This window comes from Flavobacterium glucosi, assembly GCF_048286535.1.
GTDB lineage: Bacteria > Bacteroidota > Bacteroidia > Flavobacteriales > Flavobacteriaceae > Flavobacterium.
On record NZ_JBLVPK010000002.1, the window covers coordinates 173,014 to 230,684 of the forward strand.

Genomic DNA, 57,671 nt, shown 5'->3' on the forward strand with positions numbered 1-57,671 from the left:
ATTAAAGCCGGATGATTCGCTAATGATTCCACGCCGCCTAAAGATTCAGCCAAAGTGAAAACTTTTAATTTTTCCAGAAAATCAATTGCATCCTCTTTTTTACCGGAAATAAAAGTAAAAGACACCATTCCTCCAAAACCACTCATTTGTTTTTTGGCGATTTCATGATACGGATGGCTTGGTAATCCCGGATAATATACTGTTTTAACTTTTGGATGATTATTCAAAAACTCCACCACTTTCCCTCCATTTTCGCAATGTCTTTCCACACGAAGATGCAAGGTTTTAATTCCTCTTAATACCAAGAAACTATCCATTGGTCCCAATGTAGCTCCTGTCGCAAATTGTTGAAAATGCAATTGTTCTCCAAGCGCTTCCTCTTTTACAATCAAAGCACCCGCAATAACATCAGAATGACCTCCTAAATATTTAGTTGCGGAATGCATCACGATATCTGCTCCCAAGTCTAATGGTTTTTGTAAATAAGGCGTTGCAAAAGTATTATCAACCGCAAAAAGGATTTTATTTTCCTTAGTGATTTTGGCTATTTCTTGAATATCTGCCAATTTCATCAAAGGATTCGTTGGTGTTTCTACCCAAACCAGTTTCGTATTTTCGTTGATTAATGACTTGAATTTCTCGATGTCATTCATATCCACAAAATGGAATTTTATGCCGGAATTTTTATAAATACGGGTAAACATTCGATAGGTCCCACCATACAAATCATCCATGGAAATGATTTCGTCACCCGCTTTAAAAGAACGCAAAACACAATCTGTAGCTGCTAATCCTGATGAAAAAGCCAATCCTCGTGTTCCATTTTCAATACTTGCTAATGCATTTTCAAGTGCGCTTCTGGTAGGATTTGCAGCTCTACTGTACTCATAATCTGGATTTATAGGCTGTCCCGGACTGGTTTGTACAAATGTTGACGTTTGATATACTGGTGGCATAACTGCTCCCGTACTTGGATCATGATGCTGACCACCGTGGATAACCTTCGTATTGAATTTCATATCTTTTTAATTTTAAATGCTAAATAACATCACAAATTTACCTTTTAATTTATTTTAACCAAGCCACAAGTAGATACCTTTGTATATAATTAACAATTTTGAGATGAAACACTTTATAATTTTTGCTGTATTCCTTTTTTTACTTACGGGTTGTTCTAACGAATTGACTTTTAAAGACCAATCGTTTCAGAAAAAAACCACTTTACCCTGCAAAGAAAATTGTCCTGAGATAACTGTAAAAATTCCTGTTGCAAAAAACGATCCTATTGTGGCGGACAGCATTAATAAAAAAGTGTTTTCGGTATTGAAAGAGATTATTTATTTTGGCGAAAAGCCATACACATCAACCGATTACAATGGATTGCTAGCCTCCTTTATTGATTCCTATGAGAAACTCCAAAAAGAATTTCCAAATGATACCTTTGGCTGGGAAGCTGAAATTAAAGGAAGCGTAAAATACCAATCCGAAAGTGTTTTAAATATAGAAATCAACCATTACACCTACACTGGTGGCGCTCACGGATATCAGGGGTTGCGTTCATTACTTTTTGACCCAAGTACCGGAAAATCCATTTCGAATGCCGAACTGTTTAATAACAAGGATACTTTTACGGCTTTCGCCGAAAAAAAATTCAGAGCCAAATATAAAATCCCGGAAAACAAATCTATAAACGCAACCGGATTAATGTTTGAAGACGAGAAATTCAATCTTCCCCAAAATATTTTTTATACCGATAAAGGACTGCTGCTTTATTACAATTCCTATGAAGCTGCATCGTATGCTGACGGACCTAAAGAATTGTTATTGCCTTACAACGAGGTAAACGCTTATTTAATAACTATTTAAGAGTCTTTAATTTGGCTTACTGCAACAATCCTTTTTAAGTTTTTCAAATAAAAAGGATTGTTATTTACGTGTATTATCATGGCAGTTAAAACAAATGATTTATTAAATAAACTTTTTAAGGTTCATCATAATACCGATGTGAAGTCCTTCGTGAAAATTATTAAAGACCAATGCATCTTCAACAGTTCTTAAGGTAAAACCGGTTGACGTAGGATATTCATTAAAATTCTTAAAAGTTTTATTATCAAAATCGGCTTTGGTTTTATAAATTGTTTCAAACAATAATGCCTTTATTTCTTCTACCTCCGCCTGCGTGGTGATAGATTCCGGTTTGGTTCCGTTTCTATATTTTTCGACTAATTCCTCCGAAATCAGCATAGGTAAACCCGAAAGTTTGTAAACTAACAATTGCTGTGTCACGATAATATGGCCAATATTCCAAATCAAATTGTTACTATACCCAACTGGAATTGTATTGAGTTGCTCTAAAGTATATCCGGTTAAAAATTTTGAAACCATATTTCTGGTTGTGGTATTGACATCTAATGTTTGATCCATTTTTTATTTTTTTGATAAAATTAATCATTTTCCATCCCAAATGATTTTTCTTTGCACAAATAAATCGCTATTTACATGGACAAAATATATTATCTCGCTTCTTGCGACACCTGCAGAAAAATTATAAAATCATTACCGAAAGACCATAACTTGCAGTTTCACGACATCAAACAAGACCCGATTACATTGGAGGAATTGGAACAAATGCGGGAGCTTTCCGGAAGTTACGAAGCGCTTTTCAGCAAAAAAGCACAGTTATACAAATCAATGGATTTGAAGAATAAATCGTCGACTGAAGACGATTACAAAAAATACATTTTGGAACATTATACGTTCTTGAGTCGTCCTGTTTTTATTATTAAAGAAAAAATTTACATTGGCAACACACAACAAAACATGCATCAGGTAATGCTTGCTTTTGCAAATGTCTAAAAGAAATCTCGCACTTATTGCCGCCACCTTTGTTTCCATAATTTATGGAGTTACGTTTACCATTGCCAAAGATGTCATGCCCTTTTACATTGACGCCTATGGTTTTATCTTGTTGCGCGTAGGCGGCTCTGTGGTATTATTTTGGCTGGTTTGGTTTATGATGAGATTGCTTCGCCTCGCCCCCAACGAGAAAATTGCACTGAATGATTTTCCTCGAATCATTGCAGCAGCTTTCTTTGGCGTGGCGTTTAATATGCTTACGTTTTTCAAAGGATTAAGTCTTACTTCTCCCATTAGTGCGGCGGTAATCATGGTTTCAACACCGATGATTGTCTTGACACTTTCGGCATTGATTATGAAGGAACGCATGCAAAAACGAATGATTTTTGGGATTATCCTTGGCTTAATAGGAACTACTTTTCTAATTTTGTATGGGAAATCCATTGGTAGCGCCACCGATGCCGGTTTAGGAAATTTTCTGGTTTTAGTCAACGCTATTTCCTATGGATTCTACCTGATTATCGTCAAGAAATTAATGGATAAATACAATGCCTTTACGTTTGTAAAATGGATTTATTTGTTCGGATTTATTATGGTTTTACCTTTTGGCTGGAGCCAATTTCAAGCTGTTGAATGGGCTTTGGTTCCCATGGATATTTGCTGGAAGATAGGATTTGTGGTGGTTTTCTCGACTTTCCTGACCTATTTGCTGAATTTGCTTTCGATGAAAGAATTAAAACCAACCACGGTTGCCGTTTTTATTTATTTACAACCGCTGTTCGCCACTATTTTTGCGATACGCTTGGGCAAAGATGAATTGAGCTTGGTGAAAATTGGTTCGGCAGTTTTGATATTTGTCGGCGTTTATTTGGTAACACAGAAAAAGAGTGTTCCGTAATCAGCTAGTAGTGTTCAGCGCATAAATCGTAGGTTATAGTATACCCTCTCGCTTATTAAAATTAAAATCTGATTACTAAATATTTACTTAAACCGAGCCACTGAATACTAAAAACGGACCACTGACCACTTTTTTATTATCTTTGACCTCTTTTAGAAAATTATATGATACAATCAATGACAGGTTTTGGTAAAGCGACTTTGCAATTACCAACCAAAAAAATCACGGTAGAAGTAAAATCTTTAAACAGTAAAGGTTTGGATTTGAATGTGAGAATGCCTTCGCTGTACCGCGAAATGGAATTGGGTTTACGCAACCAAATTGCCTTAAAACTGGAAAGAGGAAAAGTGGATTTTTCTATTTTTATCGAAACTACCGCGGAACAAACTTCGACCAAAGTGAATGTGCCCATTGTAAAAGCATACATCAGCCAGTTGAGAGAAGTCTATACTGATGCTGATGAAACCGAACTCATGAAAATGGCCATTCGCATGCCGGATACCATGAAAATAGAACGCGATGAAATTGATGAAAACGACTGGGTACAAATCCAAACCGTTATCGAGGAAGCGTTACAAAACATCTTGACCTTTAGAAGAGATGAAGGAATGTCTCTTGAAAAAGAATTTCAATTGCGCATTGGCAATATCCGTCAATACATGACCGAAGCTTTGGCACTGGATCCAGAACGTGTTCAGGCTATAAAAGACCGTTTGCAAACTGCAATTTCAGAACTAAAAGTCAACGTGGATGAAAATCGTTTTGAGCAGGAACTGATTTATTATTTAGAGAAATTAGACATCACCGAAGAAAAAGTACGTTTGACCAATCACCTTGATTATTTCCTGGAAACCATCAACGGTACTGAAGCCAATGGTAGAAAACTAGGTTTTATCACCCAAGAAATGGGACGTGAAATCAATACGATGGGTTCTAAATCCAATCACGCACAAATGCAAAAATTAGTCGTTCAGATGAAAGATGAATTGGAAAAAATAAAAGAACAGGTATTGAACGTTTTGTAAAAACATATCTAGGTAGAGACGCGATTCATCGCGTCTTTTGCATAAAATATAGGAGCATTCATTGCGACTAGAATTAAACAACAACATGAGTACAGGAGGAAAATTAATCGTTTTTTCGGCACCATCAGGATCTGGAAAAACTACTATAGTTAGGCATTTATTAAGCAAAGAAGATTTGAATCTTGAATTTTCTATTTCCGCAGCAACACGTGAAGCACGTGGCGAAGAAGTAAACGGAAAAGATTATTACTTTATGTCATTGGAAGAATTTAAAATGCACATCAAAAACGAAGATTTTGTAGAATGGGAAGAAGTCTATCGCGATAATTTCTACGGAACTTTAAAAAGCGAGGTAGAACGCATTTGGGACAAAGGAAAAAATGTGATTTTTGATATTGATGTATCTGGCGGATTGCGTATCAAACATAAATTCCCAGAAGAAACTTTAGCCGTTTTCGTGAAACCACCAAGCGTGGATGAACTAAAAAGAAGACTGAAAGAACGATCTACTGAAAGTGAAGACAAAATCAATATGCGTATTGCAAAAGCCTCTGTTGAACTGGCAACAGCACCACAATTTGATGTTATTATAAAAAACTACGATTTAAATATTGCTTTGGAAGAAGCCTATCAATTGGTAAAGAATTTTGTAAAGGATTAAAGATTGAAAAATTCAAAGTTATTTCTAATCTTTAAATCATTTAATTTTTAAATTAAATTCATGAAAATAGGGCTGTATTTCGGAACGTTTAATCCCATCCATGTTGGGCATCTCATCATTGCCAATCACATGGCGGAACATGCCGATTTAGACCAAGTGTGGATGGTGGTGACGCCACACAATCCTTTGAAGAAAAAAAGCACTTTGCTAGATGATTCCCATCGGTTACAAATGGTACATCTCGCTACCGAGGATTTTCCTAAAATCAAACCTTCGGACATTGAATTTAAATTATCACAGCCTAGTTACACTGTGAATACGTTGGTTCACTTACAGGAAAAATATCCAAATTACGAGTTCTCCTTAATCATGGGCGAAGACAATCTCAAGTCGTTGCACAAATGGAAAAACTACGAAGCTATTCTGGCACATCATGAAATTTATGTCTATCCTCGAATTTCAATCGAAGCAGAAAACGCAATGTTTAAGGACCATCCAAAAATTCACATGATTGATGCTCCGGTTGTTGAAATATCATCCACATTTATTCGGGACAATATCAAAAAAGGGAAAAATGTGCAGCCGTTATTGCCTTGTAAAGTTTGGGAATACATTGATCACAATAATTTTTATAAAAAGTAATTACCCCAAAACCCTTTTTAATTCCATTTGAACATTCTCAAAAACAGCACTCAGATTATCGTTTTTACCGGATAATACAAACACTTCGGTACTTGGCATTTTTTTGCTGTTCCACAACAATTGGATTTTATTTTCTACTATTAAACTTTTCGCATTGCAATTCCAGACAACCGCTATTCCAGTGTTTTTCGAAATTATTTCCAGCATTTCATATTCGGATGGAATAATGTAATTCGGAATCATCGATGGTCTTTTTTTATTAAAAACATGCAACCAGAACATTTTAATATGCGGAATTTGCGCATTGTGACTAAACCATTTTTGATCGTTTAGCCAATGTTCAATTGCAGAGAAATCTTTTATTTTGATATTAGATTTTAATTCGGATGCATCGATAGTGCTTGAGCCAACAATCACTTGCTTAATTTCCCCAACCTTTTTCTGAATCGTGTCAAACGTGTCATATTGTTTGGTAACAACCGCAAAATCGAGTTTTTTAGAATCGACCAATTCAAAAAGCGTGTCGTTTTCATGGAAACTAAAATCGATAAAATCGAATTTTGAAACTAAGGCACTTCCCAGGCTACTCATCAAATGCTTCGAAATTCCAATGGAAATTAATCGATTGGCATCAAACGCTTTGGCACGAAAACCATTCTCCACATTTTCCAATCGGTCTAGCGCTTCGATGATTAAATTATTGAATAACTTGGCATATTCTGTTGACTCCACGCCTTTGGACTTTCGATTGAAAAGTTTATATCCTACATGCGCTTCCAACATGGATATTTGCTGACTAACAGCAGGTTGGCTGATAAATAATTCTTTGGCTGCCAAAGAAAAGTTACCATTTTTATAAACGGATTTAAACGTTCGATACCATTCGAGATTGACCATGATATAAATATATTTATCACAAACATAATTTAAATTATTTTTACTAATAACATATTCGCCCTAAATTTGTACAAATAAAAATTAGAAATGAAGAAAATTGCATTATTTGCCATTATAGCATTAACCGTAAGTTGCATTACAGCAACTGCACAAAATAAAAAAAGTATGAAAAAAGTATTATTTGTTGTTACCAGTCACGATAAACTAGGTAATACGGGAGAAAAAACAGGATTTTGGACAGAAGAATTTGCTGCACCATACTATGAATTATTAGATAAAGGAGTAACAATTGATGTTGCAACTCCGCTAGGTGGCCAACCACCAATTGATCCAAAAAGTGAAGATCCATCAGCTGCAACAGAAGACACTAAAAGATTTGATGCTGATACTGAGTTGTTGACTAAACTGAAAAACACGCACAAATTAGCCGATATAAAAGAGTCTGATTACGATGCCGTTTTCTATCCAGGAGGTCACGGACCGTTATGGGATTTAGCGACCGATAAAAACTCAAGCGCTTTGATTGAAGCATTTTATACTAATAACAAACCCGTTGCTTTTGTTTGTCATTCACCAGCGGTATTGAAAAACGTAAAAATAAATGGCGAATTTTTAGTGAAAGGTAAAAAAGTAACCGGTTTTTCTAATACCGAAGAAGCTGCAGTAGGCCTGACTGATGTAGTTCCGTTTTTATTAGAAGATGCTTTGCAGGCCAATGGCGCCACTTATTCAAAAGTAGCAGACTGGCAGCCTTATGCAGTAGAAGATGGATTATTGATTACAGGTCAAAACCCGGCTTCGTCCAAACTAGTTGCTGAAAAATTATTAAACAAATTGAATTCAAAAAAATAAAAACATGTTAAATTTCGAATTATACAACCCTACTAATTTAATTTTTGGAAAAGGTCAAATTGAAAAACTTTCTACTTTAGTTCCACAAGGAGCAAAAATCCTTCTAGCTTATGGTGGCGGGAGCATTTTTAAAAATGGAATACACGAACAAGTAATCAAGAACCTGAAAGGTTTTGATATTGTGGAATTTGCTGGAATAGAAGCAAATCCGCATTTTGAAACATTGATGAAAGCCGTAACTATTATTAAGGAACAAAATATCGATTTTATTCTTGCTGTCGGTGGAGGATCTGTAATTGACGGCGTAAAATTCATTTCGGCTGCGGCACACTTTGACGGAAATCCAATAGACATTCTTCAAAAAAGAATAATGACTACTGATTTAACTACGATTGTCCCTTTTGGAACCATTCTAACTTTACCCGCTACAGGAAGCGAAATGAATTCCGGCGGAGTAATAACCATTGAATCTACCCAAGAAAAATTATCATTTGGCGGTAGCGCCTTGTTTCCTAAATTTTCTATTTGCGATCCAACGGTAATTGAATCTTTACCAAAAAGACAATTGCAAAATGGCGTTGTTGATGCCTATACCCATGTTTTGGAACAATATCTAACCTATCCGCACGAAGGATATCTTCAGGATAGAATTGCCGAAAGCATTTTACAAACCTTGATTCAAATTGGCCCTGATGTTGTTGGGAATCCAAAAGATTATGCTTTGGCTTCTAACTTTATGTGGAGTTGTACCATGGCTCTAAATGGATTAATCCAAAAAGGAGTTCCTTCGGATTGGGCAACACACATGATTGGTCATGAATTAACGGCTTTGTATGGAATCGATCACGCCAGAACATTGGCGGTTGTAGGTCCAAATTTATACCGAGTGATGTTTGAAACTAAAAAAGGAAAATTGGCACAATATGGAAAACGTATTTTCAATTTAACTGGAACTGAGGATGAAATCGCTAACGAAGCCATCAATAAAACTGTTGAATTTTTCCATACTATGGGAATGGAAACTAAATTATCCGATTATACGAAAGACTTTGATAAAACGGCTGATTTTATCGTCAATCGTTTTGAGGAAAGAGGTTGGTTAGGATTGGGAGAAAAACAAAATATCACTTTAGAAAAGGTGAAATCTATTGTTGAAATGAGTTATTAATTCAAATAACTAGACTACTAATTGAAGCAGTTTAAATAAAAAGGCGTTCTCATTTTTTGGGAACGCCTTTTAAAATTCTAAATATAACTAACTAACTCAATTCTCATTATTTTGTTAAATAATTAAACAATAAACAACAATAACGAAATAGCGGTATTTATATTGTGTTAAAAAATTAAAAAATTAAAATTATTTTTTACACGCTACAGTCTGAGTATTTCCAATACGTTTAAAAATCAACCTTCTTAGTCTAATTTTATTTGTACAATCAGTACTTTTTTAAGTACTTTTGATTAAATTCAATAAAAAAATGGCTGATAACATAAAATTCGCAGTAATAGGTGGTGGAAGTTGGGCGACAGCGATAGCAAAAATGTTATGTGTAAATCTTACCGAAATTTCATGGTACATGCGTAATGAAGCTGCTATTGAACACCTTAAAACGTACAAACACAATCCAAACTATTTGAGTTCTGTAGAATTCGACATCAATAAACTAAAACTAACCAGCGATATCAATGAAGCTGTAGCATATGCCGATTACATCATTTTTGCAATTCCATCTGCTTTTTTAGATGGTGAGTTAGAAAAATTAACGGTTTCATTAAAAGATAAAATCATTTTTTCTGCAATTAAAGGAATTGTTCCGGAAACGAGTTTAATTGTGGGAGAACATTTCCATGTAAAATATGATATCCCTTATTACAACATTGGTGTAATTACTGGTCCCTGTCATGCCGAAGAAGTAGCAATGGAACGCCTATCGTATCTGACTATTGCCTGTGGCGATCCCGATAAAGCAAAAATGGTAGCTAAAAATTTATCTGGAAATTACATCAAGACTAAAATTACAGATGATATCATTGGAACGGAATATGCAGCCATGCTTAAAAATATTTATGCCATTGCAGCGGGAATTGCTCATGGCTTGGGTTATGGCGATAATTTCCAATCAGTATTGATGAGTAATGGGATTCGAGAGATGAAAAAATTCATCAAGAAAGTCCATAAAATGAAACGTAACATCAATGATTCAGCATATTTAGGCGATTTATTGGTTACGGGCTATTCAATATTCTCCAGAAACAGAATGTTCGGAAATATGATTGGCAAAGGCTACACAGTTAAATCAGCAATGATGGAAATGAGTATGGTTGCCGAAGGATATTATGCCGCAAAAAGCGCCTATAAACTAAATCAGGCTTATGGTGCCAAAACACCAATTATAGATGCCGTTTACAGTATTTTATACGAAGGACAGAACGCTAAATCAGTGTTTAAAAAACTTACCGATAAGCTCGATTAATTCAGCTAATGATTTAACACAAAACAATCACTACATGAGCGAAAGATGGAAATACCAGATAAAAACTGGTGGAATTTGGGGTGTATTTATGACGGTTTTCAATGTATTATTCGACATTAAAGAAATTCCTTTTTCAGAACAGGTTGCCACACCTAATTTTTATATTCGCGCAGCTGCTTATATCCTTGTAGGGGTATTTGTTTTAGGGTATTTTACCTGGAAATCCAAAGTTAAACAACAAAGCAGCTAAATAATTTCAGGAGTGAAAGATGGAAATACCAGATTAAAACTTTGGGATTTGGGGAGGATTTTTTCCTTATGCTTGTCCGTTTTTGACCTATCCAAACTGTCTTTTGAAGATACTTTTTTGCCCAAAGAATCCTACTTCGAACACTTTATTTCGTTTTAGTAGGGATATTAAATTGGAAGAAAAGAGTCAAATGCGAGAATAACGAAACTATCTCACAATAACCCCGTCAACAAATAAAATAGGCACTTCTTCAACGAAAACCTCATGGATGGAATGTGCTTTGAAAATGAACTTTTTATCGTATAATTTGTCTCCAATAAAAAACGTTAGCATGAACTCATTATTGAGTACCAAAACACTTTTTTCGATCATTTCAATTTTCACCACGGAAACTGGTGGCACTGCTACAAAAGCGTGACGCAGAAGTGATGTTTTTTTCATTTCACCGTCAATAGTTCCAAAAGCTTTGGAAACCACCATAACACTTTCGATTAAATAATCGCTATCATTTACTAAATAAGCATACCATACTTTTTCCATAAAATCGTCACTCCATTCTTGAACTACAGCAAGAAAAACGTTTTCTACTTCGGGGATAATGATGTCTTTTTTCATAAGTTAGTGGTAATGTCTAAAGTCTTAAAGTTATAAAGTCGAGTGAAAATCTAAAACAGGTATTTCTTTCGACTTTTGACTTTATACTTTTGACTAAATTGAGGATTTGAATTGCTCCAAGAAACGAACGTCATTCTCATAGAACATACGGATATCACCAATTTGATACAACAGCATGGCAATTCTTTCGATTCCCATCCCGAAAGCAAAACCATTGTATTCATCTGGATTGATGCCGCAGTTTTTCAAAACGTTTGGATCTACCATTCCGCAACCCATGATTTCTAACCAACCCGTTCCTTTAGTGATTCTATAATCGGTTTCTGTTTTCAGACCCCAATAAATATCAACCTCAGCGCTTGGCTCAGTAAATGGGAAATAGGACGGACGCAAACGGATTTTTGATTTTCCGAACATCTCTTTGGTGAAATATAAAAGCGTTTGTTTTAAGTCAGCAAAAGAAACGTCTTTGTCAATATACAAACCTTCCACTTGGTGAAAAATACAGTGCGAACGGGATGAAACAGCCTCATTACGGAATACTCTTCCCGGAGAAATCGTACGAATTGGAGGTTTATTTTCCTCCATATAACGCACCTGAACAGATGATGTGTGCGTACGCAACAAAATATCAGGATTTGTTTGAATGAAAAACGTGTCTTGCATGTCACGCGCCGGATGGTATTCCGGTAAGTTTAATGCGGTAAAATTATGCCAGTCGTCTTCGATTTCAGGACCTTCAGAAACGTTGAAACCAATGTTCGAAAAGATATCTATAATTTGGTTTTTTACCAATGAAATAGGGTGACGAGAGCCAATAGTTATTGGTTCTGCCGAACGCGTCAAATCGCCATAAAAACCTTTGATTTCTTCTTTACTTTCTAAAGCTTCCTGTATGGTTTTTACTTTATCTTCGGCAGACGTTTTAAGCAAATTGATCACTTGTCCGAATTCCTTTTTTTGGTCGTTAGGTACGTTTTTAAATTCCGCAAAAAGGTCTTTTAAAAGCCCTTTGCTTCCCAGAAATTTAATTCGGAATGTTTCTAATTCAGCTGTATTTTGCGTTGAAAAAGCTTGTGCTTCACCAATATATTCTTTTATCTTATCTATCATTTTCATCCAATAATTGAGAGTGCAAATTTAGGGAATTTGTTCCAAGTATACTCTTAAAGTTTAAAGTTTCCATTCTAAATTGTTAGATTCCTTTTTACCGCTGTTCTGCTTCTTTTTAAATCCTATACGTTCATTTAAATAGGGTGATTTTAACTGTAACTATTGTATTAGTTCTCTTTCCAAAAAATAATTGACAATGGCTTCTTTCATCAAAACAGATTGTTCTCCTGCTTTTAGCGGAGGCAATTCCTCTTTTACTTTGTAATGAGGCCATCCTTCTTCATCAAAAAATTCAAATTCATAGAAGCCATAAGGTTCTAATAACCTGCAAATCGCAATGTGCATCAGGTTTAATTTTTCGTCTTTTTTGTATTCACTGTGTACTTTTCCGAGTTCCTGCACGCCAATTAGATAAATGATAGCGTCGAGATCTAAATCCTCCCCTTGAGAGAATTGATTGGAAAGTATATTTACAAGCTGTTCCCAGCGTTCTTTAAGTTGTGTGTCTCTTGACATTTCTTTAATTATGAGTTATAAATTATGAACTATGAATCCATAATCTATGAAATTATTTTGCGCAAAGATAAGAACTTGAAAATTGGCAATGGTAAAGAACAATTCTTTTATATTTGCACTTTTATTTTTCTTAATTAAGTATCATGGGATTTTTAGATATTATTTTGGGTGTATTGCTCGCTTTTGCTTTGTATAAAGGCATTAGAAATGGTCTTTTTGTAGAATTAGCTTCTTTGGTTTCGCTATTGGCCGGAATTTATTTTGCCATAAAGTTTTCGTCATTTATCAAAGAAATCTTAGCCGGATTTGTCAAATGGAATCCCAACACTATCCAAGTAGTAGCTTTTATTCTCACGTTTATCACCGTGGTAGTGGTAGTACCACTATTAGGAAAGTTTCTGACCGGAATAGCTGACTTTGCCTTTTTAGGATGGCTGAACAAGTTAGGCGGCGGTTTCTTTAGGGTGCTAAAAACAATTTTAATTATCAGTATCGTTTTTGCAGTTTTCGAAAAAATAAATTACAATCATATTTTAGCCAAAAAAGAAACGCTGGACAATTCTCTTTTCTACAATCCAATCCAAAAAACAGCGGGATTCATGTATCCTTCACTAAAAGAATGGTATAGTAGTTTGAAGAAGAAGTAATCAGTGATCCGTTTGCAGATGGTAGTTTTCAGAAATACTGAACACTAAAAACTGACCAATGCCATCCTATTGCTTCACTTCCTTAATCGCGTTACTCTCCATCCAGCCTTCGGTTCCATCGGTCAGTTGTACTTTTTTCCATTTTCCGATGGTTTCCCCCACATAGACTTTTGTTCCTTCGTGCAGCACAAATATTGGCTGACCGCCATCTCTGGGTTCGCTCTTTACATTGGTCCTTTCAGCAAAAACGATGGCTGGCTTTTCGTTATCAAAATGACTTTTTTCAAAAACTGTAGCTGAAACACTGATTAGAATTAGAAAAAAAAGTACAAACATTCCAAAAAAGAAAATCCTTTTTGACAGTGTAATTTGTGAAAAATAATACCCGATAAAAAACAACAGGAACGCCATTGCCAGTCCAACCGAAATCCAGGCCCACGAATTGTAATGATAGATTCCCGTAAAATCCCGAATCAGCTTTGCAAAACCAACTTTTGGGATTACTTTAATTTCATCGATAGTCCGTTTTTGAGCGAATTTTAAGTTGTTGATCGCATCGGTATTATTGGGATTTAAAACCAATGCTTTTTCATAATTGTAAATAGAAGGCGCTACTTTATTCAACTTATAATACGCATTTCCTAAATTAAAATACAATTCAGAAGAGTGTTTACTTTCTGTCAAAACACTTTCATAAGCCGTAACTGCTTCATTATATTTTTCGTTTTTATACAATTCATTTCCTTTTTCAAAACCACTTTGGGCAAAGAAAATTTGGGTCGAAAGTAATAATATATAAAGTATGTTTTTCATTTTAATGTTATAAGTTGTCGATTAACCATTCTTGCAAATCTACGTGAGATTGCTTTGCCGCGTACCTCGCAACTCCTCGCAATGACATCGGTGGTTAAGCAATCTGTTTTTCTAAGTCTGAAATAATCACTACCGCTTTATCAAAATCCTTTTGTATTGTAACACTTGATGATGGCGCATATCGTGCGATTTCACAGTTCTCCGTAAGTGCAATAAAATCAATTACCGCTTCAGGATTCGCATTTCTGGACAACAACAATTCTTGAATATTATCTTTACTCATTTCTGAAGTTTCAATATGCAACTTGGCTTTCAAGAAATTATGCATCGCTCTTTCCAGCGCAATGTAAAACAGTTCTTTGTTATTGATTTGTTTCTTGGCTTCCGATAAATATTTCTTCGCCAATCTATTATTCATTCGAATTCTGTTTCCGGTAATATCACCATCAATAGCTTCTTTTTTCTTTTTGAATAACACAATTAAAGGCAGCATTAAAAAAGGGAAAAAGAACAATCCATAAAATAAAGTAGAACCAAAGAAATCCTTCTTATTGATCGTCAAAAAGTTGCTTTTCAACTTTATAAATTTAAATTCCTCTACTTTGTCCGTTGCATTCTTGTTTGCATCCGCACCAGAAGCTGCTGTCGCATCAGTAGGCAAAGGACCATCGAGAACATTAATCATGATCTCTGGAGAACTTAGCGTTTTATAGGTTTTGGAACCCAAATCAAAATACGTGAATTTTAATGGTTTTATCGGGTAATTCCCTCTGTACTGTGGAACGATAGTGTAACTGTCTGAAATTTTTCCAGCCATTCCTGACAGCGGAGTATTGACCTCTTCGCTATGAACTGCTTCGTACATTTCCAGCGCATTGGGAGCAATCGGTTTTGGTAAACTGAATAATTTCAGATTTCCTTTTCCGGTTACACTTACTACTAAATCCAGACTTTCTCCATTTTTTAAATTGGTTTTTGATGGTGTTACTTTGAAATCAAAATTTCCAACAGCTCCCGAGAAATCTTCTGGTTTCCCAGCTTCGGGAAGAGCCTTCACATTTATGGTTTTAGCTCCTGCAGAAACCCTCTTGCTGCCTTGGGTGACAACCATTCGACCAAACATATCGCGACGATTCGACGGCAATTGAACATCAATATCTAATGACAATGGTTCAATGACCAGTTTTCCTGATTTTTGAGGATACAAAACTATTTTTTTAAGTACAATAAAACGGTATTGCTCCCCTTTAAACATACCTTCTTCAGCAACAAACTGTTTTATATCAATATTCTGACTCCAGAAATCATTGTATTTTGGCTTACTAACTTCGTTAGAATTTGTGATTCCGATATTGTTAAAATATAATTTATAAACTACCGTAATGGGTTCGTTTATATATGGATTTGTTTTAGAAATATCGGCAACTAAATAGAGATTTCCATCTGCTGAAACACTGGTGTCATTTGGATCTCTAGGCTGTTCCGTTGCGGCGGTAACATTTATTTTTATTGGCGATGTTTTATAGATTTGCCCGTTGTATTCGATTGCGGCTTGCTTGATAACCAATGTCCCTTTTTGATTTGGCAAAAGAAAATAAGAATATATTTTCTCAAAAGAACTTCTTCCGTTCACCCAAGACTGACTCACTTGCTGGCTTGGACCGGCAATAATTCTAAATCCTTCAAAAGATGGTTGGACAAAATTATCTCCATCTACATTCATCATAAAATCGATACGAAGTCTCTCGTTTATTCCTAGCGTAGCTTTACTGACTCTAGCCTCAAATTGTACTTGAGCACTCAGTAAATTGCACACCATTAAAACTAGTACTGCTATAAATCTTTTCATTTTCAAATTGTCTAATTGAACTACCAATCTTTCTCCGTCTTAACTGGTTTTCCTTGTACTTTTTTGGCGTTTACTTTATCCTGTACCTTCTTTTCTTCTTTATTCACCGCATTCAACAGGTTTTCTAGACGTTCTTTAGAAATACCTCCGGGAGCTGGTTTTGGCTCTCCATTTTCATTTGGTTTAGGCTCTTTATTTTGTTTGTCTTTATCGCCCTTATCGTCTTTCTTTTCTTTATCCTTATTGTCTTTTTTATCCTTTTCCCCGTCTTTCTTATCGTCTTTTTTGTCTTTATCGCTCTTTTTATCGTCTTTTTTATTATCATCCTTTGGAGGATTTTCTTTCAGCATTTTTTTTGCCAAAGCATAATTATAACGCGTTTCTTCATCTGTTGGATCATTCCTCAAGGCGTTTTTGTAGGCCTCAACCGCTTGTGTGTAATCCTTTTCATTCATAAAAACATTTCCTAGATTATGAAAGGCTCTGTGTTTTTGCGGTCTTGTTTTTGAATTTTTCAATGCTTTAGCATACGCAAATTTCGCTTCCGAAGATTGTTTTTGCTTGTAAATAGTATTTCCTAAATTGAAAGGTGCAGTCGCTTTATTAGGAAATTTTGAATCCGAAATTCTATAATTAGCTTCGGCATCTACAAATTTATTTTCGACATATTCTTCGTTCGCTTTAGGCAATATTCTATCTTTCTGTTGTGCGTTTGCAACAAAAGAAAAAAGCAATAACAGGTATAAAATTATGTTTTTCATTGTGTTTTTAAATGTAAGTATTAAAGTATACGGTTAGTTTCTGTTCCAATAAAGGAGCGCAACGCGATACTTTACTCTTTATACTTTTTTATTCTCGTTAAATAAATTCAATTTGTTTACCCAACTTGTTTTTCTTTCCAAAAGGAAAATATCCAGAAATAAGAAAACAAAAGCAAAACCTAAAAACCATTGAAATTGCGATTGAAAATCAGCCATTTCTGTCGCTTCAAATTCTGTTTTTTGAATATTATTCAATGCATTCTTAATATATTCAAGCACTTCTTTAGTGTTATTTCCGTTTACATAACCGCCTTTTGTCGCTTTAGCAATTGCTGTAAGGCTTTCTGGAACTCGTTTTGTTATAACGACCTCATTGTTATTATCTCTTTTGAAACCTTCGACAATTCCATTCCTTTTCAATGGAATCGTGCCTCCTTTTTCAGTTCCAACACCAATTGTAATGATTTTAATTCCTAATTTATTTGCCTCTTCCGCTGCTGCTTCTGCACCTTCATTATGATCTTCACCATCAGAAATCATAATCAAAAGCTTGCTCGTTTTTTTATCATCAAAATACGTTGACGATAATTTGATTGCCTCGTTGAATGATGTTCCTACAGAGGAAACCATATCCGTATTCATGCTTTGCAAAAACATTTTTGCAACGCTATAATCCGTAGTAATCGGCAATACCGGGAAAGCGCTGCCGGCGTACGCCACAATTCCTATTCTATCGCTTCCCAATTGATTGATAATTTGCGAAACTATTTGCTTGCTTTTATCCAGACGGTTTGGCGCTACATCTTCGGCAAGCATACTTTTGGATACGTCTATTGCAAAAACAATGTCAATTCCTTCTCGTTTTACGGTTTCCATTTTGGTACCCATTTTTGGATTCACCAATCCAAGAATTAATCCGGTCAATGCCAAAAGCAATACTCCTAATTTCAAAACCGGTTTAAAAACAGAACTTTCCGGGCTCAGTCTTTTTACCATTTCTAAATCTCCAAATTCGCGTTGTTTTTTTCTTTTCCAATATAAATTGGCCAGAAAAACCAACACCAAAAGTGGCAGTATAAAAAGAAGGTATAAATATTTTTTTTCGTCTAATTCCATTATTTTTCTTTTAGTCTCAGTTCATAATTAAAAACTGCAACTGTCATTATATAAAGCTTTTAAAAACTGTATTTCGCAATCCTAATTCAAACAATAATAAAAAACCAGCCAACCATACAAATGGTCTGAATTTTTCATCATAATCATAAAATTTTAATTCTTCGATTTCAGTGGTTTCTAACTTGTTTATTGTTGCATAAATTTCGGCTAATTTGCTGTTGCTCGTTGCTCTGAAATATTTTCCACCGGTATTATTAGCAATTTTTTTCATCATTTGCTCATCAATCTCCACTTTCATCATTTGGAAAAGAAATTTTCCATTTGGCGCAATAGCATAGGGAAACATCGCCATTCCGTTTGTCCCTATTCCTATTGTATATACTTTTATTCCGTATTGTTTCGCAATATCAGAAGCCGTATCCGGCTCAATAAATCCGGCATTATTTACCCCGTCAGTCATTAAAATAACCACTTTGCTCTTCGCTTTACTGTCTTTTAATCGGTTTACGGCTGTGGCCAATCCCATTCCAATTCCGGTTCCGTCCACTAAAACATTATCGTATTTTATACTTCTTATGGCATCCAGAATAACCGCTTTATCGCTGGTTACCGGTGTTTTTGTATACGCTTCCGAAGCATACACCACAAGCCCAATTCTATCGTTTGGTCTTTCTTCAACAAAGTCTGACGCCAATTTTTTAAGTGCTTGCATTCGATCCGGTTTCAAATCTTTGGCAAGCATACTTCCGGAAACGTCAATTGCCATAACAATATCAATTCCTTTAGTCGTTTTTGTTTTATTACTTACATCCACTGTTCTTGGTCTTGCCATGGCTACAATCAAAGAGCACAAAGCCAAAATTCTAAACACATTCAACATGGGTTTTAGCTTTGTCAAATAGGAATTAGAACCTTTAAATCCTTGTAATGAACTTATTTTTAATGTGGCTGATTGATGGTTCTTTTTCCGTAACAACCATACAATCGCTACTGGAATTAGAATAAACAACCAAAAAAACTCTGGGTTTAAAAAAGTTACTTTAGTCATTATTTACTTGTTTGTTTTAATTCGACAGAGTTCAAAACTCGTTCTGATATTTCATTTGCATAGGCATCACCTTCTTCATGAAAAAATAAAATCTGTTGTAATCCACCTTCTTGACTAAACAGCAATGCTTCATAATACATTTTTGCACTTGACTTATCGTCTCCATTAATTTGCGAAAAAGTACCGTATGCTTTAATGCCTTTAACGCCTTCTTTGGTTTCGAATTCCTCTTGCTTCACAATCATATTTTGGGCGCCTTGAGCTTCCATTGATTGCAATATTCCATCCATCGATTTAGTCAAATCTATTTGTGTCTCCTGTTTAAATTTTAAAGTAGAAACCATCAGATAAAAAGGATCCAAAGCACTTCCATACGCAAAAGACTGCATTTCTTTGATCAAAGCCATTCCATCTTTAGGAAGTGTTTTTGTCAAATCTACTCTCTTAAGCACTTTTGGTGTTTCTATAATAACTCCAGGATTTCCATAATCACTTTTTACCCATTCTCCTTCCAATAATTCTTTGGTGGGATGACCAATTATATTGTCTTTTACATAACTAAATCCTTTGGTTACAATGAAAAAAGTAGTGGTTGCGGCTAATAAAAAAACAACAACGGCCACAGCAGTAACAATTCGCTTGTTTCTTTGTTTGCGCAATTGAATTTGGATCTGTTTTTGTCTTTGCGCTTCATTCAACAACACATCTTCCTCAACTGGTACTTCCACAGGAATAGAACTGTCTAATGTCAGAATTGCTTTTTGAATCTTATTTCGGTCCTCCGTGATTTCAAAATCCAGTGGCTTTGACTTGGCAAATTTTACTAAATCGGCTTGCTTCAAAACACGCTCCAGATTTTCGATAATTTCCTGTGAAAGGGTCATTTTCTTTTTGACAGAAGCCGCTCTAAGTCCTTGAATCAATTCCGAAGTAGTGCTTTCCATCGCTGGAATTTCTATGGCTTCTTCAATATAATTTCTGGCAATATCTGTCAATTCACTATAATAGGCTTTGACTTCTCCTTTTTGCCAAAGTTCTTTTTTCTCCAATGTATCCAGCAAACTGGTGGCTTTCTCAATTGGCGTTTTATAAATTTCTTCGAGTAATTTCTTTTCTTGGCGTTTTTTAATAAACCAATAAATAAACGCTCCAATGCCAATAATCAAAGCAAAAATCAACAGGTATTTCCACCAGTCGCCTATTGGATTATCCGCTGGAGCAATGTCCTTAATGTCGAACATTTTTTGTTTCAAAGTATCCACTTCGACATTTGCCACTTCAACCAACAGTGAATCCGTCATAAACGGCTTGCTGTCGATAAAAATCTTGATACTTGGAACAACATATCTACCGGAATCAAACTGGGTTAAACCATATTTTTTGATTAATTCATACCGGCCATCCATTTTTATAGTATCAATAGGATACGACTGAATCACCTCTAAAGCACCAAAGTTTTTTAGTTTTGGAAAAATAACTTTAGACGAAGTATCTACAGTCGTTTTTATGGACAGTTTAAATTCGGCACCAATTTTATTTTTAATCGTGTCAATACTTGTGACTACCTGCTTTTGTTGTGCAAAAACAGCAGTCGAAAGCAGCAATAATAGTAGGTATAATTGTTTTTTCATCTTTTATTATTGAACCCTTTATCTCGATTTAAAATAACTCAGCAATTTTGTCACATAACTCTCATCAACTCGTGTATTTACAACACCGGAACCTGATTTACTGAATGTTTCTTTGAAATAAATTACTTTATCATGGTACTGTTTTTCATAATTCATTCGCACTGCTTTCGAGCCGGTATTTATCAATTCGACTGCGCCGGTTTCGGCATCAAGCATAGAAACCATCCCTAAGTCCGGCATTTTTTCTTCTCGAATATCGTACACGCGAATGCCCGTTATATCATGTTTCTTGGATGCTATTTTTAATGTTTGCTCATAATCGTCCGACATAAAATCAGAAATCACAAACACAATTGCTTTCTTTTTCTGGGTTCCCGATAAAAATTTCAAGGCCTGGGCAATATCTGTTTTACGACTTTTGGGCTGAAATTCTATCAATTCCCGAATAATCCGCAGCACGTGCGATCGTCCCTTTTTTGGAGGGATATACAATTCAATCTCATCCGAAAACAAAATCAACCCTATTTTATCATTGTTTTGTGTTGCCGAAAAAGCCATTGTTGCGGCAATCTCCGTGACAATATCTTTCTTGAATTGGTTTTTCGAACCAAAACTTTCAGATCCTGAAATATCTACCATTAACATCATGGTCAATTCCCGTTCTTCCTCAAAAACCTTTACATGCGCTTCGTTGTATCGTGCGGTAACATTCCAATCAATAGCACGAATATCATCGCCGTACTGGTACTGACGCACTTCACTGAACGTCATTCCGCGTCCTTTGAAAGACGTGTGGTATTCCCCCGAAAAGATGTGATCGCTCAATCTTCGGGTTTTGATTTCTATTTTCCGGACTTTTTTTAAGAGGTCTTTTGTATCCATTTTTAATTTGTTTAAAGTTTAAAAGTTCAACGTTCCAAGTTTGTAATCCAACAACTTAAAACTTTAAACATTAAACAAACTTTAAGGTACTTCTATTTCGTTTACGATTTTGTTAATGATATCAACCGAAGTAATATTTTCGGCTTCCGCTTCATAAGTAACACCAATTCTGTGACGCAATACATCATGAACTACAGCACGAACATCTTCTGGAATTACATAGCCGCGACGTTTGATAAAAGCGTAACATTTTGCGGCAGTCGCTAAATTAATACTTCCACGTGGGGAGGCTCCAAAACTGATTAATGGTTTTAAATCGGCCAATTTGTATTTCTCCGGGTACCTTGTGGCAAAAATAATATCAAGGATGTATTTCTCTATTTTTTCATCCATGTATACCTCACGAACCGCTTCTTGAGCACGCAAAATTTGCTCTACTGAAACTACAGGATTTACTTTCTCATAACTTCCTTTTAGGTTCTGACGAATCACCAAACGTTCGTCTTCCATTTTTGGATAATCGATAACTGTTTTCAACATAAAACGATCGACTTGCGCTTCAGGCAATTGGTATGTTCCTTCTTGCTCAATTGGATTTTGCGTAGCTAAAACTAAAAACGGTCGGTCTAATTTAAAAGTGGTATCACCAATGGTCACTTGCTTTTCCTGCATCGCTTCTAACAATGCCGATTGCACTTTGGCTGGAGCACGGTTAATCTCATCAGCAAGAACAAAATTAGCAAAAATAGGACCTTTTTTTATCGAAAATTCATTTTGCTTAATGTTGTAAATCATGGTTCCTACAACATCGGCAGGCAATAAATCCGGTGTAAACTGTATTCTGCTGAAAGATCCGTGTACGGCTTGGGAAAGGGTATTTATGGCTAATGTTTTGGCTAATCCGGGAACTCCTTCCAATAAAATATGTCCCTGACCTAAAAGACCAATTAACAAACGCTCTACCATGTGCTTTTGACCCACAATAACCTTATTCATTTCCATGGTGAGAAGGTCTATAAAAGCACTCTCTCTTTCAATTTTTTCATTGATTGCTCTGATGTCTAAAGTTGCTGTATTATCTTCCATTTTATTGTTTTTATAACCTTAAATTAAATGCCTTAGTTTTGAAGGTGCAAATTGAATTTTTTTTTAGAAGTAAGATGTTAAAAATTGGTTAAAACTTCAATAAAAGTCCTAATTTTAAGGATGTATTGTGATACAATTTTTATATTTTTAAGAACTTTGAAAAAACTACTTTGAAATAGCAGAATTATCAATTTTAATAAAAAATAAAAACAATGAATAAAACAGAATTATCGCCTATTGTAGCTGGTGTAATGAATTGGGGTGTTTGGGATAAAAATCTCAATACTAAAGAAATGGAAAACATGATTAATGTGTGCTTAGAGAATAAAATTACCACTTTCGATCATGCCGATATATATGGCGATTACACCACCGAATCTGATTTTGGAAAAGCCTTTGCCTCGAGTAAAATTGACAGAGAAAAAATGCAATTGATATCCAAATGTGGGATTCAAATGGTGACGGAAAACCGCATCAATACTATAAAACATTATGAATATTCAAAAGATTACATCATCTGGTCTGTTGAGAATTCCTTGAAAAATTTACACACTGATTATTTGGATGTTCTTTTACTTCACAGGCCCAGTCCTTTGATGCAAGCCGATGAAATTGCCGAAGCCGTTTTAAAACTAAAATCGGATGGGAAAATTATTGATTTTGGACTTTCTAATTTCACCACTACGCAAACAGAATTGATACGTCAGAAAACAGAAGTTTTGTACAATCAGGTCAAATTTTCGGCCACCAACTTCGAACCTATGGTTGACGGAAGTTTTGATTATATGCAAACCAACAACATCCGTCCAATGTCCTGGAATCCACTTGGCATCACTTTTAGGCAAGATATTTCGCAAACCAGACGTTTGAAAAATTTACTGGCAAAATTAGTTTCAAAATACCATTTAGGTTCGGATACGATTTTACTTTCGTGGATTCTTAAACATCCTGCTAGAGTTATTCCCATTGCAGGAACGGTAAATGTAGCCCGAATTCAATCCTTGATGAAGGCTGTTGAATTAGAATTGGAACAAGAAGATTGGTTTGCCATTTGGTCAGAGAGCATGGGTAATAATGTGGCTTAAAATTAGATTTCAGGCTCCATGTTCAGTCAAAAAAATTTAGATGCAGCAACTGCTAAATCTATTCTACATATAAAAATTAGAAAAAGTAAATTTATCGTATTTAATGTTTTTATGAGACATTAATCCTAAATATAATACAATAAAACACATGAATAAAATAGCCTTAATAACTGGTGCCACCAGCGGAATTGGTAAAGCAACAGCACAAATATTAGCTAAAAATAATTATAAAATTATTCTTTGCGGCCGCCGCCAAGACCGATTATCAGTCCTAGAAAAAGAACTTCGGGAAATTACAGAAGTCCATACTTTATCCTTTGATGTTCGCGATAAAAATGCTGTATTTGAAAGCATCAATTCCTTGCCGGAAGCCTTTTCTAAAATTGATGTCTTAATTAATAATGCCGGCAATGCACACGGGTTAGACCCCATACAATCTGGAGATTTAGACGATTGGGATGCGATGATTGACATCAATGTAAAAGGGCTATTATATGTTTCGAAAGCTGTAATACCGCAAATGATCGAACGAAAATCGGGTCACATCATCAACATTGGTTCCATCGCCGGAAAAGAAGTATACCCAAACGGAAACGTCTATTGTGCCTCCAAACATGCTGTTGATGCCTTGAATCAAGCCATGCGAATGGACTTAAATCCTTATGGGATTCGGGTGGGCGCCATTAATCCCGGAATGGTGGAAACGGAGTTTAGCGAAGTGCGTTTCAAGGGCGATACAGACAGAGCTGACAATGTTTACAAAGGTTTTGAGCCATTACATCCTGAAGATATTGCTGACATCATTCATTTTGTAGTTTCCAGACCGTATCATGTAAATATTGCCGATTTGATGGTGCTACCAACCGCACAAGCTGCAGCAACTATTTTAAAAAGAGATTGATTATTGTTAATTTTTTATTTCTATTATTATTTATTAACCCTTCAAATATGGCGAATTACAATTCTTTTGAGGAAATGGGAATCTATCAATTAGCTAGAGAACAAAGTAATCACGTTTGGCATTTAATTCAAAACACAACTCTTGGTCAAGATTATAAATTAAGGGATCAAATCAATGGGTCTTCTGGGTCAGTTATGGATAATATTGCTGAGGGTTTTCGCCGGGGAGGAAACAAAGAATTTATTACTTTTTTGAGTTATTCAAGAGGTTCCTGTTGTGAAACAAAAGCACAATTACAAAGGTCCTTCGATAGAAAACACATCAACGAAGAAAACTATTTGGAGTTAACTTTAAAATCTCAAATTATAATCGACCAAATTTCAAAATTTATGAATTTTTTAAAAAGTTCTGATAGAAAAGGATCAAAATATGATTAATGAATAAGCCTTAACAACAATAAAAAATAGAAATAAATAATAATCAATACCGATGATCAACAAACGCATTCTTATTAAAAACCTGCTCGCTCACAATGATGAGAGCAGTTTTTTTGACAAAAAGCGTCAGTTGAACTTGCATACACGGGAAGGAAAAGCAAAGTTTCTCAAACACATTTGCGCGCTCTCCAATTCAAACCCCACGAATAATTCCTATATCGTCGTGGGTGTTGAAGATCAAGACAATACTATTGTTGGGGATGACTTTTTTGACGACAGCCGGATTCAGAATTTAGTGAATGCCTATCTGGAAAATCCTCCAAAGATTCAGTACGAAAACGTGCCTTTCCCAAATTTGCCAAAAGATAAAGTTATCGGGCTGGTTACGGTCAAGCCAAAAAGCAAAACTTCCCATTTCAAAAAAGGAATTCACACAATTCCTGCCAATAGTATTTTCATACGAAGAGGCAGTAACACGATGCCAATTGAAGGCGAAATCGAAAAGAATTACCAGAACACGGAAACCGTAATTGGCATCGAAAACAACTCCCGAAACAGCATTGAATACACACTTGATGGCGTGATTGATTTCATGAATTTCAGGCACAAGGACATGGCGCCAAAGTATAAAGTATTCAAAGAATTATTCGTGATTTGCTGGGCAGGAATTGCCAAAAAATCCCGTGACAAAACCTATCTGTCGCGTGTGGATATCGAACTTATAAACGAACAAATCAAGTTATTCTATTCAGCTCAGGATGTAGTTGAAATCACTTTCGATGAAGATACTTTTACCATTATTGAATACGTTCCGTTAGGCTTGAATGATAAAACAAGCTACTATCCTTTAGAAAAACAAACGATTCATTTTCATGACAATGGGTATTACAAAATAGAAAGAGAAATGCTGTTTCAGCCACCGGAATTCAACAAAAAAATGCTGTTCCATATTTACAATGCCAATATGGCTTTGTTAAATAAACTCCAAAAAGGACTTTCGTTATCCGAGCGGGAACACAAAGATTTAGAAAACCTGCCTTCTACCTACATGATTTGCTACCTCAACGGTTTTGATGAAGCCAAACAAAAATTGATTGACGCCAAGCTGCTTTTGAAACCCTTTGCCCAAGTGTATTTGTCTTTTAAAGAAGCCTTGCGAATTTTAAGAAAAATGAAATATGATGTACAATAATTGCATCTATTCACAAAAATTTATCCCATGAAAAAAAGCAATACATCAGTATATATTGTATTTTCGAATGGATTATTTTCAGAATACGGGATTAACGAGGACCTATTCTTGATTCAAATTACGTCATTTGTAATAAGCACATAAAACACTATTGACTGCATCTAGTTTTAGAAATTTACACTGAATAGCACTCACTAACTTGATCTCAAATTCTTGGGTATTTATTGCTTTTTTGTTAATTTTTTTTAGAAACACAGCTAGCCGAAAGAGATAAAAACAATCCCTTCCTCTTGGTTTTAAGCGTTTGTCAGACAAATTAAGAATGACTTGAAATATTCATTATAAACGCTAAATCAAACTTAACAATTCCTTTAAAACTTGACAGATTATTTTAGCTAACAGCAGCGATAGTGCGAAGATTGCATCCATTGGAAAATAATTTTATTTTTGTAAAACTAAATTGAAATATCAAATAAAACAATCACTAAAAACAGTGATATTTTAGCTTTCTATTAATGCATTTTTAGTTTCAATTTTAGTAAAAAAAGACTCTTTAAAATAGAATACCTTTTTATTTAGTTAAAAAAGCGTAGTTCAGTACTCTTTTACCTAATTTTATAACTTGAAAAATAACACCCCTTTTTCTGTTATTTTTACATTAATAAAAGAACAAAGCATACATGAGAACACTTGTTATAGGCGATATACACGGTGGGTTGCGCGCACTACACCAAATTATGGAGCGAGCCAACGTTACTAAAAATGACACCCTGATTTTTCTGGGTGATTACGTTGACGGCTGGAGCCAATCCCCTCAGGTACTTGATTTTATTATTGATTTGAAAACCAAACAGAACTGTGTTTGTATTCGCGGAAATCATGATGATTTATTGCTGGAATGGCTTGACGAAAGCAAAGACAATCTGTTGTGGTACAAACATGGGGGCGAAGCAACTGTTGTGGCCTATGAATCAGTCAGCGTAGAAACGAAGCAAAAACATATTGAATTTCTAAAATCGCTAGAAAATTTTTATTTAGACGAGCAACGTCGTCTGTTTGTTCATGCTGGCTTCACTAATATGAACGGTGTCGATTTTGAATATTTTCCCGGACTTTTCTATTGGGACAGAACCTTATGGGAAACGGCTTTGGCTTTAGATAAAACCATGAGAACAGATGACATTTTCTACCCAAAGCGTTTTACCTTATACAACGAAATTTATATTGGTCACACGCCCGTTACGCGAATAGGCGAAACAACCCCAATTCAAAAGGCAAATATTTGGAATGTAGATACCGGAGCGGCTTTCAAAGGACCGCTGACTATTATGGATATTGACAGCAAGGAATTCTGGCAAAGCGAACCTTTAAACCAATTGTATTTTGACGAGAAAGGAAGAAATTAGATGTCCTATTTTCTTTAACCTATGCAATAAAGCAATCTATCACTTGTACACTAACACTTGTACATGCTTTATAATAAAAAAATCGGCTAAGTCTAACTATATTTGTTGGGACATTTTTAATTTTGTTATTGCTGTAGAAATAGTTTTTTTTTCAATGTGTATAACGGGTTAGACTACCGTACAAAGGCCATCATGTTTTTTCACTACGTTTCCAAGGAATTTTTAATACTAAAAAAGGCAATTTTAAAATTTCAAATTGCCTTTTTTAGTATGTTATAATTTGTTCCTACAAATCAAATTTTATTCCTTGTGCCAATGGTAATTGTGTTCCGTAATTAATCGTATTAGTTTGTCTTCTCATGTAGGCTTTCCAAGCATCAGAACCAGATTCACGTCCGCCACCGGTTTCTTTTTCACCACCAAAAGCACCACCAATTTCTGCTCCGGAAGTACCAATATTAACATTGGCAATTCCACAATCAGAACCCGATTGAGAAAGGAACAATTCCATTTCTCTCATGCTGTTTGTAAAAATAGAAGAAGAAAGTCCTTGTGGAACTCCGTTTTGCAGCGCAATCGCTTCTTCAATTGTGCTGTATTTCATTACGTATAAAATAGGGGCGAAAGTTTCTGTTTGAACGATGTCAAAATGATTTTCAGCTTCAATGATGCAAGGTCTTACATAACAACCACTTTCATATCCTTCGCCTTCCATCAATCCGCCTGCAACGATGATTTTTCCACCTTCTTTTTTGGCACTTTCAATCGCAGTCAGATAATCTTGAACAGCACCTTTATCGATAAGCGGTCCAACGTGATTATTCTCATCCAATGGATTTCCAATTTGTAATTGACCGTACGCATTTTTCAATACGCTTATGGTTTTATCATACACACTTTCGTGAATGATTAAACGTCTGGTCGATGTGCAACGTTGTCCTGCTGTTCCTACCGCTCCAAAAACAGCTCCCACCAATACCATACTAATATCCGCATGTTCCGAAACGATAATCGCATTGTTTCCTCCTAATTCAAGGATGGTATTTCCAAAACGCTCTGCAACGATTTTTGATACGTGGCGTCCTATTCTAGTTGATCCTGTAAAAGAAACTAACGAAATTCTTTTGTCATTATTGATTAAATCTCCTGATTCGTTTCCTGTAACCAAACAACTAACGCCTTCAGGAACGTTATTTCTTTTTAAAACTGTTTTGATAATATTCTGACAAGCCACTCCACATAAAGGCACTTTTGAACTTGGTTTCCAAATCGCAACATCACCACAAACCCAAGCAATCATTGCGTTCCAACTCCAAACTGCTACCGGAAAGTTAAACGCCGAAATGATTCCTACGGTTCCTATTGGATGGTATTGCTCATACATTCTGTGTAAAGGTCTTTCAGAATGCATGGTTAATCCGTACAATTGACGGGATAATCCCACCGCAAAATCACAGATATCAATCATTTCCTGAACTTCACCATATCCTTCTTGAAGACTTTTTCCCATTTCATAAGAAACCAGTTTTCCAAGAGGCTCTTTGAATTTTCTTAATTCATCTCCCATCTGACGAACGATATCCCCTCTTTTAGGAGCAGGAACCATACGCCATTCTAAAAAAGCTTCTGAAGCTTTTTGCATCGCTTTTTCATAATCTTCTTTAGAAGATGTTTTTACTTTTCCAATTAAAGTCCCATCTGCTGGTGAATAACTTTCGATGATTTTTCCGTTGGCAAAATTAGCTGCTCCAGTTGATGTTCCTTCATTTACCTCCTCAATCCCTAATTGCTTGAGGGCTTCTTTGATTCCGAATTGATCTGCTATTGTTATCATTGTAACTTTTTTATTAAAAATTGTTATATTTTTTTACAAATATATTGATTTAACGTGAAAAACTAAACATTGCTCCTTTTATTTTACGCTTTTTAGCCCCGATAGAAGTGGCATCCTTTTGCGGTCTCGTTTTTTTTTACGAGACCGCAAAAGATAGAACGTATAGCGGGAATAGCTCCCGATACTGAAATAAATTCAGCATTAAATTATTTATTGGCAACAAATCTAGGGTCGGTTTCCATCTTGGCGCCGCATTTTTTGCAGGTTTTCAATTGTTCTGAATTGTAAAAATGTTCAAAATGAGGCAAGAAATCATTCTCGATATTATGCAGTTCAAAATAAACCTCATGTAGCTTTTGATTGCAGTTATCGCAAAACCACAATAAACCATCTGTATAGCCTTTTCCAACTCTTTTTCGTTCGATGACAAGCCCTATAGAACCTTCGGAACGCACCGGAGAATGCGGAATTTTAGCAGGATGAAGGTACATATCACCGGCATGCAATTCCATTTCCTTGCGCTCGCCATCTTCTTGAATAATCACTTTGATGGAGCCTTCAAGTTGGTAAAACAACTCTTCGGTTTCATTGTAATGATAGTCTTTTCGGGCGTTTGGACCCGCAACAATCATGACGATATAATCACCGGATTCTCTGTACAAGTTTCTATTACCAACGGGTGGTTTTAGGAGATGACGGTTTTCGTCAATCCATTTATTTAGGTTGAAAGGTTTTGCTATTGCCATTTTTTCTGAAGTTCTAAGTTTCTAAGGTACTAAGGTAGTAAGATTTTAAATTATAGTACCTAACAATTTTTCTCAATAGCACAGCATCTCATTATCTTTTCTCCTTAATCAAATAAATATAGACGGGAAAATGGTCGCTAAACCCAATTTCGGTGGTGGAATGTCGCAACGGATAGCCTTTGTATTGTCCGCTGGTTTGTATCAAAAATGACTTGTTGTAAATTCCGGCTTTCCAATATCGAAAGCTCGAATAGTCCGTTTGCAGCAAGGTTTCGGAAACCATTATTTGGTCAAAAACATCCCATGCATCCCGAAATGCAATGGTTCCAAATCCTTTTTTGGCCATTTCTTCGAATGGATTGTAAATCCCAAAAGGAAGTACCTCTGCCTTTTTTGCTTTGGCGCCAAGCCCAAATTTGACACTTTTATTATACGGTCCGTCATTCAAATCGCCCAAAGTAATTACTTTTGCATTTGGATTTATGCGTTGCAAAGAGTCTATTATTTTTCGATTTAATGCTCCTGCGGCTTCCCGAAACGGACTTGATTTTTTCTCTCCACCAGAACGGGACGGCCAGTGATTGACAATAATATTGATTTCCTCGCCGTCGAGAAATCCGGTTACCAACAATTGATCTCGTGTGTAAACCCGATAATTTTTGGTACTCACTTGCAATTCATCATCTGTTTTTTCTTCAGAATTGGCTTTGGAACTTTCATTTGTATTCCCGTCTTCTTTATAAATGTATAAGGGAATATTGCTGTAACTGGTGGGCTGAAATTTCTTTTTTTGATACAGCAGTGCCACATCGATTCCTCTTTTGTCAGGCGAATCAAAATGAATGATTCCGTAGTCTTTCTCAATCAGTTTGGGCTGCTTGACTAAATCTTCTAAAACGCCTCTATTTTCTATTTCACAACCGCCAATAAATGTAGGCGAATCGGTATTTTCACCAGAACCTATTTCAGATAAAACGCGGGCTAAGTTTCCAAGTTTCTTTTGATATTTATCAAATGTCCAACGCTGTAAACCTGTTGGAGTCCATTCTTCATCAAAAGTGGCGGTATCATTTATGGTGTCAAAAAGGTTCTCGAAATTATAAAATGCAACGGTATGAATGACGTATTTTTTCTGTTGCGCAGTAGATTTTACTATTGGAAAAAATAAAAAAAGAACAGGAATCCAGTACGTAATTCTCATAAGTATCATTTATTTCCAGTTGTTGATTAGATTCCTTTTTGAATCTGTTTATTGTAAAAATAGTCATTTGGGCGTGAACTTAAAATTATTTTCTAATTGTCTATCTTTGTTTTGTCTTTTCAAGACTCCATGATTCAAATTATTTTAGAAAAAACAATACAACATGACTGCAAACCGATTTACTTTTACACTACACCATCTTGTTTTATATAAATTTCTATTCCTTATTTTTGTTTTACAATCTTTCAACAGTCAAGCCCAATACAAAATGATTACACCACCAAATTTACAAAAAGGAGATACCGTAGCTATTTTGGCAACAGCCAGAAAAAATACAGATGATAACTTAAAACCCGCTATCGATTTATTGCACAGTTGGGGTCTTGAAGTTGTCATTGGCAGCACCATAGGCTTGGACAATAATCAATTAGCCGGAACAGACGAACAACGCGCAGCCGATTTTCAGCAACAACTGGACAATCCAAACATCAAAGCAATCTGGTGCGTAAAAGGCGGCTATGGAACCGTGCGAATGATTGATTTATTGGATTTTACTGCGTTCAAAAAAAATCCAAAATGGATTGTTGGATTCAGCGATGTGACTGTTTTACACAATCATTTGAATACAATGGGTTACAAATCCATTCACGGAATCATGCCGATAACCGCTCCAAGAGCAACTCCTCAAGCGATAGAAACTATGCGAATTGCCTTGTTTGGCGAAGAACTATCCTATACTATAGCTCCTTTTATAATGAATAAACCCGGAAAAGCTACCGGAGAATTAGTGGGCGGTAATTTATCGATTTTGTACAGTTTGTTGGGTTCACCATCCGCAATTGATTGTTCTGATAAAATCTTGTTTATAGAAGATTTAGATGAATATTTGTATCACATTGACCGTATGATGATGAATTTAAAACGAAATGGTTGCCTCGAAAGCATCAAAGGAATTGTTGTGGGTTCCATGACAAAGATGAAGGATAATGACATTCCATGGGGGAAAAATGCCATAGAAATCATCGAGGATGTTACCAAAAAATACAATATTCCTATCTTATATAATTTTCCTGCTGGTCATATTCAAGACAATAGAGCGTTGATTTTAGGAAACACTGTGACTATCAATGTCAATGAAAAATGCAGTACGCTGGTTTTTGAATAAAGGCAATTTTATTTTTGATTGTAGAGTAACGATTTTTGATTGCAGAAGTTTGAAAACGGAGGCGGAATACTGAACACTTAATTCATGGCGGAACACAACGAGCTCGGAAAACTTGGAGAAGAAATGGCGGTCGAATTTCTAAGGAAAGACGGCTACACTATTTTAGAAACCAACTGGACTTTCCAAAAAGCCGAAATAGACATTCTCGCTCAAAAACAAAATACACTTGCTGTTATTGAAGTCAAAACTCGTTCTTCATTAGAATTTGGCTTGCCGCAAGATTTTGTAAAACCAAAAAAAATCCAGCTTCTTGTGAAAGCAGTAGATGCGTTTGTCAACGAAAGAGATTTAGATATTGAAGTCCGTTTTGACATAATAGCCATTCATAAAGAAGGTAAATCTTTTGTAATTGAGCATCTTATCGATGCTTTTTATCACTTTTAGTTATTTTTTCTTGATGTTATATTTGTAACAAATTGTTTTTTATTTATATTTGCGTCCTATTTACACACTGACTACGCGTATAATAACAACCAACTAAAAAAATTACATCATGAAAACTGTTTCTTCCATTGTAGAAAACTACATCAAAACAAAGCCTTTTTTGCTGAATGCACTATCATTAGGCATCATTAATTTGACCTCATTATCCCGAAACATAATGACCGAATTAGAAAGTGAATTTGGCAAGGAAGTAAAACAAGGCGCTGTTGTAATGGCTTTAAAAAGATTAACGGAAGAATTAGATTTCAGGTTAAATCATAAAATCAATAAAGTTATAAAAAACATCGGTGAGATCACTGTTCGTTCTGCCTTGACTGATTATACCTTTGCCGCTTCTGATACCATTTTAAATAAACAAGCTGACTTAATCACTGACATAAATTCATTTCCAGATATTTTTTACACTTCCTCCAGAGGTGTGAATGAAACTAACATTGTGGTTAGCAATAGCATCACTCACTTAGTCGACAAACATTTTGCCAATGAAAAATTGATTCAAAAATTAGATAATCTGGCTTCGATTACGGTAAAATTACCTAAAGAAAACATTGTGGTTCCGGGGATTTACTATTTCATTTTTCAACGCTTGGCTTGGGAAGGAATCATTATCAACGAAGTAATTTCGACTTCTAATGAGTTTACCATTTTAGTGAGTGAAGAACAAGTGGATGTAGCTTTCAAAGTAATTAAGGATTTGAAGAATTAATTTAAAACTTCATTATAATTAAAAAGCCTCCAGGCTAAAATAGTCTGGAAGCTTTTTTTAATCATATTGAATTGCGTTTTTATCAAAAAATTAATTTTTTTACATCTAAAAAACCAATTTAAAAAACTACAAATTCGTTCCTCCCGAAACTTCTAAGCGTTGTCCATTCACCCATTTAGCATCGTCTGTGCACAAAAAAGCCACAACGCCTCCAATATCATCGGGCAAACCGACTCTTCCTAAAGCTGTTAGTGAAGCAATAAATTGATTTAACTGTTCGTTATCACGAACGGCACCTCCACCAAAATCAGTTTCTATAGCACCCGGAGCCACTATATTGACCCTAATTTTTCTTTCGCCCAATTCCTTCGCTTGGTATTTAGTCAATGTTTCCATCGCTCCTTTCATACTCGCATAAGCTGAATAGCCCGGAAATGAAAAACGGGTCAATCCTGACGAAATATTTACAATTCCACCACCATCGTTCATTATTTCCAAAACTTTTTGAGTCAGAAAAAAGGGTCCTTTGAATTGAATATTAACCATATCATCAAATTGAGCCGTACTTGTTGTCGCAAAACTTTCGTGAAGTCCAACACCCGCATTGTTGATTAAAAAATCAATTTTTTCGGCACAAAAAGTGCTTTTTAAAGCACTCGCTACATTTTGAAAAAACAAATCAAAACTACTCACATCAGCAACATTCAATTGAATGGCTGCTGCTTTTCGCCCCAGTTTTTCGATTTCGGCAACAACATCATCCGCTTCGATTTTTTTGCTGTTGTACGTTAGGATTACATCGAGCCCTTTTTTGGCAAGATTCAAAGCCATATCTTTTCCTAATCCACGGCTTCCTCCGGTTACTACTGCTATTTTATTGTTTATTAATTCCATCAGTATTTGTTTTAAATTGTTAATACAAAGATAGTAAAGAGTACCACAAGCAAATTGTAAAATCGATGTTGACGAGATATAAATCAATTTATTTGTATACGAAAAGACGTCGGAGTTAACCTTGTTTGTTTTTTAAAAAACCTGTAAAAATGACTTTAGCAGCCCAATTATGTTTAGAATATAAGGTAGTTATCGATTGTAGTGGACCTTCAAAGTGTACAAACTCCCACACATAATTCTGAATCAAATCGTATTTATACAACTAATGAGAATTGATTTCTTTAGAATTTTTTCAATATAAAATTAATTCCTGTTGCCTCTTAAGTAAAATATTTAAAAAAAAGTGCAGCCTAATGATTCACAAACCGGACGGTCATCAATTTAAATTTCTTTTAAAATTTTCGATGGGAATAATGCATTCAGTTCCGCTACAGAGTCTCCAAAGATTTCGAGACAAAAGTATCTATTGATTTAAATTTCATTTCGATAGAAGTGGTAAAAATCAAATATAAAAAATAAAACTTTTGCTTTTTTTATTGTCCCCCCAACAACTCCATCAATTCCAATGCTATTCTAGTATTCTTCACATTGTCAAAAGTCAACAAAAGCCTTAAACCAGCTGGCGTTTGTTTTTCTTTCATTTTACAAATAGAACTGTGTTTTTGCACAAACTGCAAAACATCCTGAAAACGCTTTGACTGGTAATAATCCGATTGTTGATCTGAAATAAAATACCCAATCATCTTGCCTTGTTTCATCACCAGTTTCTCGATTCCAATACGGGTAGCAATCCATTTAATACGAATGCTATTCATTAACGCATTAGCTCGTGGTGGTAAAGGACCAAAACGATCAATCAATTTATTTTGGAAAATGATCAATTCTTCTTCATTTTTTATACTACCCAATTCATTGTACAAACTTAATCGCTCCGAAACATTATTGATGTATTCATCCGAGAATAACAACTCAAAATCGGTGTCAATTTGCAGGTCTTTTACATATTCTTTCGTTTCTAAATTGTTTTCTTCCGGATACAAATCCTTGAATTCATTTTCTTTCAATTCGTCGATGGCTTCATTCATGATCTTTTGATAAGTATCAAAACCAATCTCGTTGATAAAACCACTTTGTTCGCCTCCTAATAAATCTCCGGCACCACGAATCTCTAAATCTTTCATAGCAATATTGAATCCACTTCCCAATTCGCTGAATTGTTCCAAAGCCTGAATTCGTTTTCTGGCATCGTCCGTCATCGCAGAATATGGCGGACAAATAAAATAACAAAACGCTTTCTTGTTGCTACGCCCTACCCGACCGCGCATTTGATGCAAATCAGACAATCCAAAATTATTCGCATTATTGATAAAAATTGTGTTCGCATTGGGAACGTCTAATCCGCTTTCGATAATGGTGGTTGCCACTAAAACGTCAAATTCTCCGTTCATGAAAGCCAACATCAATTCTTCCAGTTTTCTTCCTTCCATCTGGCCGTGACCGATTCCTACTTTGGCATTGGGTACCAAGCGCTGAATCATTCCGGCAACTTCCTTGATATTTTCTATTCGATTATTGATGAAGAAAACCTGACCGTTGCGCTGAATTTCATACGAAATTGCATCTCTTATCAATTCTTCACTAAAACCAACCACGTTCGTTTCAATAGGATATCTATTCGGCGGAGGTGTTGTAATTACGGATAAATCCCGCGCTGCCATCAATGAAAACTGCAACGTTCTCGGAATTGGCGTTGCTGTCAATGTCAAAGTATCGACATTGGCAGCAATGGTTTTGAGTTTGTCTTTTACGTTAACACCGAATTTTTGTTCCTCATCCACAATCAACAATCCCAAGTCTTTAAAAACTACATTTTTGTTGACCAATTGGTGTGTTCCAATCACAATATCCAGTTTTCCTTCGGCCAATAATTTTAGTGTTTCTGCTTTTTGTTTGGCGGTTCTAAAACGATTCAAATACCCAACAGAAACCGGCATGTCCTTCAGTCGTTCTGTAAACGTTCTGTAATGCTGGTAGGCCAAAATAGTTGTAGGAACAAGAATTGCCACTTGTTTGCTGTTATCGACTGCTTTGAAAGCCGCACGAATAGCTACTTCGGTTTTACCAAAACCGACATCACCACAAACTAATCGATCCATTGGACGATCACTTTCCATATCGGCTTTGACTTCCGCCGTCGATTTGGTTTGGTCCGGCGTATCTTCATAAATAAACGAGCTTTCCAGTTCGTTTTGCAAATAACTGTCGGGCGCAAACTGGAATCCTTTTTCCAGTCGCCGCTTGGCATACAATTGAATCAAATTGAAGGCAATATGTTTGACGCGGGCCTTGGTTTTTTGTTTTAAAATCTTCCAGGCATTCGAACCTAATTTATAAATTTTGGGCGGCGTTCCGTCTTTTCCGTTGTATTTTGAAATCTTGTGCAGCGAATGAATGCTCACATACACAATATCATTATCGGCATACACGAGTTTGATGGCTTCCTGCGTTTTGCCTTCGACTTGTATTTTTTGCAACCCTCCAAATCGACCGATTCCATGATCGATGTGCGTCACATAATCGCCAACGGATAAGGTCGTGAGTTCTTTTAAAGTAATATTCTGTTTTTTCGAATAGCCATTTTTGATGCTGAATTTATGATAACGCTCAAAAATCTGATGGTCGGTATAACACGTAATTTGGTTTTCCTCGTCTATAAATCCCTGGTACAACGGCAAAACAACGGTGTGATATTGCTTGCGGATATTCTCCGAATTTGCTTCGTCCAACGTTTCAAAAATATCATGAAATCGTTTCGCTTGGGCTTCATTCGAACAAAACAAATAGTTTTTGTACCCATTGAAATGATTTTCATTCAGATTGTTCAACAACAAATCAAATTGTTTGTTGAACGACGGTTGCGGCTGAATGTGGTATTCGAATTTTTTAGTGGTTCTAAAAATAGGTTTCGAACTCAATTCCACAATCGAGAAATCCAACGCTCTTTTTATAAACTCGGTTTGATTCAAGAACAATTGTTCTGGAGATGACCGTTTTATTTCCTGCGACAATTTAGCAAAAGCTTCTTCGGCTTTGCCAAATTGTTTGTCTAATTGGGATAAAAAATCTTCAGTATTCTGAATAAAAAGTACCGTTTTCTCCGAAATATAATCCAGGAAACTTTCTCTATTTTCCTGAAAAACTTTGTTTTCCACATTTGGAATTATCGTAATTTTCTTCTGTTGTGCAATTGATAATTGGGTCGCAACATCAAAACTGCGAATACTCTCCACTTCATCTCCAAAAAACTCAATTCGGTACGGATTATCATTTGAAAATGAAAACACATCGACAATTCCACCACGAACCGAAAATTCTCCGGGCTCTGTAATGAAATCCACTCTTTTGAATTCGTATTCGAACAATACTTCGTTGATGAAATCAATAGAGATTTTGTCTCCAACGGATACTTTCAACGTGTTTTTATCCAATTCTTTTCGAGTTACCACTTTCTCGAATAAGGCTTCGGGATAGGTGACAATAATTGCCGGTTTTTTACGGGAATTGATTCTGTTGAGGACTTCGGCGCGAAGCAAAACATTGGCGTTATCGGTTTCTTCAATTTGATACGGACGACGATACGAACCGGGATAAAACAAAACATCCTGGTCGCCAACCAGCTGTTCGAGGTCATTCAAATAATACGATGCTTCTTCTTTATTGTTTAGAACAATCAAAAAAGGAAGTTCCGATTTCTTAAAAATCGAACGAATTACAAAGGAAAGCGCCGATCCGAGTAATCCGGAAAGCTGCATTTTTACTTGATTATTTTCCAATAAACGAGTGACAATTTGCTGGGTTTTTGGCGAATTATCGTAAATAGTATATAAGGCTTTTTTACTCAATGCGTGGTAGATTTGGATCGATGGTTGGTGTATTAGGAATGGCCCTTGTGGTGTCCATCATTTTCATTAATTCAGATTCTCCTTCTTCAAGTGGAATTTTACTTTTCTCCGTAATTTTGTCCATTTGTCTTTGTAGCGAAACCAGTTCTAAATTAATCTCTGAAACCAAGAGCGCCACTTTTTTATCAGGAATATTATCCAAATGAATGAATAAATCCAACAATCTTACTTTTGTAATTAAAGTCGAGATTCTGCTTTTTATTTGAGGTTTGTTGTATTCGTAAGGAATATTATCGTTTAAAGCCATTGCTTTTTTAGAAAGCGCTTTTGATTTTTGCTGAAAAGCTCCAATAGTTTTTTTAGGCTTCAACGCTAATTCTGCCAAAAAAATACGCCATTCGTTCCAAGATGCGATGCTTTTTTCAGAAGCCTCTGTTACAGGCGTGTCATAAAAAACCCAACTTTTCTCTATGTTTTTGAAAATGACTTCTCTTTTTTGCATCTCTTTTTTATTTTCGGCAATGCGTTTTTGATTGTCATTTTTACAAGACAACAAAAGAAAAACCAAAGAAAAGAAAACTGCTATTTTGTATTTCATGTGTGGCTATTTATCATTTTTTAATGGCTTCCTGCAACTCACATCCTGTCTTAATTTTGTAAACTAGAACCAGTTATGCTCCTTTAAAAATTTCCATTAATTACCGTACAAAGTTACAAAGTAAATTTACAATTACGAATTACCGCATCGGAATAACAATCTAATATTCCTGAAGCTGTTTTTATGTTTAAAAAATCAAAAATTAAGAAATAAAATTCCTTTTTAAATACTTTTTTAAGATATTTATATGTTTTTTTATCAAAATTATGTTATTTGCGAAAACGTTATCTTTGTTTTTCAAAACAGACAAAAATGAGTACTAAAATATTGATTATAGGCGCTTGCGGACAAATTGGAACGGAGCTTACCCAAAAGCTGCGGCAACTATACGGAACAGACAATGTAATTGCCTCGGACATCCGAAAGTTAAATATTGATGTTGTCAACTCCGGTCCATTTGAAGTGGTGAACGCTTTAGATTTCAACCAAATTGAACATTTAGTGGAATTGCATCAAATTGACGAAGTGTATTTGATGGCCGCATTGTTATCGGCTACAGCCGAGAAAAACCCAGCATTTGCTTGGGACTTAAATATGAATTCGTTGTTTCACGTTTTGAATTTGGCGAAAGCTGGAAAAATAAAAAAAATATTCTGGCCTTCGAGTATTGCGGTTTTTGGACCAACAACTCCTAAAGAAAATACGCCACAATACACGATAATGGAGCCATCAACAGTGTACGGAATTAGCAAACAAGCCGGCGAAAGATGGTGCGAATACTACCACAATATCTTTGGTGTAGATGTAAGAAGCATCCGTTATCCGGGTTTAATCAGCTGGTCATCGCCTCCTGGTGGCGGCACTACGGATTATGCGGTAGACATTTTTCACAAAGCACTTTCGGATAAAACATACGAATGTTTTTTATCTTCAGAAACTAAAATGCCGATGATGTATATGGATGATGCCATTGCTGCGACCATTCAAATTATGCAAGCGCCGATAGCGCAAATAAAAATTAATTCTTCGTATAACCTAGCCGCTATGAGCTTTACGCCAAAGGAGATTGCTGCCGAAATCAAGAAACACATTCCTGAATTTACAGTTACATACAAACCAGACTTCCGTCAAAAAATAGCTGATAGCTGGCCTGCAAGTATTGATGACGCTGAAGCCAGAAAAGACTGGAACTGGAAACATAAATTTGACTTGGAAACGATGGCTGAGGATATGTTGAAAAATTTGAGTGCCGAAAAAAAATAATACTTTCATTTATAAAGAATTTGGGCTTTAAAAAATCAAGGTGAAAATCCTGGTTTTTTAAAGCCTATTTTTTTTAATTGTGTTTTACTTTTCTTCTTGAGTAACATATTAAAAAGATATTTTCGCTAAATTTGATTAAAACCTCATCAGTATGAAACTAAAATCAAGCGAACCTTTTTGGTTGGTTAAAAATGGAATCATCAACTCGTATCCTTCCTTAAGAGAAAATTTAGACACAGAAATCCTAATCATAGGCGGTGGAATAACTGGCAGCCTTGTAGCGCATCAATGTATAGAAGACGGTTACAAAACCATATTGATAGACCGCAGAGAAATAGGTCACGGAAGCACATCGGCCACAACATCCATGTTACAATATGAAATCGATGTTCCATTGTTCCAACTTATAGATTTGATTGGTGAAAAAGCCGCCGTTGAATGTTATTGGGCGTGTTATAAATCAATTGATGATTTGAATAAAATAGTGCACCAAGTAAAATCTGATTGTGGATTTAAGAAAAAAAAATCGCTGTATTTTGCAGCTTTAAAGAAAGATGTTAATTGGTTAAAAAAAGAATTTGAGGCGCGAAAAAAAATTGGAATCCCAGTAAAATGGCTGGAAGCTGATGAAGTTGATAAAAAGTACCAACTTAAAAACTCCCATGGCGGCATCTTGTCCGAACAAGGCGGAAGCATTGATGCATTCAAATTAGTCCACGATATTCTAGCATACAATCATGAAAAAGGATTAAAGATTTTTGACAAAACTGATATTAAAAAAGTTACTTACAAGCAAAATGGCGTCACCGTTCTAACGGAACATGGCACTACCATTACCGCTAAAAAAATAATATACTGCAACGGTTTTGAAAGTACCGAAATCATTAAAGACAATTTTGTAAAATTACTTTCTACCTATGCTATTGTGGGCGAAAGATTTGAAGACGACCAATCGTATCTTAATGACACCCTTTTTTGGAATACGGCGGAACCCTATATTTATATGCGAACTACGGACGACAACCGATTGCTTATTGGTGGAGAAGATGAAGATTTTGTAAATGCCGAAAAAAGAGATTCCTTACTAAACGACAAGTCCAGTAAATTGACCAAATATCTACAGAAAATTTTACCAAATTATGATTTCAGAATGGATTTTGTTTGGGCAGGTACTTTTGGCGAGACCAAAGACGGCTTACCTTACATTGGTAAACATCCTAATTTTCCAAGTGCTTATTTTGTTTTAGGTTTTGGTGGAAACGGCATCACATTCTCGGTCATTGGAATGAAACTCGTTTCTGAAATGTTGAAAAATAAAAAACATACTTTAGCCGAATATTTTAAATTCCGACGGTAATTGTAAAAAAATCAAATTTCCAATACAAACACCTAATTGATTTGCATAAAAAAAGCCCTTTTCAGGGCTTTTCAAAATTACTTTATCTCATAGGTATTGTTTTCCTTTTTCAAATCGGCCATTAATCCACTTGGATCTATGGAGATTTTCTTGATGGAAGCTTTTGGTTTAGCAATGTTGAATTCAAAGGTCGGGTACGCCCAAGCCCAATCATTCAAAACTGTTCTTTTTACAGCAGGATTTGGGTTCTCTTTTTCGAAACTCATCATGCGCAACGGAATGTAGAAACTTTCAATTGTTCCATCCGTATATTCCACAGTCAAATCAATCGGCATTGGCATTCTGCCAATTCTTTCTAAAGTTACGGTTGTTTTATCCGCATTTTCCTTTACGGCTGCGATACCATAATCAATCGTATTGGTGGTTTCTGTCCAATCCACTAAATACCAATCCAGATTTGCTCCAGAAATTCGTTCTGCAGATCTTTTGATATCATTTGGCGTAGGATGTTTAAATTTGAAATCGCTGTAATATTTTTTCAAGGTTTTGAATGCATTTTCTTTCCCTATTAAGTATATCAATTGCGCTAAGAAAATTTCACCTTTACTGTACGAAGTAATACTGTACACTCTGTTTTCGTCAAAGCGGTCTGCATGTGTTCCTTGTGGTAATTCTTTTCCTGAATTTACCATAGAAAAATAACCCGTATACGCTCCAGAAAATGGATTTTCTACTTTTTTATCAGCAATTTCGTTAAGTCCAAAATCTTCCAGAAAAGACGTAAATCCTTCGTCCATCCATCCGTGTTTTGATTCATTGGAAGCCAAAATATGCTGGAACCAAGAATGTGCCATTTCGTGTGCGGTTACACCAAGCAATCCGTCAAAAGTACCTTGACCTAAAATCAACGTACACATGGCATATTCCATTCCGCCATCGCCACCTTGAATCACAGAATATTGTTTGTAGGGATAATCCCCAACCGTTTTGTTGTAAATTTTCATCAACTGAACCGTTTTTGGTTGCAGGTTTTTCCAGTTTTGAATGTATTTTGGATTGTTTTTATACAAGAAATGTAAATCGACACCATTAGGCCCTTTTACTACATCATGAATGTAATTCTTATCAGCAGCCCACGTAAAATCATGAACCATTGGTGCATTAAAATGCCACGTCAATGTTTTTGTTTTCTTTGGAACAGACACAACAACACCTGGGTCTTGATAGCCGTGACCTATTTCGTTTTTGTTTTGTAAATAACCGGTGCCTCCTAAAACGTAATCTTTATCAATAGTGATTTTTACGTCAAAATTTCCCCAAACACCATGAAATTCTCTGGCGATATAAGGATCAGCGTGCCAACCTTCAAAATCAAATTCAGCCAGTTTTGGATACCATTGCGCCATCGATAATGCTACGCCTTCGGCATTATTTCTTCCGGAACGACGAATCTGAATGGGAACCTGACCATCAAAATCTAATGTGAATGTGGTTTTCGAATTGGGTACTATTGGCTTAGCCAAAGTCACTTCAAGAATAGTCCCAATCTCTTTTGTAGTAGCTGCTACTCCATCCTGTTTGAAATTAGAAATTCGCAAATAACCAATTTCATTTGGTTTCAAATTTTTAATGCGACTTTCTTTGACTTCTTTATCACCAACTTTCACTTTGGTGACCATTCTGCCGTCCGGATCTTTGATGCTTTGGATTCTGGCATCCATTTCGCTTCCGGGCTGAAAGGCATTATTGAATAGATGATAATATACTTTTCTCAAAGTATCAGGAGAATTATTGGTGTAAACCAATTCCTGTTTTCCTTTGTATTGGTATGTTTTTACATCCAGAGAAACATCCATTTTGTAATCGACATGTTGCTGCCAGTATGAAGTGTTTTGGGCCAAAAGACTTCCAAAACTTAAAGAGAAAATAGAAACTAAAAGTAATTTTTTCATAGGTAGGTTTAAATAAAAATGGAAGGACAATTTGTCCTTCCATATAATAAATTCTTAAAATATTATTTAGACATTTTCTCTGCCATTAGTAAAGCATTGTATGCATTTACTATTTTTCCTGATTTAGACAAAGCAGTAAACGAACGTGTGTCATTTGCTTTTCCTCCTACAATAACATCCGTTGTAATCGCAACTCCTGAATCCATCAAAATATGTTTTACTTGTTGCGCCGATAATTTTGGATAGTACGAACGAATTAATGCAGCAACTCCGGCAGTATTTGGCGCAGCCATTGAAGTACCTTGTAAGTATTTATACGTATTGTTTGGAGTTGTAGCGTAGATTTTTACTCCAGGAGCAAAAACGTCTACATTAATTTTTCCAATATTAGAAAAACGAGCGACAACTTTATTTCCATATTCAAAATTCAAAGCACCAATTGTGATTAAATTATCAGCAAATTCTGTTGTTTTATCATCTGAATCGTTTGGGAAATTTTCTGCATAATCAATATCTTTTGCATCATTACCAGCTGCATGAACGATCAATACATCTTTTTTCTCAGCATATTTTATAGCATCATAAACCCATTGCTTGTGTGGCGAAAAGCTTTTTCCAAAACTTCCGTTGATTACTTTGGCGCCATTATCTACTGCGTAGCGAATTCCAAGTGCAATATCTTTATCATACTCGTCACCGTCTGGCACTGCACGAACGGTAAGAATTTGAACATTATTAGCCACACCATCACCTCCCAAAGTATTATTTCTACTTTGAGCAACAATTCCGGCAACGTGCGTTCCATGAAGAATTTCGTTCTTGTCTGGTCCCATCACATTATTATTCCCGTATTTAGTATCGGTAATATCATTTGGATTATCTCCTACTACTTTACGGTAATCCGTTTTTAGATTGTCTCCGTTTATAAGTGCAACCTGATCGTCTAATTGTTTTTGAACCGCAACTTTAAGTTCCGCAATTGGCAATCCATAAGAAAGCATTTGTTGCATAGCCGCTTTGCTCTTTTGCGTTTCAGGTTCTTGCGAAACAATCGCATTTACCTCTTCAATAGTATAGACTGGTTTGCCAAAATGCTTCATTAAACTAGCATCGCTAGTCATAAGAGTCTCTAACATTTGCTCTGAACGTGTTTTTCCTGCAGCAGCTTCAGCAACTTTTTTGTCATTCAATACTTTTGCAGCTTGATACGTAGCATCATCAACTAAGGTTTTATCTTTGATGATTCTTTCATATTCCAGATTCTCTTTGGTAATGTCTCCTAGGAAATTCCAACCATGGATATCGTCGATATATCCGTTTTTGTCATCGTCAATTCCGTTTCCGGGAATTTCTTTAGTATTGGTCCAAAGCACTGATTTTAAATCCTCGTGTTCAATATCCACACCAGAATCTACAATTCCAACAATAACCGGCACGCCTTTTTTCCCTTTCAATAATTCAGCGTACGCTTTATCAACACTCATTCCAGGAATGGTATCCGTCACAATATCTAAATGACTCCAACGTTTCAAGTCATTTTCAGCAATTGGCGCCTTTTTTTTAATGTTCAAAGGTGCGCTTATGGCCACTAACTCCGAATTAGAAGTATTTGAAACTTGTTTTGAAGCGCCACAACCTACTAATGCTAAAAAAGCAAAAGCAGAAATGTAAATGGGTTTAATGGTATTCATCGAAAATGTTTTTTGTTAATTTTAAAATATTTGTCTAAAATAATTTTTTTTGTTACAAATGAAACTATCCTTAACACTATGTTAAGATTTGTTCGCAAGTAAAAACTTCTGCCAACCGAACGCCTTTTTCTGTTTTTTGTACGGTTATTATTTCATTATGAGCATCGTGTTCCAGGAACAAATAATAATTATTATCAGCCGCAGCATTCATGAATTTTTCTTTTTCTGGCATGGTCAATAAAGGTCTGGTATCATAACCCATCACATACGGAATAGGAATGTGTCCGGCTGTTGCCAATAAATCAGCGCAAAAAACGATAGTCTTGTCCTTATATTGAATGTGCGGAATCATTTGCTTTTCGGTATGTCCATCAGCAAAGAAGATGCCAAAACCCAATTCTGATGTTGCCAGAAAATCGCCTTCCGGTCTTTGGATGAAATTTAACTGCCCACTTTCCTGCATCGGCAAAATATTTTCTGACAAGAATGACGCTTTTTCTCTAGCATTGGGTTTCGTAGCCCATTCCCAGTGATTTTCATTCGACCAGAATTTAGCATTTTTAAACGCAGGTTCATAACCTGTTTTGTCGGCATTCCATTGTACACTTCCACCACAGTGATCAAAATGCAAATGCGTCATAAAAACATCGGTGATATCATCCCGATGAAAACCGTATTTAGCCAACGATTTATCTATAGAATGGGTTCCCCAAAGCGAATAATAACCAAAAAATTTCTCGGACTGTTTGTTTCCCATTCCGGTATCAATCAAAATCAATCGGTTGCCCTCTTCAATCAATAAACAGCGTGCCGCAATATCAATCAGGTTATTTTCATCTGCTGGATTGGTTCTATTCCAAATGGTTTTTGGCACCACGCCAAACATCGCGCCGCCATCCAATTTAAAATTTCCAGTTTCTATGGGATATAATTTCATGTTATTTTGTGTTTTTTGAGAGGTTTCAAAGTTAAGGAATTCAAATGCTTTTAGTCGTTACAAATAGCTTTTTTCTATTTTCGCATTGGCTATAAAAATGGTATCAATTATGGAAAAAGCTTTTTATACACTATCTTTGTGCTTAATTTAGACAAAATCAATATAAGCTATGATAAAAGTTTCTGACACTGCAAGAAAAAAAATCATCGATTTAATGAAAGATGATGGTTTTGATGCTGCAACTGACTACGTAAGAGTTGGTGTAAAAAGCGGCGGATGTTCTGGTTTGTCTTATGATTTAAAATTTGATAAAACGAAAAACGAAGACGATAAGATTTTTATTGACAACGACATTACTATTGCTGTAGAAAAAAAATCTTTTCTATACTTAGCCGGAACAATATTAGAATTCTCAGGAGGAATAAATGGTAAAGGGTTTATTTTCAATAACCCAAACGCCAATAGAACCTGTGGTTGCGGAGAATCATTTTCTTTATAACCAAATAACAACAGATTTAAACCATTAAGAAATTAAGTTAATTAAGCCTTAATAAAGCTTAATTTCTTAATGGTTTTAAAAAATAAAATTATGTCAAAATACACAGAAGACGACTTAAAAATCGAACTCGAAACTAAAGAATACGAATACGGATTTTATACCGAATTAGAATCAGAAACGTTTCCTATTGGTTTAAATGAAGATATCGTTCGGGCCATTTCGCACAAAAAAGGAGAGCCACAATGGATGACCGATTGGCGTCTGGAGGCTTTTCGTGCTTGGAAACTAATGACGGAACCAGAATGGGCTAATGTGCATTATACCAAACCTGATTTTCAGGCCATTTCTTATTATTCTGCCCCAAAAGCGGTAGATCCTAATAAAACATTGGACGATGTAGATCCTGAACTTTTAGAAATGTATAAAAAGTTAGGCATCTCAGTCGATGAGCAAAAGATGATGAATAATGTAGCCATGGATATTGTAGTTGATTCAGTTTCAGTAGCGACTACTTTCAAGAAAACATTAGGGGAGAAAGGAATTATCTTTATGAGTATTTCTGAAGCCATCAAAGAGCATCCAGAATTAGTTCGTAAATATTTAGGAACGGTTGTACCACAAAAAGACAACTTTTATGCGGCGCTGAATTCGGCAGTCTTCTCTGATGGATCTTTCTGTTATATTCCAAAAGGCGTTCGTTGCCCAATGGAACTTTCGACTTATTTTAGAATCAATCAAGCAGGAACAGGACAATTCGAAAGAACATTATTAGTTGCTGACGAAGGCAGTTATGTTTCCTACTTAGAAGGTTGTACAGCCCCAAGTCGTGATGAAAATCAATTACACGCTGCTGTAGTGGAACTAATTGCATTAGACGGTGCCGAAATAAAATATTCAACCGTACAAAACTGGTATCCTGGAAATAAAGAAGGAAAAGGAGGCGTTTTCAATTTTGTTACCAAAAGAGGAATTTGCGAGAAAAACGCAAAAATTTCTTGGACACAAGTAGAAACCGGTTCTGCGATAACTTGGAAATATCCTTCTGTTATTTTAAAAGGAGATAATTCAACAGGAGAATTTTATTCGATTGCTGTTACCAATAATTTCCAACAAGCCGATACCGGAACAAAAATGATCCATTTAGGTAAAAATACTAAATCGACCATTATTTCTAAAGGAATTTCTGCCGGAAAATCACAAAACAGCTATAGAGGTTTGGTTAAAATTGGACCAAATGCAGATAATGCAAGAAACTTTTCACAATGCGATTCCTTGTTAATGGGGAATAATTGTGGCGCACATACGTTCCCTTATATCGAAAGTAAAAATCCATCGGCAAAAATCGAACATGAGGCTACGACAAGTAAAATTGGCGAAGACCAAGTTTTCTATTGCAACCAACGTGGAATTCCAACCGAAAAAGCCATTGCTTTAATCGTAAATGGTTTCAGTAAAGACGTATTGAATAAGTTGCCAATGGAATTCGCAGTAGAAGCACAAAAATTATTAGAAATTAGCTTGGAAGGTTCTGTGGGATAACCCTTTAAATCTAAATAGTTATGGATCTGGTTTTAAAAAATGTAAAGAAAAAAGATTTTCCAGTGTTAAAATCATTGGCAAAATCGCTTGGTTTTGAAATTGTAGAAGAAGAAAAACCATATAATCCAGAATTTATAAAAGAAATTTTGGAAGCCGAACAAAGTATTAAAGACGGCAAAGGGATAAAAATGACGATGGAAGAAATACGTGCTTTGTGCAAATAGTATTTACTCAAAAAGCCAGAAAAGATCTTGATTTTTGGATTAAATCTGGAAACAAGAATGTTTTAAAAAAAATCGCCGATTTAATCGAAGACATTCAGCTACATCCTTTTGAAGGAATTGGAAAACCGGAGCAATTAAAACATCATTTGACTGGTCGATGGTCAAGAAGAATAAATCAAGAACATCGCATCATCTATAAAATTACAGAAGAAAATACAATTGAAATATTAGACATTTTATCATTAAAAGGTCATTACGAATAAATAAAGAAACAAATGTTATCAATAAAAAATTTACACGCCTCCATTGGAGACAAAGAAATATTAAAAGGAATCAATCTTGAAGTAAAAGCAGGAGAAATTCACGCGATAATGGGACCAAACGGTGCTGGAAAAAGTACCCTTGCGTCTATTATTGCAGGAAACGAAAACTACGAAGTAACCGAAGGCGAAATCTCTTTGGACGGAGAAGACCTTTCTGAATTGGCACCAGAAGAAAGAGCGCACAAAGGAGTGTTCTTATCTTTTCAATATCCAGTAGAAATTCCGGGAGTTTCAGTAACTAACTTCATTAGAACAGCGATTAACGAAACGCGTAAAGCAAACGGTCAGGAAGAAATGCCTTCCAACGAAATGCTAAAAGTGATTCGTGAAAAATCAGAATTATTAGAAATTGACAGAAAATTTCTTTCTCGTTCTTTAAACGAAGGTTTTTCGGGTGGAGAGAAAAAACGTAACGAAATTTTCCAAATGGCAATGTTAGAACCAAAATTGGCTATTCTTGACGAAACCGATTCTGGACTTGACATTGATGCCTTGCGTATTGTTGCAAATGGGGTTAACAAACTAAAAAGCGACAAAAATGCAATCGTAGTTATTACGCACTACCAAAGATTATTAGATTATATCGTTCCTGATTTTGTTCATGTATTATACAACGGAAAAATTGTAAAATCCGGTGGAAAAGAATTAGCGCACGAACTGGAAGAAAAAGGATACGACTGGATTAAACAAGAACAAGAAGCTTAAAAATAAAATAGTCAAAAGTCTAAGGTCATAAAGTCAAAAGAAAAAAGTAATAGGGAAATTTAGTTCTTGCGAAGAAATTAATTCTTGGCAAAAAGCAAGAGTTTTTAATAAAAGAATTTACCTAATTACTGAAAATACAAATTTCAACAAAGACTTTGATTTCATTAGACAAATTAGACGGGCTTCAATTTCTATATCATCAAATATCGCTGAAGGGTTTGAGAGAAATACTGACAAAGAGTTTGTTTACTTTTTATACGTTGCAAAAGCTTCCGCTGGAGAAGTACGTTCTCAATTATATTTAGCATTTGATTTGGATTATATTAATAAAGAAGAATTTGAAAAACTTTTAGAATCAGTAACAGAAATATCAAAATTGTTAAGTGGTTTTATTAAATACTTAGAATCTAGTCGTAAAGTTTAAAAGTCAAAAGTCGAAAGTCAAGAATAGTTGGATCAGCTATTTTATACTTATACCGACTTTAAGACATTTGACTTTAAGACTTTAAGACTTAAATTAAAATGGAATTGAAAGAAAAATTACTATCGTCTTTTATGGCATTTGAAGAGCGTGTCGATGTTCACTCTGAACTTCATGATGTGAGAACTACCGCCATAAAAAACTTTGAAAATAAAGGTTTCCCAACCAAAAAAGACGAAGCTTGGAAATACACTTCGCTAAACGCCATCTTAAAAAATGACTTTACCGTTTTTCCAAAGCAAGAAAATGCAGTTGAATTCAACCACGTAAAGAAATACTTTTTACATGAGATAGACACTTATAAAGTAGTGTTCATTGACGGCATTTTCAGTTCGCATTTATCGTCAACAACACACGACGGAATTGATGTTTGTTTGATGTCATCGGCACTGACAAAGCCAAAATACAAAATGATCATTGATGATTATTTTAATCAAATTGCCAGCAAAGAGGAAAGTTTGACTTCTTTGAATACAGCTTTTGCTATTGAAGGAGCGTATATCCACATTCCGAAAAGCAAAGTAGCCGACAAGCCTATTGAGATTATGTATTTCTCAACTGGAAATGAAGCAGCGCTTTTGGTTCAACCAAGAAACTTGGTGATTGTGGGTGAAAATTCACATGTTCAAATTATTGAACGCCACCAAAGTTTAACCGAAAATCCCGTGTTAACGAATTCCGTTACCGAGATTTTTGCTCAAAAACACGCTATCGTAGATTATTACAAAATTCAAAACGATGCGCTTGAAGCAAATTTAATTGACAATACGTTTGTTTCTCAACAGAAAGAAAGTCATGTTTCCGTTCATACCTTCTCTTTTGGAGGAAACTTAACGAGAAACAATTTGAATTTTTATCACTTTGGGGAACGATTGACAAGTACCTTAAACGGGATTACAATTATTGGCGAAAAACAACACGTAGATCATCATACTCTAGTGAAACATTCGACTCCAAATTGCGAAAGTTTTCAGGATTATAAAGGAATTTATTCCGATCGTTCTACAGGCGTTTTCAACGGAAAAGTGTACGTGGAGAAAGATGCTCAAAAAACAAATGCGTTCCAAAAAAGCAACAACATTCTATTGAGTGACAAGGCTACAATAAACGCAAAACCACAATTGGAAATTTTTGCTGATGACGTAAAATGTTCTCACGGTTGTACCATTGGACAATTAGACGAAACGGCAATGTTCTACATGCAAGCGCGTGGAATTCCTAAAAAAGAAGCCAAGGCGTTATTAATGTATGCGTTCTCGAATGCCGTTATTGAAAACATCAAAATACCGGAACTCAAAAAACGAATTACCACCATTATCGCCAATAAATTGGGCGTGAAATTGGGATTTGATTTGTAATCCGTTTATAAGAAAGAAATTTTAATAGCAACCCTTTCAGAGTTTTAAACTCTGAAAGGGTTTTTTAATACAGTCATTTCTTCAAACTCCCCACAATCTCTTTCAACATTCCATTAAAATCAAATTCAGGTTCTTCGGTCAAGCCCATTCTTACAATCACTAAATCAAGTGACGGAATAATCGCCACCATCTGACCTTGAAAACCGCTGCAGTAGTACATATCTCTTGGAACATCGGGAAAATGTCCGCCGACATTGAGCCAAAAGTGTCCGCCATATCTTCCTTTAGAAGTATTTGTAGGAGTTGCAGTGTATTTCTCCCAACTTTCGTTGAAAATTTGTTCGCCGTTCCAATTGCCTTTGTGCAAATACAACAATCCAAATTTTGACCAATCGCGTGTTGTAGCCCAACCGTAGGACGAACCTACATAATTCCCCGCCATATCCGTTTCGATTACCATCGAGTTCATTCCTATCTTATCTATTAGCGCAGAATACCAAAAATCTAAATATTCCTGATGCGTTTTGAACTGCTTCCGCAAAATCCCGGAAAGCAAATTTGTAGTTCCCGAAGAATAATTCCAATGCGTATTTGGTTTGAATTCTGCCCGTTTTTCTAATTGCGAGCGAGTCATATCTTCAGACTGAAAGAGCATTTTGGTGGCATCAGAAATAGTCGCGTAATCCTCCACCCATTGTAACCCGGAATTCATGTGAAGCAAATCGTTTGTAGTAATCAATTTTCGGTTGTCATTTTTCCATTCCTCAATTGGCGCAGGATCATCAATGTCAAATTTTCTTTGATTCTCCAAAATTCCAAACATGGCGCTAGTGATACTTTTAGTCATCGACCAACCTAATAATTTACTGCTTTTATCGAAACCGGTATCGTACTTTTCTGCAATGATTTTGTCTTTATAAACAACCAGAAGAGAACGCGTTCTTTTGTCAACAAAGCCTTTTTTATCAAAAGTATTGGCAACAGCAGCATTTAATTTGGCGTAATCAACGGTACTAAAAACCGTGTCTTTAGGCTCCTTATTTCCATACGGAAAAGGTAAATCATTGTTCTGTTTTGTTCTTTTAGGAACCAAATACGGCTTTATCTCATCAAAATCATCGTTGATTAAAGTGGCGCCCAAACCTTCGCGATAAATTGCTTTTCGTTCTTTCAAACCATAAACCGAAGCAACGGCAAACTTTCCGGCGTCTTCAATTTTATTTTTGGCCAAGTCAATCATGTCAATATCATTGTCACCTTTCTCAATCATTTCCTGCGAACGATTATCAATAAAATATCCCGAAGCAATACTTTTGGCTGAAAAGCCAGAAATTAAATCCAGTTTTGGATAAGTGCTAAAGCCAAAATAAAAGATTCCGATAAAAAAAGCAAAACCAACGAGCTTGAATAATTTTTTCATAAAAAATTAATTTTAAGCAATTTAATAAAAAAGAACCACATTTTTGAAACAGTAATAATGACTGTAAAGTGATTTTTCTGTGAAAAAATATTTTATTTAAACCATTAAGAAATTAAGTTCATTAAGAATTAATACTTAATTTTTCTTAATTTTTTAATGGTTAAATTTATAAAGCGAAATTGTTTCATAAAATCTTCCTATTTACCAAAAACGAAGCTTTACAGAATGTTTTATTTTTCTAAATCGTAAATAGTAATAACTTTTATTAACAAGTGTTTGCCGAAAATTAATTTCAATTTCATTACTTTTGTATTTAGAAAAATTCTAAATAATGAAAGACTAATTTCAAATTAGTTTATCTAAAAAAACGATACTTATTGGCGTTTTATCTGACCAATAAAAACAATAAAAAAACAAGCAGATTACATGTTAGATATCAATAAAATTAGAGCCGACTTCCCTATTCTTTCCCAGAAAGTAAACGGAAAACCATTGGTTTATTTCGACAACGGTGCTACATCGCAAAAACCACAAGTTGTGATTGATGCAATTTCAAAATATTATCAGGAAATTAATGCCAATATTCATCGTGGCGTGCACACGTTAAGTCAATTAGCAACTGATGCGTATGAGATTTCACGTGGGAAACTTCAAAATCACATCAATGCGAAGTTTGCTCATGAAGTACTTTTTACTTCGGGAACAACGCATGGAATTAATTTAGTTGCCAATGGATTTGCTTCGATTTTGAAACCAGGCGATGAAGTTTTAGTTTCGGCATTGGAACACCACAGTAACATTGTGCCTTGGCAGATGTTGTGCGAGAAAACAGGTGCGACTTTGCGCGTAATTCAAATGAATGAAGATGGTGAATTAATCATGTCAGAATATGACAAATTACTTTCTGATAAAACGAAGATCGTAACCGTAAATCACATTTCGAATGCACTGGGAACTGTCAATCCAATTAAATATATGATTGACAAAGCGCATGAAGTTGGCGCGGCGATCTTGATTGATGGCGCACAGGCTGTTCCACATTTGAAACCAGATGTTCAGGAATTAGACTGTGATTTTTATGCTTTTTCAGGGCATAAAATGTGTGGTCCTACAGGAACCGGAATTCTATACGGAAAAGAAGCGTGGTTGAATAAATTACCGCCGTATCAAGGTGGAGGAGAAATGATTAAGGAAGTGACTTTCGAGAAAACGACTTATGCTGAATTGCCCCATAAATTTGAAGCCGGAACACCCAATATTGCCGGAGGAATTGTTCTGGGAACTGCGGTTGATTATATGAATGAAGTTGGTTTTGAAAACATTCAACAACAAGAAAAAGAATTATTGGAATATGGAACCCAACGTTTATTAGAAATTGAAGGGTTGAAAATTTTTGGCACAGCCAAGGAAAAAACTTCCGTAATTTCGTTTAATATTGAAGGCATTCACCCGTATGATATTGGTACGATAATTGACAAATTAGGGATAGCCGTAAGAACCGGCCACCACTGCACCCAACCTATCATGACTTTCTTTTGTATTCCGGGAACGATACGAGCATCATTTGCTTTTTATAATACCAAAGAAGAAATTGATGTTATGGTGGAAGCTATTAAAAAAGCGCAACTCATGTTATCTTAAAAATTTAAAAATATGAAGGTACTCTCTTTATTGTTGCTGACCATTTTTCTTGGAAAAGGATGTAAAAGTGCTCAAGCACAAGAAATCAGGAATGTTGTAATTGAATATGAAGCCAACACCAGAGGTTTTTATCAAAAAATAACGGTAAAAAATCAAATGGTTACTATTTCTAAGAATAGAGATGGAAATGACAAACCGGTACCAACAAAAATATCGGATGCCGACTGGAAAGAACTCGTAGACTGTTTTGAAACGATGCAATTGGATAGTTTGTCCAAGTTAAAAGCGCCAACTGAAAAACGTTTTCATGACGGTGCGGCTATTGCTAATTTGAAAATCACCTTCAAAGACAAAACGTATGAAACGACTAGTTTTGATCATGGTTTTCCACCAAAAGAAATTAAGAAGTTCGTACATAAAATAAATTCGTTTGTTAAAAAAGAATAATACTGAAATAAATTCAGCATACTATGAAAATAAAGGACATACAAGAAGAAATCGTTGATGAGTTTTCTATGTTTGACGACTGGATGGAGCGTTATGAATACATGATCGAATTAGGCAAAAAACTTCCTATGATTAAAGAGGAATTTAAAACAGAAAATAATCTGATTAAAGGCTGTCAGTCAAAAGTTTGGTTACAAGGAGAGCAAATCGATGGTAAAATTGTTTTCACTGCCGATAGCGATGCCATTTTGACAAAAGGAATTATAGCGATATTAATTCGTACTTTTTCCAATCAAAAAGCGTCTGATATTCTGGAAGCCGATATGGGTTTTATTGATGAAATAGGCTTGAAAGAACATTTATCACCAACGCGCGCCAATGGATTAGTATCGATGATAAAAAATATAAAAATGTATGCTTTGGCATTCAACACGCAACATTAATTAAGAGTTTTAAACCATATAAGTAATTTAAGAAAATATAAAAGCTCTACTGATTAACAAATTTTGAAGTGCATTTCGCAACTTTAAACCTTAACCTTTAAACTAAAATAATGGAAGAAACAATTATAGACACAACTGAATTAGGAGAATCAATCGTAAAAATATTAAAAACCATTTATGATCCGGAGATTCCTGTAGATATTTACGAGTTAGGATTGATTTATGACGTGATGGTCAACACCGATTATGAAGTAAAAATCCTGATGACTCTTACCTCGCCCAACTGCCCCGTTGCAGAAAGTTTACCAAGAGAAGTGGAAGAAAAAGTAAAATCGATTACCAATGTAAAAGATGCTGAAGTAGAAATCACTTTTGATCCGCCTTGGAGCAAAGACTTAATGAGCGAAGAAGCAAAATTAGAATTGGGAATGCTTTAAATTAGTCTTAATGTCTAAAGTCATAAAGTCTCAAAGTAGTTGACCTTATGACTTTCGACATTCGACTTTAAGACATAAAAATGGAAATAATAAATAAAGTAGCGAATAGTGTTTTGGAAGTTTTCGATCTCGAAGATTATTATCCAAAAGGGATTCGTACGCAAATCGATATTTCACAATGGCTTTTGGAAGGTTTTTTATTAAAAGAAAAAAACTTTAGAGAAGACCTTAAAAATCATGATTGGTCCCAATATCAAGATCAGTACGTAGCCATTCATTGCAGTACCGATGCTATTGTTCCGGCTTGGGCTTCTATTTTGGTTGCGATTCAATTAGCGCCATTTGCAAAGAAAATCATTAATGGGACTTTGGAAGATTTAGACGCTTCTCTTTATGAAGAGTTACTGTCTAAAATTGATTATTCAGTTTATGAAAACAAACCTGTTATTATAAAAGGATGCTCCAAAAAACCGGTTCCAATGCGGGCTTACGTATTAGCTGCGCATTACTTGCAGCCTTTTGCACGAAGCATTATGTATGGCGAAGCTTGCTCTGCCGTTCCATTGTACAAAGCGCCTAAAAAGGACTAATACATTGTGTTTGTTTATACTTTAATTGTAGTATTTAAAATATAAAGACATGAAAAAAATAGCTTTTTCTTTAGTATTGCTTTTGGCCATAATTTCTATTCATGCGCAAGAAACTTCAAAAGACACTACAAAACTTTGGACAAAAAAAGGAAATATCTCTTTACTTTTTAATCAATCGGCTTACAACAAGCAATGGCTGGGTGGCGGAACTTCAAATATTGCGGGGAATTTTGGATTAAATTACGACTTCAATTATAAAAAAGAAGATATCGTTTGGGATAATAAGTTCATTTTAGCGTACGGTTTAACCAAAATAAAAGGAGACGAAAAAACTGCAAAAACAGACGATCGTTTGGAATTGAATTCTCTTTGGGGAAAGAAAGCCAAAGGGCAATGGTACTATTCGCTGTTTTTCAATTTCAAGACTCAAATGGATACCGGATTAGACAAAAATGACGAGAAAATATCCCATTTTTTCTCTCCTGCTTATTCCCAATTGGGGCCAGGAATGTTGTGGAAAAAAAGCAATAATTTGAGTGTCAATTTTTCTCCGGCAACGGCTAAACTAATTATTGTTCATCCTCATTTTACGGAATTGGGCCCTTCTTTTGGAGTACTTCAAGGCGATTCTTCCCGATTTGAATTTGGAGCCAGTATTTCGGCCTATTACAAGTTCAATGTGATGACCAATGTATCTATTGAAAACCGATTGAATTTGTATTCTAATTACTTAGATAATCCACAAAATATTGATGTGGATTATCAAATGAATTTGCTCCTGAAAATCAATAAATACTTGTCCGCAAATGTGGCTGTTCAGGCAATTTATGATGACAATTCCGTTCAAGCCGTTCAGGTAAGAGAAGTGTTTGGTTTAGGCGTTAATTACGGTTTTTAAAGAAACTTATTTCTTAACGCTGTATTTTGTAGTTCTGGCGTCTTTGATTATTCCTTTCCAGTTTAGTCCAAAACCAAAATCATATACATTTCCAGTAGCATCTTTATAGGGCATCATGTCGTGAGGAACGTCTTCCAGTTGTTTTTCAACGGTAGTCATGTTCAATGGCATTTGTAAAGGCAACAATCCGGAAGGTTCTGTTTTACCCGAAACAATATCTAGTAAAGCTTCAAGTTGTACGCCAAATTCTCCCACGATTGCAT

General features: G+C 35.4%; 59 protein-coding genes (2 of these 59 only partly in view). 34 read left to right on the top strand and 25 right to left on the bottom strand.

Annotation, left to right across the window (positions count from 1 at the left end):
* Positions 1-1,019, bottom strand: the 5' portion of a protein-coding gene (locus tag ACNQGD_RS03865; protein WP_417998364.1) for a cystathionine gamma-synthase. Its footprint begins 127 nt before the window's first position; the window shows 1,019 of its 1,146 coding nt (coding positions 1-1,019); it begins with the start codon at positions 1,017-1,019; the stop codon falls past the left edge of the window.
* A 103-nt stretch (positions 1,020-1,122) separates the two neighbouring features.
* Between ACNQGD_RS03865 and ACNQGD_RS03870 the strand changes: the two genes are divergently transcribed.
* Complete coding sequence (locus tag ACNQGD_RS03870; protein ID WP_417995821.1) at positions 1,123-1,866, top strand: DUF3298 and DUF4163 domain-containing protein; 744 nt, start codon at positions 1,123-1,125, stop codon at positions 1,864-1,866.
* Positions 1,867-1,968: 102 nt separating this feature from the next.
* On the opposite strand, the gene ACNQGD_RS03875 is transcribed toward ACNQGD_RS03870, so the two are convergent.
* The gene (locus ACNQGD_RS03875) at positions 1,969-2,424 is read right to left on the bottom strand and encodes a DinB family protein (protein ID WP_417995820.1); all 456 of its coding nucleotides are present in this window, start codon (positions 2,422-2,424) and stop codon (positions 1,969-1,971) included.
* 75 nt (positions 2,425-2,499) lie between these two features.
* Between ACNQGD_RS03875 and ACNQGD_RS03880 the strand changes: the two genes are divergently transcribed.
* From ACNQGD_RS03880 to nadD, 5 genes are all read left to right on the top strand, one after another.
* Positions 2,500-2,856, top strand: coding sequence for an arsenate reductase family protein (locus ACNQGD_RS03880; protein ID WP_417998365.1), 357 nt, complete (start codon positions 2,500-2,502; stop codon positions 2,854-2,856).
* Positions 2,849-3,754 carry a DMT family transporter gene (locus tag ACNQGD_RS03885; protein ID WP_417998366.1) on the top strand — a complete coding sequence of 302 codons (906 nt, stop codon included), beginning with the start codon at positions 2,849-2,851 and terminating at the stop codon, positions 3,752-3,754. Before ACNQGD_RS03880 ends, ACNQGD_RS03885 begins: the two co-directional genes overlap by 8 nt.
* 164 nt (positions 3,755-3,918) lie before the next feature.
* The gene (locus ACNQGD_RS03890) at positions 3,919-4,779 is read left to right on the top strand and encodes a YicC/YloC family endoribonuclease (protein WP_417998367.1); all 861 of its coding nucleotides are present in this window, start codon (positions 3,919-3,921) and stop codon (positions 4,777-4,779) included.
* An 85-nt stretch (positions 4,780-4,864) separates the two neighbouring features.
* Positions 4,865-5,440, top strand: coding sequence for a guanylate kinase (gmk, locus tag ACNQGD_RS03895; protein ID WP_417994762.1), 576 nt, complete (start codon positions 4,865-4,867; stop codon positions 5,438-5,440).
* Between the two features lie 60 nt (positions 5,441-5,500).
* On the top strand, positions 5,501-6,082 hold the full coding sequence (gene nadD, locus ACNQGD_RS03900) for a nicotinate (nicotinamide) nucleotide adenylyltransferase (protein ID WP_417998368.1): 582 nt from the start codon (positions 5,501-5,503) through the stop codon (positions 6,080-6,082).
* Here the strand turns inward: nadD and ACNQGD_RS03905 are convergent, their stop codons facing one another.
* Entirely contained in the window at positions 6,083-6,979 is an 897-nt protein-coding gene (locus ACNQGD_RS03905; RefSeq protein ID WP_417998369.1) for a LysR family transcriptional regulator, read from the bottom strand.
* An 87-nt stretch (positions 6,980-7,066) separates the two neighbouring features.
* On the opposite strand from ACNQGD_RS03905, the gene ACNQGD_RS03910 reads away from it, so the two are divergent.
* The 4 genes from ACNQGD_RS03910 to ACNQGD_RS03925 all read left to right on the top strand — a co-directional run bounded on the left by ACNQGD_RS03910 (position 7,067) and on the right by ACNQGD_RS03925 (position 10,555).
* Positions 7,067-7,831 (top strand): type 1 glutamine amidotransferase domain-containing protein, encoded by a 765-nt coding sequence (locus tag ACNQGD_RS03910; RefSeq protein ID WP_417998370.1) that lies wholly within the window; start codon positions 7,067-7,069, stop codon positions 7,829-7,831.
* A gap of 4 nt (positions 7,832-7,835) precedes the next feature.
* Entirely contained in the window at positions 7,836-8,999 is a 1,164-nt protein-coding gene (locus tag ACNQGD_RS03915) for an iron-containing alcohol dehydrogenase (RefSeq protein ID WP_417998371.1), read from the top strand.
* Positions 9,000-9,309: 310 nt separating this feature from the next.
* Positions 9,310-10,305: an NAD(P)H-dependent glycerol-3-phosphate dehydrogenase gene (locus ACNQGD_RS03920; protein ID WP_417994735.1), complete on the top strand. Its 996-nt coding sequence runs from the start codon at positions 9,310-9,312 to the stop codon at positions 10,303-10,305.
* Between the two features lie 34 nt (positions 10,306-10,339).
* Positions 10,340-10,555 carry a hypothetical protein gene (locus ACNQGD_RS03925; protein WP_417994736.1) on the top strand — a complete coding sequence of 72 codons (216 nt, stop codon included), beginning with the start codon at positions 10,340-10,342 and terminating at the stop codon, positions 10,553-10,555.
* Between the two features lie 207 nt (positions 10,556-10,762).
* Here the strand turns inward: ACNQGD_RS03925 and ACNQGD_RS03930 are convergent, their stop codons facing one another.
* From ACNQGD_RS03930 to ACNQGD_RS03940, 3 genes are all read right to left on the bottom strand, one after another.
* Positions 10,763-11,170 carry a hypothetical protein gene (locus ACNQGD_RS03930; RefSeq protein ID WP_417998372.1) on the bottom strand — a complete coding sequence of 136 codons (408 nt, stop codon included), beginning with the start codon at positions 11,168-11,170 and terminating at the stop codon, positions 10,763-10,765.
* A 93-nt stretch (positions 11,171-11,263) separates the two neighbouring features.
* The gene (gene pheS, locus ACNQGD_RS03935; RefSeq protein ID WP_417998373.1) at positions 11,264-12,283 is read right to left on the bottom strand and encodes a phenylalanine--tRNA ligase subunit alpha; all 1,020 of its coding nucleotides are present in this window, start codon (positions 12,281-12,283) and stop codon (positions 11,264-11,266) included.
* 159 nt (positions 12,284-12,442) lie between these two features.
* Positions 12,443-12,799, bottom strand: coding sequence for a hypothetical protein (locus ACNQGD_RS03940; protein WP_417994739.1), 357 nt, complete (start codon positions 12,797-12,799; stop codon positions 12,443-12,445).
* A 143-nt stretch (positions 12,800-12,942) separates the two neighbouring features.
* Here ACNQGD_RS03940 and ACNQGD_RS03945 point away from each other — a divergent pair, with 143 nt between their 5' ends.
* On the top strand, positions 12,943-13,446 hold the full coding sequence (locus ACNQGD_RS03945; protein ID WP_417998374.1) for a CvpA family protein: 504 nt from the start codon (positions 12,943-12,945) through the stop codon (positions 13,444-13,446).
* Positions 13,447-13,512: 66 nt separating this feature from the next.
* On the opposite strand, the gene ACNQGD_RS03950 is transcribed toward ACNQGD_RS03945, so the two are convergent.
* From ACNQGD_RS03950 to ACNQGD_RS03985, 8 genes are all read right to left on the bottom strand, one after another.
* On the bottom strand, positions 13,513-14,259 hold the full coding sequence (locus ACNQGD_RS03950; RefSeq protein WP_417998375.1) for a tetratricopeptide repeat protein: 747 nt from the start codon (positions 14,257-14,259) through the stop codon (positions 13,513-13,515).
* A gap of 94 nt (positions 14,260-14,353) precedes the next feature.
* Positions 14,354-16,108: a BatD family protein gene (locus ACNQGD_RS03955; protein ID WP_417998376.1), complete on the bottom strand. Its 1,755-nt coding sequence runs from the start codon at positions 16,106-16,108 to the stop codon at positions 14,354-14,356.
* A 20-nt stretch (positions 16,109-16,128) separates the two neighbouring features.
* Positions 16,129-16,869, bottom strand: coding sequence for a tetratricopeptide repeat protein (locus ACNQGD_RS03960; protein WP_417998377.1), 741 nt, complete (start codon positions 16,867-16,869; stop codon positions 16,129-16,131).
* A gap of 78 nt (positions 16,870-16,947) precedes the next feature.
* Positions 16,948-17,985, bottom strand: a complete 1,038-nt coding sequence (locus ACNQGD_RS03965; RefSeq protein ID WP_417998378.1) for a VWA domain-containing protein — start codon at positions 17,983-17,985, stop codon at positions 16,948-16,950.
* Positions 17,986-18,031: 46 nt separating this feature from the next.
* Entirely contained in the window at positions 18,032-19,033 is a 1,002-nt protein-coding gene (locus tag ACNQGD_RS03970) for a vWA domain-containing protein (RefSeq protein ID WP_417994745.1), read from the bottom strand.
* Positions 19,033-20,664, bottom strand: a complete 1,632-nt coding sequence (locus ACNQGD_RS03975) for a hypothetical protein (RefSeq protein WP_417998379.1) — start codon at positions 20,662-20,664, stop codon at positions 19,033-19,035. Before ACNQGD_RS03975 ends, ACNQGD_RS03970 begins: the two co-directional genes overlap by 1 nt.
* A gap of 18 nt (positions 20,665-20,682) precedes the next feature.
* A complete protein-coding gene (locus ACNQGD_RS03980) occupies positions 20,683-21,546 on the bottom strand; it encodes a DUF58 domain-containing protein (protein ID WP_417998380.1) in 864 nt (287 codons plus the stop codon).
* An 81-nt stretch (positions 21,547-21,627) separates the two neighbouring features.
* Positions 21,628-22,632, bottom strand: a complete 1,005-nt coding sequence (locus ACNQGD_RS03985) for an AAA family ATPase (RefSeq protein WP_417998381.1) — start codon at positions 22,630-22,632, stop codon at positions 21,628-21,630.
* A gap of 212 nt (positions 22,633-22,844) precedes the next feature.
* Between ACNQGD_RS03985 and ACNQGD_RS03990 the strand changes: the two genes are divergently transcribed.
* The 5 genes from ACNQGD_RS03990 (at position 22,845) to ACNQGD_RS04010 (ending at position 27,653) form a co-directional block, all read left to right on the top strand.
* Positions 22,845-23,717, top strand: a complete 873-nt coding sequence (locus tag ACNQGD_RS03990) for an aldo/keto reductase (RefSeq protein WP_417998382.1) — start codon at positions 22,845-22,847, stop codon at positions 23,715-23,717.
* A gap of 148 nt (positions 23,718-23,865) precedes the next feature.
* Positions 23,866-24,618: an SDR family NAD(P)-dependent oxidoreductase gene (locus tag ACNQGD_RS03995; protein WP_417998383.1), complete on the top strand. Its 753-nt coding sequence runs from the start codon at positions 23,866-23,868 to the stop codon at positions 24,616-24,618.
* Between the two features lie 47 nt (positions 24,619-24,665).
* On the top strand, positions 24,666-25,055 hold the full coding sequence (locus ACNQGD_RS04000) for a four helix bundle protein (protein ID WP_417998384.1): 390 nt from the start codon (positions 24,666-24,668) through the stop codon (positions 25,053-25,055).
* 52 nt (positions 25,056-25,107) lie between these two features.
* The gene (locus tag ACNQGD_RS04005) at positions 25,108-26,247 is read left to right on the top strand and encodes an ATP-binding protein (protein ID WP_417998385.1); all 1,140 of its coding nucleotides are present in this window, start codon (positions 25,108-25,110) and stop codon (positions 26,245-26,247) included.
* 680 nt (positions 26,248-26,927) lie between these two features.
* Positions 26,928-27,653, top strand: a complete 726-nt coding sequence (locus ACNQGD_RS04010; protein WP_417998386.1) for a metallophosphoesterase family protein — start codon at positions 26,928-26,930, stop codon at positions 27,651-27,653.
* 286 nt (positions 27,654-27,939) lie between these two features.
* On the opposite strand, the gene amaB is transcribed toward ACNQGD_RS04010, so the two are convergent.
* From amaB to ACNQGD_RS04025, 3 genes are all read right to left on the bottom strand, one after another.
* On the bottom strand, positions 27,940-29,487 hold the full coding sequence (gene amaB, locus ACNQGD_RS04015) for an L-piperidine-6-carboxylate dehydrogenase (RefSeq protein ID WP_417998387.1): 1,548 nt from the start codon (positions 29,485-29,487) through the stop codon (positions 27,940-27,942).
* A gap of 206 nt (positions 29,488-29,693) precedes the next feature.
* Positions 29,694-30,233: a 3-hydroxyanthranilate 3,4-dioxygenase gene (locus ACNQGD_RS04020; RefSeq protein ID WP_417998388.1), complete on the bottom strand. Its 540-nt coding sequence runs from the start codon at positions 30,231-30,233 to the stop codon at positions 29,694-29,696.
* A gap of 91 nt (positions 30,234-30,324) precedes the next feature.
* The gene (locus ACNQGD_RS04025; protein ID WP_417994756.1) at positions 30,325-31,434 is read right to left on the bottom strand and encodes an endonuclease/exonuclease/phosphatase family protein; all 1,110 of its coding nucleotides are present in this window, start codon (positions 31,432-31,434) and stop codon (positions 30,325-30,327) included.
* 268 nt (positions 31,435-31,702) lie between these two features.
* Here ACNQGD_RS04025 and ACNQGD_RS04030 point away from each other — a divergent pair, with 268 nt between their 5' ends.
* The 3 genes from ACNQGD_RS04030 (at position 31,703) to ACNQGD_RS04040 (ending at position 33,809) form a co-directional block, all read left to right on the top strand.
* Positions 31,703-32,599, top strand: a complete 897-nt coding sequence (locus ACNQGD_RS04030) for a S66 peptidase family protein (RefSeq protein ID WP_417998633.1) — start codon at positions 31,703-31,705, stop codon at positions 32,597-32,599.
* 84 nt (positions 32,600-32,683) lie between these two features.
* Positions 32,684-33,043 (top strand): YraN family protein, encoded by a 360-nt coding sequence (locus ACNQGD_RS04035; RefSeq protein WP_417998389.1) that lies wholly within the window; start codon positions 32,684-32,686, stop codon positions 33,041-33,043.
* A 109-nt stretch (positions 33,044-33,152) separates the two neighbouring features.
* Positions 33,153-33,809 (top strand): aspartate kinase, encoded by a 657-nt coding sequence (locus ACNQGD_RS04040; RefSeq protein ID WP_417994758.1) that lies wholly within the window; start codon positions 33,153-33,155, stop codon positions 33,807-33,809.
* A 126-nt stretch (positions 33,810-33,935) separates the two neighbouring features.
* On the opposite strand, the gene ACNQGD_RS04045 is transcribed toward ACNQGD_RS04040, so the two are convergent.
* The 3 genes from ACNQGD_RS04045 to ACNQGD_RS04055 form a co-directional block, all read right to left on the bottom strand.
* Complete coding sequence (locus ACNQGD_RS04045) at positions 33,936-34,703, bottom strand: SDR family NAD(P)-dependent oxidoreductase (protein ID WP_417998390.1); 768 nt, start codon at positions 34,701-34,703, stop codon at positions 33,936-33,938.
* A 533-nt stretch (positions 34,704-35,236) separates the two neighbouring features.
* A complete protein-coding gene (mfd, locus tag ACNQGD_RS04050) occupies positions 35,237-38,605 on the bottom strand; it encodes a transcription-repair coupling factor (protein ID WP_417998391.1) in 3,369 nt (1,122 codons plus the stop codon).
* Positions 38,598-39,203 (bottom strand): hypothetical protein, encoded by a 606-nt coding sequence (locus ACNQGD_RS04055; RefSeq protein ID WP_417998392.1) that lies wholly within the window; start codon positions 39,201-39,203, stop codon positions 38,598-38,600. The genes mfd and ACNQGD_RS04055 overlap by 8 nt, the downstream gene beginning before the upstream one ends.
* A gap of 312 nt (positions 39,204-39,515) precedes the next feature.
* On the opposite strand from ACNQGD_RS04055, the gene ACNQGD_RS04060 reads away from it, so the two are divergent.
* Together ACNQGD_RS04060 and ACNQGD_RS04065 are read left to right on the top strand one after the other, a co-directional pair.
* The gene (locus ACNQGD_RS04060) at positions 39,516-40,466 is read left to right on the top strand and encodes an L-threonine 3-dehydrogenase (RefSeq protein ID WP_417998393.1); all 951 of its coding nucleotides are present in this window, start codon (positions 39,516-39,518) and stop codon (positions 40,464-40,466) included.
* A 151-nt stretch (positions 40,467-40,617) separates the two neighbouring features.
* The gene (locus tag ACNQGD_RS04065) at positions 40,618-41,823 is read left to right on the top strand and encodes an NAD(P)/FAD-dependent oxidoreductase (RefSeq protein ID WP_417998394.1); all 1,206 of its coding nucleotides are present in this window, start codon (positions 40,618-40,620) and stop codon (positions 41,821-41,823) included.
* A 77-nt stretch (positions 41,824-41,900) separates the two neighbouring features.
* Here the strand turns inward: ACNQGD_RS04065 and ACNQGD_RS04070 are convergent, their stop codons facing one another.
* From ACNQGD_RS04070 to ACNQGD_RS04080, 3 genes are all read right to left on the bottom strand, one after another.
* On the bottom strand, positions 41,901-43,775 hold the full coding sequence (locus ACNQGD_RS04070; protein WP_417998395.1) for a M1 family metallopeptidase: 1,875 nt from the start codon (positions 43,773-43,775) through the stop codon (positions 41,901-41,903).
* A gap of 62 nt (positions 43,776-43,837) precedes the next feature.
* Positions 43,838-45,466 (bottom strand): S8 family peptidase, encoded by a 1,629-nt coding sequence (locus ACNQGD_RS04075; RefSeq protein ID WP_417998396.1) that lies wholly within the window; start codon positions 45,464-45,466, stop codon positions 43,838-43,840.
* 76 nt (positions 45,467-45,542) lie between these two features.
* The gene (locus tag ACNQGD_RS04080; protein ID WP_417998397.1) at positions 45,543-46,403 is read right to left on the bottom strand and encodes an MBL fold metallo-hydrolase; all 861 of its coding nucleotides are present in this window, start codon (positions 46,401-46,403) and stop codon (positions 45,543-45,545) included.
* A 169-nt stretch (positions 46,404-46,572) separates the two neighbouring features.
* Here ACNQGD_RS04080 and ACNQGD_RS04085 point away from each other — a divergent pair, with 169 nt between their 5' ends.
* The 7 genes from ACNQGD_RS04085 to sufD all read left to right on the top strand — a co-directional run bounded on the left by ACNQGD_RS04085 (position 46,573) and on the right by sufD (position 51,532).
* On the top strand, positions 46,573-46,902 hold the full coding sequence (locus ACNQGD_RS04085) for a HesB/IscA family protein (protein WP_417994654.1): 330 nt from the start codon (positions 46,573-46,575) through the stop codon (positions 46,900-46,902).
* 90 nt (positions 46,903-46,992) lie between these two features.
* The gene (sufB, locus tag ACNQGD_RS04090; RefSeq protein WP_417994655.1) at positions 46,993-48,441 is read left to right on the top strand and encodes a Fe-S cluster assembly protein SufB; all 1,449 of its coding nucleotides are present in this window, start codon (positions 46,993-46,995) and stop codon (positions 48,439-48,441) included.
* A 20-nt stretch (positions 48,442-48,461) separates the two neighbouring features.
* Positions 48,462-48,665 (top strand): DUF2683 family protein, encoded by a 204-nt coding sequence (locus tag ACNQGD_RS04095; protein ID WP_417998398.1) that lies wholly within the window; start codon positions 48,462-48,464, stop codon positions 48,663-48,665.
* Positions 48,656-48,928: a Txe/YoeB family addiction module toxin gene (locus ACNQGD_RS04100; protein WP_417998399.1), complete on the top strand. Its 273-nt coding sequence runs from the start codon at positions 48,656-48,658 to the stop codon at positions 48,926-48,928. The genes ACNQGD_RS04095 and ACNQGD_RS04100 overlap by 10 nt, the downstream gene beginning before the upstream one ends.
* Positions 48,929-48,940: 12 nt before the next feature.
* Positions 48,941-49,693, top strand: a complete 753-nt coding sequence (gene sufC / locus ACNQGD_RS04105) for a Fe-S cluster assembly ATPase SufC (protein ID WP_416842285.1) — start codon at positions 48,941-48,943, stop codon at positions 49,691-49,693.
* Between the two features lie 76 nt (positions 49,694-49,769).
* Positions 49,770-50,117 (top strand): four helix bundle protein, encoded by a 348-nt coding sequence (locus ACNQGD_RS04110; protein WP_417998634.1) that lies wholly within the window; start codon positions 49,770-49,772, stop codon positions 50,115-50,117.
* A gap of 98 nt (positions 50,118-50,215) precedes the next feature.
* Positions 50,216-51,532 carry a Fe-S cluster assembly protein SufD gene (gene sufD, locus ACNQGD_RS04115; RefSeq protein ID WP_417994658.1) on the top strand — a complete coding sequence of 439 codons (1,317 nt, stop codon included), beginning with the start codon at positions 50,216-50,218 and terminating at the stop codon, positions 51,530-51,532.
* A gap of 73 nt (positions 51,533-51,605) precedes the next feature.
* On the opposite strand, the gene ACNQGD_RS04120 is transcribed toward sufD, so the two are convergent.
* Positions 51,606-52,952 carry a serine hydrolase domain-containing protein gene (locus tag ACNQGD_RS04120; RefSeq protein WP_417998400.1) on the bottom strand — a complete coding sequence of 449 codons (1,347 nt, stop codon included), beginning with the start codon at positions 52,950-52,952 and terminating at the stop codon, positions 51,606-51,608.
* Between the two features lie 426 nt (positions 52,953-53,378).
* Between ACNQGD_RS04120 and ACNQGD_RS04125 the strand changes: the two genes are divergently transcribed.
* From ACNQGD_RS04125 to ACNQGD_RS04150, 6 genes are all read left to right on the top strand, one after another.
* Positions 53,379-54,593 carry an aminotransferase class V-fold PLP-dependent enzyme gene (locus ACNQGD_RS04125; RefSeq protein ID WP_417998401.1) on the top strand — a complete coding sequence of 405 codons (1,215 nt, stop codon included), beginning with the start codon at positions 53,379-53,381 and terminating at the stop codon, positions 54,591-54,593.
* Positions 54,594-54,605: 12 nt separating this feature from the next.
* Positions 54,606-55,040, top strand: a complete 435-nt coding sequence (locus ACNQGD_RS04130; RefSeq protein WP_417998402.1) for a hypothetical protein — start codon at positions 54,606-54,608, stop codon at positions 55,038-55,040.
* 23 nt (positions 55,041-55,063) lie between these two features.
* On the top strand, positions 55,064-55,483 hold the full coding sequence (locus tag ACNQGD_RS04135; protein WP_417994662.1) for a SufE family protein: 420 nt from the start codon (positions 55,064-55,066) through the stop codon (positions 55,481-55,483).
* A 110-nt stretch (positions 55,484-55,593) separates the two neighbouring features.
* Positions 55,594-55,920, top strand: coding sequence for an SUF system Fe-S cluster assembly protein (locus tag ACNQGD_RS04140; RefSeq protein WP_121343070.1), 327 nt, complete (start codon positions 55,594-55,596; stop codon positions 55,918-55,920).
* Positions 55,921-56,000: 80 nt separating this feature from the next.
* The gene (locus ACNQGD_RS04145) at positions 56,001-56,510 is read left to right on the top strand and encodes a DUF2480 family protein (RefSeq protein WP_417998403.1); all 510 of its coding nucleotides are present in this window, start codon (positions 56,001-56,003) and stop codon (positions 56,508-56,510) included.
* 49 nt (positions 56,511-56,559) lie between these two features.
* Positions 56,560-57,408 (top strand): DUF3078 domain-containing protein, encoded by an 849-nt coding sequence (locus tag ACNQGD_RS04150; RefSeq protein ID WP_417994664.1) that lies wholly within the window; start codon positions 56,560-56,562, stop codon positions 57,406-57,408.
* A gap of 6 nt (positions 57,409-57,414) precedes the next feature.
* Here ACNQGD_RS04150 and ACNQGD_RS04155 read toward each other — a convergent pair whose 3' ends face one another.
* Positions 57,415-57,671: the end of a glycoside hydrolase family 3 protein gene (locus ACNQGD_RS04155; RefSeq protein ID WP_417998404.1), read on the bottom strand. The gene runs 2,074 nt beyond the window's last position; only the last 257 of its 2,331 coding nucleotides appear in the window; its start codon lies off the right edge, out of view; its stop codon occupies positions 57,415-57,417.

Bases quoted from the DNA above. Each gene is read 5' to 3' on its own strand.
- ACNQGD_RS03950 (WP_417998375.1), bottom strand. From the start codon at position 14,259: ATGAAAAACATACTTTATATATTATTACTTTCGACCCAAATTTTCTTT.
- ACNQGD_RS04060 (WP_417998393.1), top strand. From the start codon at position 39,516: ATGAGTACTAAAATATTGATTATAGGCGCTTGCGGACAAATTGGAACG.
- ACNQGD_RS04020 (WP_417998388.1), bottom strand. From the start codon at position 30,233: ATGGCAATAGCAAAACCTTTCAACCTAAATAAATGGATTGACGAAAAC.
- ACNQGD_RS04085 (WP_417994654.1), top strand. From the start codon at position 46,573: ATGATAAAAGTTTCTGACACTGCAAGAAAAAAAATCATCGATTTAATG.
- ACNQGD_RS04040 (WP_417994758.1), top strand. From the start codon at position 33,153: ATGAAAACTGTTTCTTCCATTGTAGAAAACTACATCAAAACAAAGCCT.
- pheS (WP_417998373.1), bottom strand. From the start codon at position 12,283: ATGATAGATAAGATAAAAGAATATATTGGTGAAGCACAAGCTTTTTCA.
- ACNQGD_RS03970 (WP_417994745.1), bottom strand. From the start codon at position 19,033: ATGACTAAAGTAACTTTTTTAAACCCAGAGTTTTTTTGGTTGTTTATT.
- ACNQGD_RS03870 (WP_417995821.1), top strand. From the start codon at position 1,123: ATGAAACACTTTATAATTTTTGCTGTATTCCTTTTTTTACTTACGGGT.
- ACNQGD_RS03875 (WP_417995820.1), bottom strand. From the start codon at position 2,424: ATGGATCAAACATTAGATGTCAATACCACAACCAGAAATATGGTTTCA.
- ACNQGD_RS03955 (WP_417998376.1), bottom strand. From the start codon at position 16,108: ATGAAAAGATTTATAGCAGTACTAGTTTTAATGGTGTGCAATTTACTG.
- ACNQGD_RS04000 (WP_417998384.1), top strand. From the start codon at position 24,666: ATGGCGAATTACAATTCTTTTGAGGAAATGGGAATCTATCAATTAGCT.
- ACNQGD_RS03940 (WP_417994739.1), bottom strand. From the start codon at position 12,799: ATGTCAAGAGACACACAACTTAAAGAACGCTGGGAACAGCTTGTAAAT.
- ACNQGD_RS04065 (WP_417998394.1), top strand. From the start codon at position 40,618: ATGAAACTAAAATCAAGCGAACCTTTTTGGTTGGTTAAAAATGGAATC.
- ACNQGD_RS03965 (WP_417998378.1), bottom strand. From the start codon at position 17,985: ATGGAATTAGACGAAAAAAAATATTTATACCTTCTTTTTATACTGCCA.
- ACNQGD_RS03920 (WP_417994735.1), top strand. From the start codon at position 9,310: ATGGCTGATAACATAAAATTCGCAGTAATAGGTGGTGGAAGTTGGGCG.
- gmk (WP_417994762.1), top strand. From the start codon at position 4,865: ATGAGTACAGGAGGAAAATTAATCGTTTTTTCGGCACCATCAGGATCT.
- sufC (WP_416842285.1), top strand. From the start codon at position 48,941: ATGTTATCAATAAAAAATTTACACGCCTCCATTGGAGACAAAGAAATA.
- ACNQGD_RS04055 (WP_417998392.1), bottom strand. From the start codon at position 39,203: ATGAAATACAAAATAGCAGTTTTCTTTTCTTTGGTTTTTCTTTTGTTG.
- ACNQGD_RS03885 (WP_417998366.1), top strand. From the start codon at position 2,849: ATGTCTAAAAGAAATCTCGCACTTATTGCCGCCACCTTTGTTTCCATA.
- ACNQGD_RS03990 (WP_417998382.1), top strand. From the start codon at position 22,845: ATGAATAAAACAGAATTATCGCCTATTGTAGCTGGTGTAATGAATTGG.
- ACNQGD_RS03905 (WP_417998369.1), bottom strand. From the start codon at position 6,979: ATGGTCAATCTCGAATGGTATCGAACGTTTAAATCCGTTTATAAAAAT.
- ACNQGD_RS04140 (WP_121343070.1), top strand. From the start codon at position 55,594: ATGGAAGAAACAATTATAGACACAACTGAATTAGGAGAATCAATCGTA.
- ACNQGD_RS04005 (WP_417998385.1), top strand. From the start codon at position 25,108: ATGATCAACAAACGCATTCTTATTAAAAACCTGCTCGCTCACAATGAT.
- ACNQGD_RS03985 (WP_417998381.1), bottom strand. From the start codon at position 22,632: ATGGAAGATAATACAGCAACTTTAGACATCAGAGCAATCAATGAAAAA.
- ACNQGD_RS04125 (WP_417998401.1), top strand. From the start codon at position 53,379: ATGTTAGATATCAATAAAATTAGAGCCGACTTCCCTATTCTTTCCCAG.
- amaB (WP_417998387.1), bottom strand. From the start codon at position 29,487: ATGATAACAATAGCAGATCAATTCGGAATCAAAGAAGCCCTCAAGCAA.
- ACNQGD_RS03980 (WP_417998380.1), bottom strand. From the start codon at position 21,546: ATGGATACAAAAGACCTCTTAAAAAAAGTCCGGAAAATAGAAATCAAA.
- ACNQGD_RS04150 (WP_417994664.1), top strand. From the start codon at position 56,560: ATGAAAAAAATAGCTTTTTCTTTAGTATTGCTTTTGGCCATAATTTCT.
- ACNQGD_RS04145 (WP_417998403.1), top strand. From the start codon at position 56,001: ATGGAAATAATAAATAAAGTAGCGAATAGTGTTTTGGAAGTTTTCGAT.
- ACNQGD_RS03915 (WP_417998371.1), top strand. From the start codon at position 7,836: ATGTTAAATTTCGAATTATACAACCCTACTAATTTAATTTTTGGAAAA.
- ACNQGD_RS04080 (WP_417998397.1), bottom strand. From the start codon at position 46,403: ATGAAATTATATCCCATAGAAACTGGAAATTTTAAATTGGATGGCGGC.
- ACNQGD_RS04025 (WP_417994756.1), bottom strand. From the start codon at position 31,434: ATGAGAATTACGTACTGGATTCCTGTTCTTTTTTTATTTTTTCCAATA.
- ACNQGD_RS03960 (WP_417998377.1), bottom strand. From the start codon at position 16,869: ATGAAAAACATAATTTTATACCTGTTATTGCTTTTTTCTTTTGTTGCA.
- sufD (WP_417994658.1), top strand. From the start codon at position 50,216: ATGGAATTGAAAGAAAAATTACTATCGTCTTTTATGGCATTTGAAGAG.
- ACNQGD_RS03975 (WP_417998379.1), bottom strand. From the start codon at position 20,664: ATGAAAAAACAATTATACCTACTATTATTGCTGCTTTCGACTGCTGTT.
- ACNQGD_RS03925 (WP_417994736.1), top strand. From the start codon at position 10,340: ATGAGCGAAAGATGGAAATACCAGATAAAAACTGGTGGAATTTGGGGT.
- ACNQGD_RS03880 (WP_417998365.1), top strand. From the start codon at position 2,500: ATGGACAAAATATATTATCTCGCTTCTTGCGACACCTGCAGAAAAATT.
- ACNQGD_RS03945 (WP_417998374.1), top strand. From the start codon at position 12,943: ATGGGATTTTTAGATATTATTTTGGGTGTATTGCTCGCTTTTGCTTTG.
- ACNQGD_RS03890 (WP_417998367.1), top strand. From the start codon at position 3,919: ATGATACAATCAATGACAGGTTTTGGTAAAGCGACTTTGCAATTACCA.
- ACNQGD_RS03910 (WP_417998370.1), top strand. From the start codon at position 7,067: ATGAAGAAAATTGCATTATTTGCCATTATAGCATTAACCGTAAGTTGC.
- nadD (WP_417998368.1), top strand. From the start codon at position 5,501: ATGAAAATAGGGCTGTATTTCGGAACGTTTAATCCCATCCATGTTGGG.
- sufB (WP_417994655.1), top strand. From the start codon at position 46,993: ATGTCAAAATACACAGAAGACGACTTAAAAATCGAACTCGAAACTAAA.
- ACNQGD_RS04035 (WP_417998389.1), top strand. From the start codon at position 32,684: ATGGCGGAACACAACGAGCTCGGAAAACTTGGAGAAGAAATGGCGGTC.
- ACNQGD_RS04095 (WP_417998398.1), top strand. From the start codon at position 48,462: ATGGATCTGGTTTTAAAAAATGTAAAGAAAAAAGATTTTCCAGTGTTA.
- ACNQGD_RS04010 (WP_417998386.1), top strand. From the start codon at position 26,928: ATGAGAACACTTGTTATAGGCGATATACACGGTGGGTTGCGCGCACTA.
- ACNQGD_RS04120 (WP_417998400.1), bottom strand. From the start codon at position 52,952: ATGAAAAAATTATTCAAGCTCGTTGGTTTTGCTTTTTTTATCGGAATC.
- ACNQGD_RS04030 (WP_417998633.1), top strand. From the start codon at position 31,703: ATGATTACACCACCAAATTTACAAAAAGGAGATACCGTAGCTATTTTG.
- ACNQGD_RS04045 (WP_417998390.1), bottom strand. From the start codon at position 34,703: ATGGAATTAATAAACAATAAAATAGCAGTAGTAACCGGAGGAAGCCGT.
- ACNQGD_RS03930 (WP_417998372.1), bottom strand. From the start codon at position 11,170: ATGAAAAAAGACATCATTATCCCCGAAGTAGAAAACGTTTTTCTTGCT.
- ACNQGD_RS04070 (WP_417998395.1), bottom strand. From the start codon at position 43,775: ATGAAAAAATTACTTTTAGTTTCTATTTTCTCTTTAAGTTTTGGAAGT.
- ACNQGD_RS04075 (WP_417998396.1), bottom strand. From the start codon at position 45,466: ATGAATACCATTAAACCCATTTACATTTCTGCTTTTGCTTTTTTAGCA.
- ACNQGD_RS03995 (WP_417998383.1), top strand. From the start codon at position 23,866: ATGAATAAAATAGCCTTAATAACTGGTGCCACCAGCGGAATTGGTAAA.
- ACNQGD_RS04135 (WP_417994662.1), top strand. From the start codon at position 55,064: ATGAAAATAAAGGACATACAAGAAGAAATCGTTGATGAGTTTTCTATG.
- ACNQGD_RS04130 (WP_417998402.1), top strand. From the start codon at position 54,606: ATGAAGGTACTCTCTTTATTGTTGCTGACCATTTTTCTTGGAAAAGGA.